This is a genomic window from Rhodopseudomonas parapalustris, from assembly GCF_053772255.1.
The window spans coordinates 57447-114314 of the sequence record NZ_JAMKBZ010000014.1; the positions used below are offsets into that span (position 1 = coordinate 57447).

Genomic DNA, 56868 nt, shown 5'->3' on the forward strand with positions numbered 1-56868 from the left:
GGCTGCGCTTCGGCAAGGCTGGGACGACTTCAAGGCGGTGCCGAGCCACGCCGTCATGCTGGTGCTGATCTATCCGGCACTGGGTCTGGTGCTGGCGCGGCTGGTGCACGGATACGCGGTGCTGCCGCTGCTGTTTCCACTCGCCGCCGGCTTCGCACTGCTCGGCCCGTTCGCCGCGCTCGGGCTGTACGAACTCAGCCGGCGCCGCGAGCGTGGCGAACCCGCCTCGGCGTGGGATGCGCTCGCCGTGCTGCGGTCACCATCGCTCGGCGCCATGCTCGGCTTCGGCACCATCCTGCTGGCGCTGTTTCTAGTCTGGCTTGCGGTCGCGCAGGCGATCTACGTCTCGCTGTTCGGTTACGCTCCGGCCGCCGCAATTCCGGATTTCGTCCGCCGGGTGCTGACCACGCCGGAAGGCTGGAGCCTGATCCTGCTGGGCTGCGGCGTCGGCTTCCTGTTCGCGCTGGCGGCGCTGTGCCTCAGCGTGGTGGCGTTCCCGATGATGCTGGATCGGCAGTCCGGCATCGGCGATGCGATGGCGACCTCGCTCCGGGTCGTGGCGGCCAATCCGCTGCCGATCGCCGCTTGGGGCGGGATCGTCGCGGTGCTGCTGGTGGTTGGCTCGTTGCCGGCTTTCCTCGGACTTGCGGTGGTCGTTCCGCTGCTCGGTCACGCCACCTGGCATCTCTATCGCAAGGCAGTCGAGCGCAATCCGAATCCGCCGTCGATCCCGCCGTCTCGCTCGCCCAAGCGGTCAGCCGCAGACTTTCCGGCCAATCTGCTGCAGTGGAAGCGCAGAAGCACCTGAAGCATCAGCCTTCGCCCAGCTTCGAATCCGACCGCCGACCTCCCCTCAAAGGTCGGCGGCCGTCTTGTGCATTGCGGCAGGTCAAATCCCTGAATCGCCATGAATGGTCATTCACGACCTCCGTATATATGCGTATAACGCATGGGAACGGACCAGATTGTTCGAACGTCTTAACCCGGAGGGAGGAGACTTCCGGAACTAGAATTCTCCCGCTGACGGCAATTCTCGGACGAGAGGCGTCATATTGATCTGATAATGCACTATATTTTTGCTCGTAGTGCCACGAGGCGGTTTCCATTCGGTTCCGCGCTTTGAGCTGCGAGCAGATCGCAGTACCTAGACCTGCCCGGAGGAGTTAATCATTCCTTCCCGACGGTATGCATTCACGGCTTAGCTGCGGTGCAACATTTTCGCTGCTGGATTTGCGACTCGTCGCCTATATTCCTTTTGACGCTTCGGTTCTTCCGAAGAACTGAATCGTGGACAAGGAGACCATCCCATGCTGCTTTCGCTCATCCGCGCGATCCGCGCGTTCCGGGACTACCAGCGCAATGTCGCCGAACTGTCCCAGCTCAGCGATCGCGAACTGGCCGACATCGGACTTGACCGTTCGGACATCCCGCGCGTCGCTTCGGGTCACTACAACGGCTGACCCGCCTCTTCTGTTTCTGCCCTTTACGGCCAACGCCCGCCTTCTGGCGGGCGTTGTCGTTTGTGGCGGAGCTGAGCAGCGCACAGGACGGGAAACGGATTTGATCCGAGGCTGAAACACGCTAGCTGTAGCCGATGACCAGCAGACCCGACTCCTCCTCCCCCGTTGTTCACGTCATTGGCGCCGGCCTTGCCGGTTCGGAAGCCGCCTGGCAAATCGCGCGCGCCGGTGTGCGCGTCGTGCTGCACGAGATGCGGCCGATCCGGACTACGGAGGCGCACAAGACAGATAGTCTTGCCGAGCTGGTGTGCTCGAATTCGTTCCGCTCCGACGATGCCGCCAACAACGCGGTCGGGCTGCTGCACGCCGAGATGCGCAAGCTCGGCTCATTGATCATGCAGGCCGCTGACGCCAATCAGGTCCCAGCCGGGGGCGCGCTTGCGGTCGATCGCGACGGCTTTTCGGCCGCGGTCACGAAGGCGCTGGCCGAGCATCCGCAAATCGAGATCCGCCGCGAAGAGATTGGCGGCCCGCCGCCGCAGGACTGGACCAACGTCATCGTCGCGACCGGCCCGCTCACGTCCGCACCGCTCGCCGAGGCGATCCGCAGCCTGACCGACGAATCGGCACTCGCGTTCTTCGATGCCATCGCGCCGATCGTGCATCGCGACTCGATCGATATGTCGGTCGCCTGGTTCCAGTCGCGCTACGACAAGGTCGGCCCCGGCGGTACCGGCGCTGACTATCTGAATTGCCCGATGACCCGCGAGCAGTACGACGCCTTCGTCGACGCGCTGATCGAGGGCGAAAAGGTCGATTTCAAAGATTGGGAAAAGGACACGCCGTATTTCGACGGCTGCCTGCCGATCGAGGTGATGGCCGAGCGTGGCCGTGAGACGCTGCGCCACGGTCCGATGAAGCCGGTCGGACTGACCAATCCGCACAACCCGACGGTCAAGCCCTACGCCATCGTCCAGCTCCGCCAGGACAACAAGCTGGGCACGCTGTACAACATGGTCGGCTTCCAAACCAAGTTGAAGCACGGCGCGCAACTGCGCGTTTTCCGAACCATCCCTGGGCTGGAAAACGCCGAATTTGCAAGGCTTGGCGGACTACATCGCAACACGTTTCTGAACTCGCCGAAGCTGCTCGACCAGAGCCTCCGGCTGCACGCGGCGCCGCGGTTGCGGTTCGCCGGGCAGATGACCGGCTGCGAGGGCTACGTCGAGTCCGCGAGCGTCGGCCTATTCGCCGGACTGGCCGCCGCGGCCGATGCGCTCGGCCAGTCGCTGACCCCACCGCCCCCGAGCACGGCACTCGGCGCCCTGCTCGGCCACATCACCGGCGGCCACATCGAAACCATCGACGCCGGCCCGCGCTCGTTTCAGCCGATGAACATCAATTTCGGCCTTTTCCCGCCGCTCGCCAATCCGCCGACCAAAGGACCCGACGGCAAGCGCCTGCGCGGCCCGGAAAAATCGGTCGCACGCAAGCAGGCGCTGTCCGCCCGCGCGCTCGACGATCTGGACGGCTGGATCGCCGCGCATCTGAAGCTGGCGAAGGCGGCGTAGCTCTCCAACGTCACTGCGAGGAGCGAAGCGACGAAGAAGTCCAGCATTTCGCGCTGGACCCTGGGTTGCGTCGCTGCATTCGCGATGACGTAATGGTCTACCGAAACGACCCACTCCGGCTCGCGCGCCACAGCGTCCACAGTGTCGACAGCCGCGAGCGGTCGAACGGCGTGAACGGATCGCGCTCCTGGGCGCCCAGGGGGTCGAGATCGCGGCGGGCGAGCGCCAGAGGCAGGAAGGCGGGGCGAACGGCTGCCGGCAGGTCGCCGAGCTCCTGCAGTGCCTGATCGAGATGCTTGCGCGCCTCGCCGATCACCTCGGTGAGTGCCGCGCGTAGCGCTGGCACCGCCTGCCCACTGAACACCTGCTCCAGCTCGCAGCCGTGCCGCTGCAGCACGTCGTTTGGCAGATAGAGTTGGCGGCGCGCGGAATCGTAAGACAGCCGCGCCACGAACCGTGCGATCCCGACCGCGACGCCGGCATGGCGCGCGACGTGATCGATCGCATCGGCGTGTTGATCGCCCCCCTGCCCGAGCACCCGCGCCCCGAGTGCCAGCAGCGACCCTTCCGTGTCGGCGAGATGCGGCTCGAGCACCGTCCAGTCCGGCATCGGGTCGTTGTAGAGATCGAAGATGTGGGCCTCGATCAGCCGGGTCAGCGGTTCGACCGGCAGGGCATACGCGGCGATGGTCTGCGTCAGCTCGGCCGCGACCGGATTGCCCTCGGCGCCGCCATGCGCGGTGCCGGCAAGCAGATCGCTCCACCATTGCAGCCGCATCTCGCCGGGCAGCGGCTGGCTGACCTGACCGCGAACCCGGACGATTTCGGCATTGAACGCAGCGAGCGCAAACAGCGGCCGGCGCTGCGCGGGCGCAACGAACAGCGACGCCGCATAGCGGTCGAAGTCGGCCTCGCGCACCAATGCCGCGCAGAATGCCGCATCGCTGTCGCCAGAATCGCTCATGGCACAGCGATGAGCGCCGCCGCCACCCGACGGCGCTCGCCGATCATGATGTTGTAGGTGCGGATCGCCGGCGCCGTCTGCATGGTGTCGAGCACGACATTCACCGCGCGCAGCGCCTCGCGCAATTGGCGCGGCGCGATCCAGACGTCGGCGCCGGTGCCGACGAGCAGCGTGTCGATCGCGTTGGCGTTGTCGAACACCCGCTGCAGGCTGTAGCGGTCGATCTGTTCCGGCTTGGTGACATCCCAGCCCCACACCGCATCGGGCAAAAACAGCAGCGATCCCTGATGCGACATGTCGGCAAAATAGAAGCCGCCTTTGCCATAGGCGTCGATCGCCGCAGTGCGCGGAAAGTGCGGAATGTCGGAGCGTTGCGCCAAGCTAGCGTCCCGGTCGAGAGTTCGCGAGAAATCACAGCATCAGGTCGGACCGCGCGGTCGATCGACGACCGCGCAGCGCAGATAGTCCGCTTTCGCGGGTGTTACCGCTTCTTCGGCTTGCCGGCCTTGGCCGGCTTGGCCACCGGCGCCGGATCAGACGGCGCGGAATCGACGAACTTGGCCGGGATTTCCTCGGCCGCGGGCGGCGCAACCGGCTCGGGCTTCGCCGGCTTTTCAGCCGGCTCCTCGAGCCGATGGGTGCCGACACCGAGATAGATCAGGATCGGCGCCGCGATGAAGATCGAGGTGTAGGTGCCGACCAGCACCACGCCGAACATCATCACCGCGGTGAACGAGTGGATCGCGTGGCCGCCGAACAGAAGCAGCGCGAGCAACGCCAGCGTCACGGTGACGTGGGTGATGATCGAGCGCGACAGCGTGGAGTTGATCGACTCGTTGAGAAGCTGCGGCATCGGCATCTTCTTGTAGCGCCGCAGCATCTCGCGGATACGGTCGTAGATCACGACGGTGTCGTTGAGCGAGTAGCCGAGAATGGTCAGCAGCGCCGCGATCGAGGTCAGGTCGAAGTCGACCTGACTGATCGACATGAAGCCGATCGTCAGCACGATGTCGTGGACGTTGGCGATCATCGCGCCGAGCGCGAACTGCCATTCGAACCGGAACCAGAGATAGACCAGGATGCCAAGGATCGCGAGCATCAGGCCGAGCATGCCGAAGGCCAGCAACTCGCTGGAGACACGCGGGCCGACCACTTCGACGCGGCGGTAGTCCACCGAATCGCCGAGCGCGGCACGCACCTTCTGCACCGCCGCCTGCTGCGCCTGATCGCCGCCGGGCTGTTCGGCAACACGGATCAGCACCTCGGCGGGACCGCCGAACTGCTGGAGTTGCACGTCGCCGAGGCCGAGCTTGCTCAGTGTGGCCCGCATTTCGGCGATGTCGGCGGCGCCGGAATGGGCGCGGACTTCGAGCAGCGTGCCGCCCTTGAAGTCGATGCCGAAATTCAGCCCGTGGGTGAAGAACAGCGTGATCGCGGCGATCGACAGGATCGCCGAGATCGGGAAGCTGATCCGGCGGAACCGGGTGAAGTCGAAGTGGGTGTTGTCGGGGACGATCCGCAGCGACGGCAGCCATCCGAAGATGCTGACGACCGTCAGCACCGCGATCAGAACGCCCAGCCCGATCAATATCCAGTGTGTCACGTTTTAGGCTCTCTCGGGTTCGGGACGTCAGATCGGAACGTGGTGCGGCCGCTTCCAGCGCACCCAGGAGGCGACGATCAGCCGGGTCAGGGTGAAGGCGGTGAACACCGTGGTGAGAATGCCGATGCCGAGCGTCACCGCAAAACCGCGCACCGGACCGGTGCCGATGTAGAACAGCACCGCCGCCGCGATGAAGGTGGTGATGTTACTGTCGAGAATCGTCGACAGCGCGCGCTTGAAGCCGGCGTCGATCGCCGAAATCGCGTTGCGGCCGGAGCGCAGCTCTTCGCGGATGCGTTCGTAGATCAGCACGTTGGAGTCGACCGCGATGCCGACGGTGAGCACGATGCCGGCAATGCCGGGCAGCGTCAGCGTGGCGTTGAGCAGCGACAGGATGCCGAAGATCATCGCAACGTTGATCGCCACCGCGATATTGGCGAACACCCCGAACAGCCGGTAGGTCAGCAGCATGAAGATGATCACGAGGATCGAGCCGACATAGGCGGCGAGCTCGCCCTTCTCGATCGAATCCTGGCCGAGGCCGGGGCCGACGGTGCGTTCTTCGATGATGGTGAGCGGCGCCGGCAGCGCACCGGCGCGCAGCAAGATCGCCAGATCGTTGGCGCCCTGGACCGTGAAGTTGCCCGAAATCTGTCCCGAACCGCCGGTGATCGGCTCACGGATCACCGGGGCAGAGATCACCTCGTTGTCGAGCACGATGGCGAACGGCAGACCGACGTTTTCGGTGGTGGCACGCGCGAATTTGCGGGCACCATTGGTGTTGAAGCGGAACGAGACGATCGGCTCGCCGCTGCGCTGGTCGAAGCCGGGCTGCGCGTCGGTGAGGTCGGCGCCGGACACCAGCACCTGCTTCTTGATCACGTAAGGCTGCTTGGGCGACGACGCGCTCATCAACAGCTCGGAATCCGCCGGCACGTTGCCGGCCATCGCCTGATCGCCCGATACCGAGGAATCGACCATGCGGAAGTCGAGCTTGGCGGTCTTGCCGAGCAGCTCCTTCAGCCGGGTCGGATCCTGCAGGCCGGGCACCTGCACCAGGATGCGGTCGGAGCCCTGCCGCTGAATCAGCGGCTCGACGGTGCCGAGTTCGTTGACGCGGCGCTCGACGATCTGGATCGACTGGTCGACAGACTGGCGGATGCGCTCGGCGATCGCCGCGGGCGGCACTGTCAGGCGGATCAGCCCGCCGCCGGCGTCGGAGACGTCGAGGCTGCGCTGGCCGTTGGACCCGAGCAGTCCGCCGAGCGGCTGCGACAGCTCGCGCAGCTTGGTGAGCGCGGCCGGCACGTCGCTCTCTTTGCTGATCCGGACTTCGACCGCGTCACCCTTGGTCGACAGCCCGGTATAAGCGATGCGGGCTTCGCGCAGCACCCGGCGCGCATCGTCGCGCACCGAATCCAGCTTGTCCTTCTTCACCGAATTGGCGTCGACCTCGAGCAGGATGTGCGAGCCACCCTGCAGGTCGAGACCGAGCACGAGATGACGCTGCGCCCATTTCGGCCAGGTCTTGACGGTGTGTTCGGGGAAGAAGTTGGGGACGGCGCAAAGGCACACCGCCAGCGCTGTCAGGATGATCGCCAGCGCCTTCCACCGTGAGATATAAAGCATCGAGTTGTCCCGTCAGAAACCGAAACAGGCGGCGCGCCGAAGCGTCAGCTCGCCGCGCTGTCGTCCTTGGTCGGTTCGGTCTTGTCGCCTTCGGCCTTCGCCGCGGCGTCCTTGTCCTTCTTTCCCTTGGCCTTGCCGTTGGCTTCGGGGGCGTCCTTGACCGGTTCGCCCTTGGTGCGGACGCCGGTGATCATCTGGCGCATCTGGCGCGCGCGAATCCCATCTGCGAGTTCGAACTCGACGGTATCGTCGTCGATCACTTTGGTGACCTTGCCGACCAGACCGCCCGAGGTGATGATGGTATCGCCGCGGCGAATGTTCTTCACCATCTCGGCGTGTTCTTTCACCTTCTTCTGCTGCGGGCGCAGGATCAGGAAATACATGATCACAAAGATCAGCGCGAACGGCAGCAGCGACATGATCATGCTGTTGGCGTCGCCGCCGGCAGCAGCAGCCTGGGCGTAGGCGGGCGTAACGAACATTCGGATTCCCCGTGAAAGCAAACGAGCCGGCCCGGCGCGAGAAGCGACGGCCGGGGGCGTAAATTCGCGCGGACTATAACCGCCGCGGTCCCAATTGCAACGCTGCCAACCCTCTCATTTTCCCGTGTTTCCGCCGCTTGCGAGGCGCCTCCGGGAGGGTTAAGGCTGCCGTTCCAGGAAGGCCGAAAATGACCAAAAAAGCACGCAGCCAAGCCCCCCGCGCCAAGCGCGCCGCCCCCGCCGCCAAGACCTCCCGCCCCGCCCGCGCGGCAAAACGCCCCGCCCCGGCGACCGCCGCGACCTCCGACACCGCGGTATTGGCGCGGATCGCCGTGGCGCTGGAAGCCATCGCTGGGAGGATGGCCGCCCCCGCTCCGGAGCCCGCAACCGAGATCCTGGACCGCGCCGAGGCCTTTATCTGGCAGCCCGAGGGCCGGCTGGCGCCGGTTGGCAAGGTCAGCCGCGTCGAGATGGAGCTGCTGCAGGGCGTCGATCGGATGCGCGACACCTTGATGCAGAACACCGAGCGCTTCGCCACCGGCCTGCCGGCCAACAACGCGCTGCTGTGGGGCGCGCGCGGCATGGGCAAGTCGTCGCTGGTCAAAGCCGCGCACGCCGCGGTCAACGCCAGGCCCGACGTCGATGGCCGCCTCAAGCTGATCGAGATCCACCGCGAGGACATCGAGAGCCTGCCGGTGCTGATGACGCTGCTGCGCGCCTCGGACTACCGCTTCATCGTGTTCTGTGACGACCTGTCGTTCGACGGCAACGACGCCTCCTACAAATCGCTCAAGGCGGTGCTCGAAGGCGGCATCGAGGGCCGGCCGGACAACGTGATTCTCTATGCCACTTCGAACCGCCGGCATCTGCTGGCGCGGGAGATGGTCGAGAACGAGCGCTCGACCGCGATCAATCCCGGCGAGGCAGTCGAGGAGAAGGTGTCGCTGTCGGATCGGTTCGGGCTGTGGCTCGGTTTCCACAAATGCAGCCAGGACGAGTTCCTGGCGATGGTGCGAGGCTACTGCGCGCACTACGGAATCACGATCGACGACGACCAGCTCGAACGCGAAGCGCTGGAATGGTCGACCACGCGCGGCTCACGCTCCGGCCGTGTCGCCTGGCAGTTCGTGCAGGATCTCGCCGGACGGCTCGAGGTGCGGCTCGGCGCCAAGTAATCGCCCGAGCTGCTGGTTCGATCGGACCGGCTGGGACGTTTTCGAGTTCGCAACGCACGCCTTCCGCTCTTAGACTGAGCTGGAGATTTTGGGGGACAGAATCGTGCGCAACTCGTTCATCGCTGTGTCTGCTTTGATGGCCATGTCCTGTGGTGCGTCGCAGGCTGCGGATCTGCCGCAACGCTCGGCCGCGACGGCGGCCACCGCCTGGAACTGGACCGGTTTCTATGTCGGCGCCCATGTCGGCGCCGGGTTCGGCACCGCCAAGGTCGACAACCCCTACGGACCGTCGATCTACGGCGACACCGTGCGCGCGCCCAAAGCGCTCGCGGGCCTGCAGGCCGGCTACAACTGGCAAATGCCGGGCTCGCCCTGGGTGCTCGGTGTCGGGGCTGACGCCTCGGCGATCGACGCCGACGGCACCGACACCTGTCTGGCCTATTCCGGCCAGTTCGTTTCGGCGAACTGCCGCATTCGCGAACACGTCCTGGGAACGCTGACCGGGCGCCTCGGCCATGTCTTCGGCGCGCAGGGCCGGTCGCTGATGTACGTCAAAGGTGGCGGCGCGTTCCTGGTCGGCAATCTGACAATGACCACCAATGCGTCGGACTATCTGGCGCAGCCCGGCGCCGAGCTGAACGCGACGCGCTGGGGATGGACCGTGGGAGCCGGCGTCGAACATGCGTTGACGTCGCGCTGGTCGGTCCGCGCTGAATACGACTACGCGAACTTCGGCCGTCAGGGAATCGACGCCCCCGGCGGCGGGTTTCTGCAAACACCGTTCGATCCAACGTCTCTGATCAACACGGCCGGCGCGCCGACCCAGGTGCGTCAGGACATGCACCTGATCAAGCTCGGGCTGAACTATCAATTCGGGCGCAGCGACGGCTCGCTCGATCAGGCTTCGTTGCTGCCGGTGAAAGCGCCGGCTGCCAGTTCGTGGTCGGCCTGGCAGTTCGAAGTCGGCGCACGTTACTGGTACAGCCACGGCCGCTATCAGAACGATCTGACGCTCAGCACGGTCAATGCACTTCAGGAGCATCTGGTCTCACGGCTCACCTATGAGAGCGAAGGACACTCCGGCGAAGTGTTCTGGCGGGTCGACAGCCCGCAGAAGCTGTTCGTGAAGGGCTTTGCCGGTGGCGGCGCGCTGGTCGCCGGGAAGATGAACGACGAAGACTGGTTCCCCACTGATCGGCAAAACGCCACGGCGTATTCAAACACGGACCACGCCAGGGTCACCGGCACGATCGCCTATGCGACGCTGGACGCCGGCATCGATCTGTTCGGCGATGCGTCCGGCAAGTTCGGCGTGTTCGCAGGCTACAATTTCTATCGCGACCGCAAGGACGCATTCGATTGCCGCCAGATCGCACTGGCTGATCCGACGTCATTCTGCGGATCGTCACAAGGCATCTCGATCAGCCAGTACGAAGACTGGCATTCGCTGCGGATCGGCGCGAACGGCACGCTGACCGTCGCGCCCAACACCAAGCTCCTGGTCGACGCCGCCTACCTGCCCTACACGCATATTTCGGCGCTGGACATTCACCACAACAGGACCGACGTCGCCGACAAGAACTCGCCGGCCTGGGGCACCGGACGTGGCGTCCAACTCGAAGCGATCCTGACTTACGACGTGACGCCGACATTCAATGTTGGTGTCGGCGGACGCTATTGGGCGATGTGGGCGACGGATGTGGAGACCGCAGGATTCGGCAGCCCGGTAACCACTCAGTTGCTGCCGATCCGCGTGGAGCGCTACGGCACCTTCGTGCAGGCGTCGTACAAGTTCGCCGTTCACTAACCGGCGCTTGACTCGGTCCGTCCAACGCAGCCGGTCCGCCAGCAGCGCTCATCAAAATGCCCGGCCTTTCGGGCCGGGCATTTTGTCTTCCCCAGTATCGCTCAACCGCGTTTGCTCAGGCGCCGTTGAGGAACTTCAGCGGATCGACCGGGGTCGATCCCTTGCGGATTTCGAAGTGCAGTTGCGGCGACGACACCTCGCCGCTCTGGCCGGACTTGGCGATCACCTGGCCGCGCTTGATTGACTCGCCTCGCTTCACCATCAGTTCGCTGGCGTGGGCATAGGCCGAAACGTAGCCGTTGGCGTGACGGATCAGCACCAGATTGCCGTAGCCCTTCAGCTCATTGCCGGCATAGGCGACCACGCCGTCTTCAGCTGCCTTCACCGGCGTGCCCTCAGGCACCGCGAGGTTGATACCGTCGTTCGACTTGCCGTTGGTCTTGGCGCCGTAGGCTGCGATCACGCGGCCGCGGGCGGGCCAGCGGAAGCTCGGCAGCGCACCGGTCGCCTCGGCCGCTTTCACCGGTGCGGCTTCGGCCGGCGCCGCGGGCGTCTCGGTCGGCGCCACCATCCGGGCCTTCTGCGGCGGTTCGGCCGGCGCGGGAGCGGCATTCGCCATCCGCACCGGAGCAGCAGCAGCCGGCGCCTGAACCTGGGTCTGCGCCGGCGCAGCGGCGGCGACCTGGGCGCCCGGCACGTTGATCTTCATGCCCGGCTTCAGCTTGGTCGTGGTGGTGAGATTGTTGTAGCGCGCGAGCTCGCCGAGCGGGATGTTGTTGCGGCGCGCGATGTTGATCAGCGTGTCGCCGTTGTTGACGTAGTGCACGCGCGCCGGGCCCGGTGCCGCAGTTGCGACCGGACGCGGAGCCGGCGGAGCAGAGGCAGGCGCAGCGATCGGTGCGGCCTGAGCGACCGCGGCATTGCGGCTCGGGATGACGAGCTGCTGGCCGGGCTGCAGCCGGCGCGGCCCCTTGTAGCCGTTGGCGCGCAGGATCTCGGCGGTCGAGACGTGGTAGCGCTGCGCCAGGATCTCCAGCGTATCGCTGGTGCCGACGATGATCTTCGTCCCGGAGCTGTGAGCCGGAACCGCGGCCTGCATCGGCTGTGCGGCAGCGACAGAGCGCGGCGCTGGCACAGTGCCGGTCGGCTCGATCGGCGCACGCGGCGGCGGCTCGTAGGACGCAACTCCACGCCCGCCGCCGGAGTAGCCCCCGCCCCCATTCGCGACCGGATAGGACGATGGCGACGACAGCGGCGGCAGCGCCTGAGATTGATACTGAGGCTGATACGGCTGCTGGTATTGAGGCCGCGCGTATTGCGGCAGCTCTCGGCGCGGAGGCTGAGCCACCGATCCGGTAGTTTCGACAGGCCCGAACGGGGCCTGCTGAAAGCGTGTCTGCATGTCGGCGCTGCACGCACTGAAACCGACGGACATCAACGCCAGCACCGCAACTTGCGGGGCGCGGCGCGAGCAAAGCAACGCGGCGACGCGGGACATGGTTACTCACTCTTACGCAATACGATTGGTAAATTGAGTAAACACTGCGGCAGTAAACAACCGTTTAACCTTGCGCGGAAACCGCTTGTTGACGCTGAGAAAATCAAAACCGGCGTGGGTTCAGAGCTCGCGTGCGGTGCCGCGCAGCGCGGGCACGAAACGGACCTCGCCGAGCACCTTGCGTTCGTCCCCGTTCGCGCCGCGGCGCACCCGCATCAGGCTCTGCCGTCCGTTTGCCGGTCCGACCGGCGCGATCAGCACGCCGCCGGGATCGAGCCGCTCGAGCAGCCGCGCGGGCAGCTCCGGCACCGCCGCCGTGACCAGGATGCGATCGAAAGTGCCGGCGGTCTCCGGCAGATCAAAACCGTCGCCAAACACCACCTCGACATTGTGGCAGCCGAGCTCGGCGAGCCGTTTGCGGGCGCGGTCAGCCAGCGTCTTGAAGCGCTCGAAGCTGAGAACGTCGGCGGCCAGCCGCGACAGCACCGCGGCGTGGTAGCCGGAGCCGGTGCCGATCTCCAGCACGCGGTCGCGCGGCCGCAGCTCGAGCTGCTCGGTCATGAACGCCACCACGAACGGCTGGCTGATGGTCTGGCCGCAGGCAATCGGCAGCGCGGTGTCGCGCCAGGCACCATCGCGATAGCCGGCATCGACGAAACGGTCGCGCGGCACCGCCTCCATCGTCCGTAACACCGCCTGATCGCTGATTCCGCGCCGCCGCAGACTGAGCTGGAACATCATCTTTTCGGGCGGCGGCGCCGCGGGGCTCGGCATATCGGGTCTCGCGATCGGTCGGTGCGCGCCAACTCTGGTTCCGGGTGGCGCGATTCTCAGCAGAGTGTTGGCGTGCGGACCGAGACCTTGCAAGTGCGGAGCGCCACGCAACGCACCAAGCGCCGCTTGCATTTGCCATCCCGCCGCTTATTTGCGACGGTGGTCGACAACGCGCCGTGACGCGGCTTGGCGCCCGCAACAGAACATTTTCGAGGACATCACCCGATGACGACACCGAGTCCGACCGGCGGCTCCGTTTTCCTGGTCGAGGACGAAGCGATGATCCGCATGATGGTGGTCGACATGCTCGAAGAGCTAGGTTTCTCGGTCGCCGCCGAGACCGGCGAAATCAACGAGGCGCTGCAGCTCGCCGAAGCGACCGAGTTCGACATCGCGATCCTCGACGTCAACGTCAACGGCAAGGTGATCTCGCCGGTCGCCGATCTGCTCAAGGCGCGCAACCGCCCCTTCATCTTCGCCACCGGCTACGGCACCCAGGGCGTGCCGGAAGATTATCGCGACCGCCCGGCACTGCAGAAGCCGTTTCAGATCGAATCGCTGAAGCAGGCACTCGACGCCACCCTGCGCGGCGCGGCGTAATTCCGTCGGATCATCTCCGGACGCTGCGCCGTAGGATGGGTTGAGCGCCAGCGAAACCCATCGAACCTACACGCCGATAGGATGGGTTTCGCTGCGCTCGACCCATCCTACGCGCTATGCGCTCGTTTCGCGCTTATCCCAGCGTCTTGGTCAGCGTTTGCGAAAACCCTTCGTCGGTGCGGTCGAGCTTGAGCGGCGTCACCGAAACGAAGTTGGCGGCGAGCGCGGCCAGATCGGTGCCTTCGGCCGGCATGTCGGCGACTTTGATCTTCTCGAAGCCGATCCAGTAGTACGGATTGCCGCGGCCGTCGTGGCGCTCGTCGATGCGCAGGAAGCCGGGATTGCGCTTGCCCTGCCGCGTCACCACCACGCCCTTCACCTCGTCCGGCGTGCAGGCCGGGAAGTTGATGTTGACCACGGTGTTCTTCGGCACGCCGGCCGCCATCACCTTGCGGATGATGCCCGGCGCGTGCGTCCGCGCGGTCTCCCACAGCGGCGCGTTGCGCGTCTCGATGGTGAATTCCTGCGACAGTGCGAAGGACGGCAGGCCAAGGATGGTGCCTTCCAGTGCACCGGCGATGGTGCCGGAATAGACCACGTCCTCGGCGACGTTGCGGCCGCGGTTGACGCCCGACAGCACCAGATCAGGCGCCTTGTCCTTGAGGATGAACCGCGAGCCCATGATCACGCAGTCGGTCGGCGTGCCGCGCACCGCGAAGTGCCGCGGGCCGACTTCGCGCAGGCGCAAGGGATCGTTCAGCGACAGCGAATGCGACACCCCGGACTGGTCGAGTTCGGGCGCCACCACCCAGACGTCGTCGGAAATCGCGCGGGCGATCTGTTCGACCGTCTGCAGGCCGGGCGCATGAATGCCGTCGTCGTTGGTGCACAGAATCCGCATGTCGCTGGGCTGCCTCTCTGAAGGTCTTTCTTGAGGCCGTCGTCATATCCGGCCCGGCCGCGAGAGGCAAATACGGCCGACGCCGACCGGATCGGCCGGCGCCCCCCGGGACGCGGTGCTCAGGAGGCGCCCGAACATCACCAGCGCGCGGTGACGCTGCCGAGCACGGTGCGGCCCTGCGTGAAGGTGCAGTTGCCGCCGTTGCAGATGCCGATGCGCTGATCGCCAAGATTGCGCGCGTTGACGGCGAACCGCACGCCGCGGAAATCGTAGTGCACGCCGGCGTCGAACGCCGTGCTCGCCGGATTGCGCACGGTATTGGCCGCGTCCGCCCAAGTCTGATCGATCCAGCGCACGCCCGCGCCGAGACCGAACCCGGCGAGCGTGCCGGTCTGCCAAGTGTAGTCCATGAACACTGCCGCCTGCTGGGTCGGAACGCCGATCGGCACCTTGCCGAGATCTGCGTCGTTGCTGCGCGTCACCTCGGCCTCAGTGTAGCTGTACGAGGCGATGCCTTTCAGACCCTCAGCGAGCGACAGCACCGCCTCCAATTCCGTCCCGCGCGACCGGATCTGCCCCGTCTGCACCGAATACATCGCGCCGAACACCGGATCGACCGTCAGCACGTTGTCCTTGGTCAGGTTGAACCAGGTCGCCGTGAAGTAGCTGTTCCAGCCGCGCGGCTGATACTTGACGCCGGCCTCGAACGACTCGCCGGTGGTCGGCGCGAACGGCGATGCCCCCCGCCCCGGCGCCGTGGTGCCGGCCTGCGGCAGGAACGACGTCGCGTAGTTGACGTAAGGCGCGACACCGCTGTCGAACAGATACAGCAGCCCGGCGCGCCCGGTGAAGCGGTCAGGCGTGCTGGAGGTCGTCGTTCCCGACAGTTCGTTGTACTGCGACAGCTCGGAGAAATCCTGCCGGCCGCCGACCGTCAGCCGCCATCCGCCGAGCGCGAGTTGGTCCTGCACATAGAGGCCAAGCTGTCCGAGCGACTGCCGGTTAGCAGCGAGCGGCGAAAGCTCGGAGGTCGGGAACGCGACGCCGAAGACTGGATTGGTCAGATCGAGCGGCGGCGCCGACCCGACCGAATAGCCGAACTTCGTCGACTGCCTGAAATAGTCGAGGCCCGCCAGCACGGTGTGCTTGATCGGCCCGGTCGCCAGCTTCGCCTCGATCTGGCTGTCGATGGCGAAGGTATTCAGCGTCTCCTTGAAGTTGGATGCGTAACGGTTGAGCGTGCGCCCATCGGCCGATAGGCCGAGCCCGTCGATCATGTCGCCGTCGAGCCGGGCGTGGCCGATCCGCACGTTCTGCCGGAACGTCAGCGCTGGATCGAAGCGGTGCTCCAGCCGGTAGCCGATCGATGCCTGCGATATCTTCAGCACGTCGAACGCGGGATCGCCGAGCCGGATATTGGTGGCCAGCCCGGTAGTCGGGTTCTGCATGTAGTACGGCCACATCGAGGCCATGCTGCGCGTGTACTCGGACAGGATGGTTAGGGTCGTGTCCTCGCCCAGCTTCGCAGTGACGCTCGGCGCAAGGTAGACGCGGTCGTCCCAAGTGCCGGGAATCTGCGTGCCGCTGTCGCGCACCAGGCCGGTGAAGCGATACAACAGATCCTCGTGGCCGGGCACCGGCCCGCTGAAATCGAACCGTCCCTGATAGCGGTTGAAATTGCCGACGTCGAAGCCGGCTTCGTTCAGGCGATACGGCAGCGGCATCTTGCTGACGTAGTTCACTAGGCCGCCCGCGTCGTTGGCGCCGTACAGCACCGAAGACGGTCCGCGCAGCACCTCGATGCGCTCGGCGCCATAAGGCTCGTTGCGGAAATAGACGTAGAGACCGTTCCCCTGCCGCAGACCGTCGCGATAATTGCCGAACTGCGTGCTCGAGAAGCCGCGGATCATGAATTGATCGTAGCGTGCGTCGTAGCCGAACGGCTGCGTCTGCACGCCGGCCGTATAGGCCAACGCCTCGCCGACCGTGCGGGCGCCGGTGTCGCGGATCTGATCCTGGGTCACGACCGAGACCGACTGCGAGCTTTCGATCAGCGGCGTATTGGTCTTGGTGCCGGTCGCACTGCCGGACGCAACGAAACCATTGACCGGCCCGGTCGCGCTCGACAGCGTCGTCGCGGATGCCGGCACGGCCGCGGCCGGAGGCTGAGCCGGTGTGGGGCGCAGCGCTGTTCGTCGCGGCTGTGTCGCCGTCGAGCGGCGATCGGCGCGCGCCGGCCGCGCCTGCGCCGGCTTCGGCGCATCGACCGTGACCGAAGGCAGCGATGTCTGAGCATGGCCCGCGACACTCCAGCCGGCATCCCCGATCAACAAACTGCAGCTCGCGAGCGCAACGCGTCGCGAGACTTTCCACCTCGGCATTTCCAATCCCCCAGTACCAACAACCGAGGGCTTATGCGGGGGGCACGCAGCGAGAACAATTTGAATAGGTCAAGAAATGAGCTGCGGCATTCGCCCGCATTGCGCTGAGAAAGACCCGCCAAGTGGGCTTGCGAGCATCGCGGCAAGTCTGGGCCGTCGTCAGCCTGGAACGATTCCAGTTAAGCGCCGCGCCGATAGCACCACGCCCACACGATCAAGTAGCGGCTTGCGAGGCACGCAACTCTGTCAGAAGCACAGGCCCAGCATCTTGATGCTGCAGTCGCGCTGCACCGACTTGGGTTGAACCGACTTGGATTGAACCGATTTGGGCTTCGCCAGCTTTTCCTTGGCGGTCCCTTTCGCAGAAGCCGCAGCAGGCTTGGCTGACTTTGCGGGCGGCTTGGCTTTCGGCTTCTCGTCGCCGCCGGCGATCACCATCGCCCAATAGGTTCGGCCGCTCGCGCTTGATCTGACGCTGGCGACGCCGACCTTGGAGGCGCCCTTGAGCAGCAGATTGGCGCGGTGGCCCGGCGAGTTGATCCACTGCTTCAGCGTATTCGGGAAATCCGGATAGCCGTAGGCGATGTTCTCGGCGGCGCGCGATACCTTGGCCGGCGCCACGCGCGACGTGAACGGGCCGCCGGCTTCGTGACTGAGGACGTCCTTCGATGCCATTGCGACGGCCTGCCGCTGCGCGATCGCATTCAGCGCCGCGTCCATCACCACCTTGCCCTGGCCGTTCTTGGCGCGGAAAGCGGAGATCATCTCGGCGGGCCCAGCGGCGAAGGCGGGCAGCGCAGAAACTGAAACGAAGAAGGTCACCGCAAGTATCAGCGTCATTGCGAGCGCAGCGAAGCAATCCAGCGCCCGGCGCACAGGGCTGGATTGCTTCGTCGCTTTGCTCCTCGCAATGACGGAGAGAGACATGGCGCTTACGCCTTCGCGATCACCTTCAGCCCGCCCATGTAGGGCTGCAGCACGTCGGGGACGGCGATCGAGCCGTCTTCCTGCTGATAATTCTCGATCACCGCGATCAGCGCTCGGCCAACGGCGGTGCCGGAGCCGTTCAGGGTGTGGACGAAGCGTGGTTTGCCGTCCGGACCGCGCGAGCGCGCGTCCATGCGGCGGGCCTGGAAGTCGCCGCACACCGAGCACGAGGAGATTTCGCGATACGCACCGCCCTCGCCCTGCCCCGGCATCCAGACTTCGATGTCGTAAGTCTTCTGCGACGCAAAGCCCATGTCGCCGGTGCACAGCGTCATCACGCGATAATGCAGACCCAGTCGGCGCAGCACTTCCTCGGCGCAGGACAGCATCCGGTCGTGCTCGTCCTTGGACTGCTCCGGCGTCGTGATCGACACCAGCTCGACCTTGGTGAACTGATGCTGCCGGATCATGCCGCGGGTATCACGCCCCGCCGCGCCGGCCTCGGCACGGAAGCACGGCGTCAGCGCGGTGAGCCGCATTGGCAGTTCTTTCTCGTCGAGGATGGACTCGCGCACGAGATTTGTCAGCGAGACTTCGGCGGTGGGGATCAGCCAGTACCCCTCGCCGCCGCTGCCGATTGCGCCGGCCGCGAACTGATCCTCGCGAAACTTCGGCAACTGCGCGGTGCCGAACATCGCATCGTCCTTCACCAGCAGCGGCGGGTTGACTTCGGTGTAGCCGTGGTCGCCGGTGTGGACGTCGAGGAAGAACTGGCCGATCGCGCGTTCCAGGCGCGCGAGGCCCTTCTTCAGCACGGTGAAGCGCGCGCCGCTCATTTTCGCGGCGGCTTCGAAGTCCATCATGCCGAGCGCTTCGCCGAGGTAGTAATGCGGCTTCGGCGCAAACGTGTAGCTCGGCTTTTCGCCGAAGCGGTGATGTTCGACGTTGCCGTGTTCATCGGCGCCTTGCGGCACCTCAGGCAGCGGCAGGTTCGGGATTTCCGACAGCGCCTTTTTCAGCGCCTCGTCGGCCTCCTTCACGGCGGCGTCGAGCGCCGGCATTGTGGTCTTCAGTTCGGTGACTTCAGCCATGAGCGCCTCGGCGCGGGCGTTGTCCTTGGCCTTCTTGGCGTCGCCGATCTCCTTCGACGCCGCATTGCGCCGCGCCTGCGCCTGCTCGGCGGCCTGCACTGCGGCGCGGCGGGCTTCGTCGAGCTTGATCAGGCTATCTGCGATCGGCGCCAGACCGCGCCTCGTGAACGCCGCGTCGAAGGCTTGCGGATTGTCGCGGATCGCTTTGATGTCGTGCATGGAATCGCCTCGTCAGGCCGGGCCCGTCCCGGCCGTCCGCGTGTTGCGGAGCAACGTCTGTAGAAGACGGCAATGCCCGGCACAAGGCCGTGCAGGACAACCGTGGGCTTTCAGAACTGCCAGCTCAACAGGCCGCGGACCTGGTCGCGTCGGACGCGCTCGCCGCGCTGGGCGGCGTACGCTAGTCCCGCCCGCGCCTGCGGCCCGAGCTGCAGATCGAGCCCGCACTCGACCAGCGCGGTGTCGCGGTCGAGCGGAACGCCAGCGACCGCAAACGGCTCGCCGGTGCTGCGGAACGCGAGCTCCGCGATCGGTGCCGTGGCGCCGAACGCATGCTGCCAGGACGCCGCCAGCCGGGGCATCGCCACCAGACCGGGCGACAGCGTGAAACTGGTCGTCAGCCGGCCGCCCAGGGTCGAATAGCCGATATCGTCGTTGCGGCTCGTCCCCGTCAGCGCGGTGATGCCGCCGCCTTCGGCGAACCCATCGCGATGCAGATGCACCAGCGCCAGCCCGCCGAACGGCTCGGCGATGGCCTGCCCGACCGCCACGCGGTAGCCGATCTCGCCGAACGCCTGGACGGTGGTGGCATCGTAGCGCGCGCCGGCGATGTCGGTGACGCCGGGGAAGCTCACCGAGCGGCTGGTCGAAAGCGTGCTGAAGCTGGCGGAGGCCGCCGAGCGCAGCCGCCACGGGCCGGCCTCGCCGGATGCGTAGCCGGCGAGATGCGCGGTATCGATGTCGGCGGAACTGGCGCGGTCGCGCACCGTCACGGTGGAGCCGGTGGTGCCCCCCGCGAGGCCGACCTGCCAGCCGGAGCCGAAGCGATAGTCGACGCCGCTGAAGAAACCGGCGACCGATCTGCTGGCCTCCGCGGCATTGCCGTCGCTGCCGCTGCGGCCCCAGGTGCCGACGCCCTGCGCCCAGATGTTCGCGCCTGTGGCCTGAACGGCGTCGGCAGCGGTGCTCTGCCGCATCCGCCCGAGCACCGCCTCGCGTAGGATCAGGCTGTCGTCGAACAGCGTCGACTGGGCGCCGGCATGGACCTCGCCTGAGAGTGCGTCGAACGCGCGCGGTGCCCCAGCGGTCGATTGCGTGGCGATCAGCAGGCCGAGCCCATTCGCCGCTGAACCTGCATCGAGCGCATTGGCGACCGCGGCCTGATTGGCGCTGGTCGCCAGACTGGCGAACGGAACGGCGTTGCGGTTGAGCGTCAGCGTCACGGTATTGGCCGTAGTGTTCAGCGACGATGCGAGGAACGGCAGATCGGCGGTCACCGCGCGCGCGAAGCTGCCGGTGATGCCGCCGGCGGCGGTGAGGATCGGATAGGCCTGACCGAGGATCGGGCTGTGTCCGATCAGGCTGGCGATGACGGTGCCGCCCGACAGGTTCGCGGTGCCGCCGACCTGGATCAGATCCGCGGTCGCACCCTCGACCTGCGCGACGTAAGCGGCGCCGGCCGATACGCTGAGATTGCCGGTGACCTGGATCGTGCCGACCGAATGACCGGGCGACACGATGGAGCCGCCGCGCAGATCGAGCGAGCCGAACGTGCCGGTGCCGCCGAGCCAGCCGGCGTTGGTGAAGGCGCCGCTGCCGCTGAAGCGGCCATCCACCACGCCGGCATTGTACACGGTGCCGTCGTTAGTCAGCGCGCCGGTGAACGTACCGCTGCGGCCGACCACGAAGCTCGCACCGGACGCGACCCACAGCGGCCCGAGCAGACTGCCGCTGAGGCCGAGCGAGCTGCCGCTCTCGATATGCGTGCCGCCGGTGTAGGTGTTGGTGCCTGCGAGCACGAGCGTGCCGGTGCCCGCCAGCGTCAATCCGCCCGGGCCGGAGATATCGTTGCTCCAGACGTCGAACGCGTTGAGGCCGCCTCGCGACGCATCCATCGTCACCGTGACGTTGCTGCGGAATGCGCCGTAGCCGCCGGCGGCGGCATAGAGGTTGATCCGCGCCCAACCGCTGCCGTTGTCGAGCGGAACGCCCGATGCGGTCTCGGTGGTGTACAAGATCTCGTTGAGCTGATCGGTCGTCAGATACGGATAACGCGTCGCGATCAGATAATGCGCTTCGGCGGGCACCACCGGCGGCAGATCGGTGCGACCGACCGACGGCAGGCCATAGGTCATGAATTGCAGATAAGCGCTGGCCTGCCGGGCATAGGTCGAGGCGGTCGGGATCACGCCGCTACTGAGACAGGCGATCAGATCGGCGCAGGCCGCGGCGTAAGGCGAACTGCCGCCACCGCCGAGATAGCTCTGCATCGCCGTGCTGAGCCCCACAAGCGTGCCGGTATTGAACAGCGCCGACGGATACAGCGGATTGCCGGCCAGCATGTTGGCGATCACATAGGTGGCCGAGATCCGGCCGCCGATCACGTCGAGCGGATAATGCACCGCGAACACGTTGAGGTCGTAGGAGAAGTCCACCAGAGACAACGCGAACTGCTGGTAATAGCCGGGCGCGAGGATCGCGAACGGGATCGCGTTGGCGGTGGCCAGAATGGTGTGGGCGCTGGGAAAATCGCCGACCTTGGAGTCGCCGAGCACCCAATTGACGTTATAGGCGCCCGGTGTCTGCTGGTTCTGCCAGGCCAGATAGGACGAATTCTGCGGCGTGAACGGATGGCTGAGAATCTCGGCCGAGACCTGATACGGCGGCGGATTGCCGACGCTGTCCGACTGCCCCGGCAGATAGCCGTAGGCCCGACCGTAGATGTCGGTGGCGCCGAAGAACGACTTCATCGGCACGATCTGATTGTTGGCGATGATCTCCAGCTCCATCGCCTCGATCTGGTGCGGCAGCGGCGTGATCGTCGGCAGGCCCTGGGCGTTGTAGTAATACGCCGGATTGCCCGGAAAGGCGCGGATCAGCACGTTGGCTGGGACGGCCGGAATGATCAGGATGGTGGCGGAGGCGACTTTGTCGGCCTGCGAGGAATTCAGGTAGATCTCGTTTTCCTTGCGCAGATTGGCGTCGAGCAGTGCCCGCCCCTCCGCACTCGACAGCAGCTTGTTGAATTGCGCCAGCAGCGCTTCCTGGTCGGCTGCCTGCTGCAGGCAGAGGCTGTTGCAGTTCTGCGCGCCGGCCACGCGGGGCGCGGCAACCAGCACGCCTAAAGCGATCACAAACGCAGCCCGGAGAATGAGATTCTTGAAATTGCCCATCGACCGCTCGTTCACCCGGCGACGCCGGTCAGCGAGACCAAAGGCCGACAGCTTGGGGTCGATTCGGAAGGCGGCGCAATCCAGCCTTCGTTACCACCGAGACCTGCGCCGACTTCGCCTGGTGGCGAAGGCCGGTCGAGCAAAGCGGATCTGCGGCGTCGGCACAGCCAACGCCGGTCCGGCCTTCAGGGGAGAAAAATAGCCTGCCCTACGCCGACGGTGCCGAAGAGTCGGTGCTGGCGCTGGCTTTCGCGTCCTCGGCGGCGCGCTTCTTTTCGACGATCGACACAGCGATGATCGAGCCTTCGTACAGCAGCAGCAGCGGGATCGCGAGCGAGGCCTGGCTGATCACGTCGGGCGGGGTCAGCACCGCGGCGATGACGAAGGCGCCGACGATGAAGTAACGGCGCTTTTCCTTGAGCTGCTTGGCGGTGAGCACGCCGATCCGCCCGAGCAGGGTCAGGATCACCGGCAGTTGGAACGCCAGGCCGAACGCGAAGATCAGCGACATCATCAGCGACAGATATTCGCCGACCTTGGGCAGAAGCTGGATCTGCGCGGTTTCCTCGCCGCCGACCTGCTGCATGCCGAGCGAGAACCGCACCAGCATCGGAAGCACCACGAAGTACACCACCAGCGAGCCGAGCACGAAGAACCCCGGCGTGGCAATCAGATACGGCAGGAAGGCGTTCTTCTCGTGCTTGTACAGGCCCGGCGCGACGAATTTGTAGATCTGGGTAGCGATGATCGGGAACGAGATGAAGCCGGCGCCGAACATCGCCAGCTTGAGCTGGGTGAGGAAGTATTCGAGCAGCGCGGTGTAGATGAACTTCGAGTTCTCGGGCCCTGCGACCCAGACGAACGGCCAGACCAGCACGTTGTAGATCTGTTTGGCGAAGAAGAAGCAGAAGATGAACGCGATCCCGAAGCCGAGCAGCGCCTTGATCAGGCGCGAGCGCAGCTCGATCAGGTGGTCCATCAGCGGTGCCTTGGAAGCCTCGATATCGTCGGCACTCATGACGCTTTGGCGTCCTTGGGCAGTTCGGGGTGAGCGAGATCCGGCGGCGCCGCTTCGGGGGTGGCGAGCGCGTGGCTCTCGGCCGCGACCGGCAGATTCGCCGGCTCGGACGCCTGCACCTCGCGCACGATCGCCAGCGGTTCGGATATTGCGGCGTCGTGCACGGTCGCTTCGATCAAAGTCTCGGCCGTCGGTTGCGCCGGCGTGGTCGGTTCGACCGGCGGGGCCTCAGAGGTGCTCGGCGTGGCGGGCTTGTCCAGCGCGATCGCGTCGTTGACCTCGCCCGACAGCTTGGTGAGCATGTTGTTGGTCGACAGTCCGCTGGCGGCTTCCTTGACCTCGTCGAACGATTTCTTGAGGTCGGCCATTTCGGCCTCTCGCATGGCTTCCTGGAACTGACCCTGGAACTCACTGGCAAGCCGCCGCGCCTTGCCCATCCATTGCCCGACCGTGCGCAATACGCCCGGTAGTTCCTTGGGGCCGATCGCGATCAGCGCGACCACCCCAACCACCATCAGTTCACTCCACCCGATGTCGAACATGAAACGGCCGACTATGCCTCAATGCGCCCGCGAGCTCACGATCCGCGTGCGGGCAAGCTCGCCGCCCGCGCGTTGCGCCGTTCCGAAGGTGCCGGCGGCGTGGGGCGCCGACGGATCAGATCCCGTCGATTCGGCAACGCCGCGCTCCCGAAACAACGGCGCGGCTTTCGCGCCTGCGCGCTCAGACCGCCTTGCTGCCGACGTCGGTGCGGTTGGCTGCACCAGGCGTCGCGGAGTGGTCGATCGACTTCACCGGCTCGGACGTTTCCGCCGTCTTTTCATCGTCCTGCAAGCCCTTCTTGAAGGACTTGATGCCCTGGGCGACGTCGCCCATCAGGTCGGAAATCTTGCCCCGACCAAACAGCAGCAGGACGACCGCGATAACGACGATCCAGTGCCAGATACTGAGTGAACCCATCCTGCATTCTCCCGAAACTCGACCGGCACGCCAGCCCTATTCTTCAGCGAAGCTAGGTGAAAGAGCCGCCCAAAACAAGGATTTATGCCGGCGCAACGGTGAGTTGATCAGCGTCCATCAGGTTCCTTGTCGGGCGCAGGCGCGGGCTCACTGGTGCCCATCGTCCCGCTCCGGCGCGTCGTGGCCGGTCGCGTCCTCGGAGCCGTCCGGCTCAGAGGTATCGAGTTCCTCGGCAGCGGTATCGAGATCGCTTTCGGCTTCGCCGATCGAGGCTTCTTCGCTCTCCGCGACGGTATCCTCGACCAGATCCGATTCGATCAGTTCCGCCTCGGCGGTCTCGAACTCGGTGGCCACCTCGTCCTCCGAGGTCAGTTCGTCGCCATCCGCCGTCTCCGCCTCCAGCTCGACCTCGCCGACCTGATCGGTCTCGTCGCCTTCAATGTCGCCCGTCTGTTCGATCTCGACGAAGCCGGTTTCGTCCGCTGCCGCTTCGATCCCCTCGGCCGTCGTTTCGATCATGCCGGTCTCGGGCGCATCGGCATCCAGCTCGGCCGCTTCCGCCGCGCCGAGCTCTGCATCGCCAGCCTGCGCCGCTTCGGCAGTCTCCGGCGCAGCGGCAGCGGTCTCCGCGGCGTCGCCCTCCAGATCCAGTTCGGGCTGCGGCGCAACCGACAGATCGAGATCGCCGGGCTCGAGCGGATCTTCGTCCTCGCGCAGCTCCGGATCGTCCGACGGCGTCGGCACACTGAAGCCGGTCGGCAGGCGGGTGTCGAGCAGGCCGGTGCCCTTGAGCTCTTCGAGGCCCGGCAGATCGGTCAGCGACTCCAGGCTGAACTGCGACAGGAACGCTTCGGTGGTGCCGAACGTCAGCGGACGGCCCGGCGTCTTGCGACGCCCGCGCGGCTTGATCCAGCCGGTCTCCAGCAGCACGTCGAGCGTGCCCTTCGAGGTCGCCACGCCGCGAATCTCTTCGATTTCGACGCGGGTGATCGGCTGGTGATAGGCGATGATCGCCAGCATCTCGATCGCGGCGCGCGACAGCTTGCGGGTCTCGGTCGACTCGCGCGTCATCAGCCAAGCGAGATCGCCCGCGGTGCGGAACGTCCATTTGCTGGCGATGCGAACCAGATTGACGCCACGGCCAGCGTAGTCGTCCTGCAACTGCTTAAGCGCCGCCTTAATGTCGACGCCTTCCGGCATGCGCTTGGCGAGCGCAGACTGCTCCAGCGGCTCGGGGGACGCGAACAGCAGGGCTTCGAGCAGGCGCAGCTCCTCGGGCCGGGACTGCGGCTGCTGTTCGGCGCTGTCATCGGCGAGATGTTCGACCGGTTGTTCGAACTCCACGATGCGCTTCTCCGCCAGACTTGCCATGGCTCGGTCTCCTTCTTCCACTACCCGACCGGAGTATCCGGCAAGGCTGCCGCTTCCATCGCTGGAGACGGCGGACGCTTACGAAAATACAAAGGCGCCAAGGGGCCCGACTGATGCAGCTCGACCTCGCCCTCGCGTACCAGCTCGAGCGCGGCAGCGAAGCTCGACGCCAGCACGGTGGCGCGCTGGGTCGGGTCGGGCATGTAGCGCAGCAGATACTCGTCGAGCCGGCTCCAGTCCTCGGCGAGGCCGACCAGCCGCTCCAGCGACGCGCGCGCTTCGCTCAGCGACCACACCGTGCGCTTGGCGAGATGAACGGTAGTGAGCACGCGCGACTGCCGCTGCGACGCGTAGGCGCTGAGCAGATCGTACAGCGTCGCCGTGAACTTGGGATGCTTGATCTCGGCGATTTCTTCGGCCTGCCCGCGCGGGAAAATGTCGCGATTGAGCTGGGGCCGCGTCATCAGCCGGTTCGCCGCCTCGCGGATCGCCTCGAGCTTGCGCAGCCGGTTGGCCAGCGCATTGGCCATCTCTTCGGCGCTCGGCCCTTCCTGGGCCGGCGGCTCCGGCAGCAGCAGGCGCGACTTCAGGAAAGCGAGCCACGCCGCCATCACCAGATAGTCGGCGGCGAGCTCGAGCCGGATCTTCCGCGCTTCTTCGATGAACAGCAGATACTGGTCGGCAAGCGCCAGGATGGAGATTTTATGCAGATCGACCTTCTGCTGCCGCGCCAGCGTGAGCAGAAGGTCGAGCGGACCTTCATAGCCCTCGACGTCGATGACGAGCGCTTCGTCCTGCTCGACCTGTTCGACGGGCCGGCCGGTTTCGAATTGCAGAATTTCAGCGGTCATGCGCCCACCCTTGCGCGGCCGATCAAGGCTTCGAGTTCGGATCGCGCCGCAGCGCGGTCGAGCGGCTGCGGAGGCCGGCGCGCCGCCAGCGCTGCTTCGGCCCTGGCCAATGCCCTGCCCTGCAGCTCCGGCGTGTCGGCCGCCACCTGACTCATCTCGTCGAGCTTGCCGTTGCAATGCAGAACGACGTCGCAGCCCGCCGCGACGATCGCGCGGGTGCGTTCGGCGATCGAGCCGGCCAGCGCGTTCATCGAAACGTCGTCGCTCATCAGCAATCCTTGGAACCCGATCGACTTACGAATCACCCGGTCGATCATTGTCGCAGAAGTGGTCGCGGGTTGGGCGGGGTCCAGCGCGCTAAACACAACATGTGCAGTCATCGCCATCGGCAGGTCGGCGAGCGGACGGAACGCGGCGAAGTCGGTTCGGTCGAGTTCCTCGGGTGCGGTGTCGACCGTCGGCAGGCGATGATGGCTGTCGGCGGTGGCCCGGCCATGGCCGGGAATATGCTTCAGCACGGGCAGCACGCCGCCTTGCGCCAGACCGTCGGTGACCGCGCGGGCAATCGCCGCGACCTTGTCCGGCGTGTTTCCGTAAGCACGATCGCCGATCACCGCATCGGCGCCGGCGACCGGAACGTCGGCGAGCGGCAGGCAGTCGACGGTAATCCCCAGCGCGAGCAGATCGTCTGCGATCAGCCGGGCGCTCAGCCGCGCCGCAGTCAACCCCGCCTCCGGGTCGATCTGATACAGCGACGAGAACACCGCGCCAGGCGGATAGAGCGGCCAATGCGGCGGCCCGAGCCGCTGCACCCGCCCGCCTTCCTGGTCGATCAGGACCGGCGCATCCGGCGAATCGACAGATTCGCGCAATTCTTCAACCAACGCTTTGACTTGCGCCGGATTGTCGACGTTACGCTTGAACAGAATGAAGCCCCACGGGCGGGAATCACGGAAAAATCCGCGCTCGTCGTCGCTGAGGCTGAGGCCGGCCAGGCCGGAAATGAAGGCGCGCGGTGGCATACAGCGCGCTTAGCCCGCACGCGCCTCCAGGGTCAAGGAAACCGCCGTTAATTCCTCTGGACGAAGCACTGTCCGCCGGCACTTTTTAGGTTCCCGCAGACCTGCTGTGCCTGTTCGGCCGACGCGAACGGGCCGACCATGGCGCGGTAGTAGACGCCCTTGCTGCCGAGATCGACCTTCTTGATGATGTGCGGTTGCGAGCCGAGCACCGAAGAGAACTTGCCCTGGAGCATCCGGTACGAGGACTTGGCGTCGGCCTCGCTACGCTGCGAGGACACCTGCACGACGTAACCGCCGGAGGTCACCGGTTCGGCAGCCGGCAGCGAAGCGACGCGCTGGGCGCGCGGCGCCGGAGTCTCGCCGGCTCCCGGCGACAGCGACAAGGGTGCGGCACCGGCCGAGGCATTGGCGTCCTCGACGCTCCGTGCCGGCGTGCGAGCCGCCGGCGGCGGCGCGGTTCGGCTGGCCTGCCGGGACGCAGCCGCCGGCTGACCGGACTGGTCGGCCTGATCCGGCCGGATGCTGAAGGTCTTGATCCTGCGCGGCTCGTCGCCCGCCAGGGTGCCGTTGTTCGGCGGCGGCGTCAGGTTCGGCTTGGTGCCGGGCGCAACGCTGGCCACTGTCGGCGGATTGGGGTTCTGATTGAGCTGCGGCAGCACAACGCGCGGACCGGAGCCCGGCATCCGCGACGGGTCGGCCGCCGGCTGCTCTTCGCGCGACACCAATGCCTCGACGCCGTTGCCGGAGGCGAGCCGATCCTGGATCGGTTTACCAGCATTGTCGTTCGACGGCCCCGGAATCTTAGTCGGAGTGGTGTCGGCCTTGATCACCGGCGGTTCGCCGCTGCGCGTGGCGCCGGCGAAGGTGCGATAAGCCAAGGCACCACCGGTGCCGACCACGGCCAGCGCCAGGATCGCGAACACGGTGAGCATGGTGTTGCGGCGCGGCTTGAGTGGCTGACTTTCAGACAGCTCGTCGTAGCCGTCGCCATAGCCGTAAGCCGGATCCTGATATCCGCCGATCGGCGCCGGATCGGCCGGAAGCTGGCCGTAGAGCGCATCGTCGTAGCGTGCCGGATCGAGCGGCGCCGCACTGGCCGGCAGCGGATCGTAGTCCGGCTCGTAAGGCACACGGTCCGGCTGAACCAGATCGAGCTGGCGCTGCTCGATCGCCGCCGGTTCGAACCGCGGCTCCGATGCGCGCGGCGCGATCGGCCCCGGATCGAAGGACCGCATATCGAGCGAGCGCGGCTCCACCGGCGCCTGCATCGCAGGCGTGCGCTCGTAGCTGGTGAGGTCGGCGCGCCGCGGCGCAGGTGGCGCGGCATTGATGAAAGACGGCGGCCGGCTGAAATCCGGCTCCGGTGGCAGAACCGGTTCGGGCGCCCGCGGCGGCTCAGGCGCGCGCGGCGACTGGCGATGCTGCATCCATGACGGCATCGGCGGCGGCCCGAGCTCGTCGTCGGCCGACGGCAAAGCCCGGCTGGCGCGGAAATCGGTGGCGCGGCTTTGCGGCGCGATCGGCGGCGCCGGTTCGGTCCGGGGAGCGGTCTGGCCGAACGGGTCGGTCTGACCAATCAGCCGGGCAAGCTCGGCGAGCGGATCGTTCTCCGGCTTCTGCGGATAATGGGAGGCCGGAAGACGGTCATCGTCATCCGCCGGAAAAGGTCGATTCTGATATCGATCCGTCATCGTGATGTCGCGTCCCATTCGGGAAAGCAGCCAAAGGCGCCTTCGCAGACGTCACGGCCGCTCTCACAAGCCGCTACAGATCCCCATCTGACGGCCGATCCCCTATCGCATCTCGTCCGGCGCAGTGACGCCGAGAATGGCGAGCCCCGAGGCCAAAACCGAGACGACGGCTTGGACCATCGCCAAGCGCGCTCGGGTAATGTCTGCATCATTATTGATAATGAAGCGTAAATGAGGCAAATCGCGGCCATGCGTCCAAAGCGCATGAAATTCGCTCGCGAGCTCATTGAGATAAAACGCAATTCGGTGCGGCTCGTGGGCCTGGGCGGCGGCCTCGACGATGCGCGGATAGAGCGCCAGAAGCTTCAATAGTTCGAGCTCGGCCGGATCGTTCAGACGCTCCAGCGGCGCCTGCCGCAGCATCGCCGCCCGCTCCTTCGAATCCTCCGGCAGATCCGGAACCACCTCGCGTGCGTTGCGGAAGATCGAATGGCCGCGGGCGTGGCCGTACTGGACGTAGAACACCGGATTGTCTTTCGACTGCTCGATCACCTTGGCGAGGTCGAAATCGAGCACCGCGTCGTTCTTGCGGAACAGCATCATGAAGCGGACGGCGTCGGAACCGACCTCGTCAACGACCTCGCGCAGGGTGACGAAGTCGCCTGCCCGCTTCGACATCTTCACCGGCTCGCCATTGCGCAGCAGCCGGACGAGCTGGACAATCTTGACGTCCAGCGCGCCCTTGCCGGCGGTCACCGCCTGGATCGCTGCCTGCATCCGCTTGATATAGCCGCCGTGATCGGCGCCCCAGACGTCGACCATGTTGGCGAAGCCAGCGTCGAACTTCACCTTGTGATAGGCGATGTCGGAGGCAAAATAGGTATAGGAGCCGTCCGACTTCAGCAGCGGCCGGTCGACGTCGTCGCCATAGGCGGTGGCACGGAACAGGGTCTGTTCGCGGTCCTCGTAGTCCTCGACCGGCGCGCCCTTCGGCGGCGGCAACCGGCCCTGATACACGTCGCCCTTGGCGCGCAGAAAATCGATGGTATCGGCGACGCGATTGCGGCCGCCCTCGATCAGCGAGCGCTCCGAGAAGAACACTTCGTGGGTGATATTCAGCGCGGCGAGGTCGCCCTTGATCGCCTCCATCATCATTGCGATCGCCGTGGCCCGGACGGTCGGCAGCCACTGCGCCTCAGTCATGTCTTTGAGCGCAGCGCCGTGCTCGGCCTTCAGCGCTTCGCCGACGGGCTTGAGGTAATCGCCCGGATACAGCCCCTCGGGGATTGCACCGATGTCCTCGCCGAGCGCTTCGCGGTAACGCAGGAATGCCGACCGTGCCAGCACATCGACCTGGGCGCCAGCGTCGTTGATGTAGTACTCGCGGGTGACCGCGTAGCCCGCAATATCGAGCAGGTTCGCGAGCGCATCGCCGAACACCGCGCCGCGGCAATGGCCGACATGCATCGGCCCGGTCGGATTGGCCGAGACGTATTCGACGTTGACCTTCTCACCACCGCCAACGGTGCTGCGGCCGTAACCGGCGCCGGCGTCGAGCACGGCGCGCAGCGCCTCCGCCCACACCGCCGGCTTCAGCGTCAGGTTGATGAAGCCGGGCCCGGCGATCGCGACCTGATCGATCAGATCCTCGGCACGCAGCTTGTCGGCGATCTTCTCGGCAAGATCGCGCGGCTTGGCCTTGGCGTCCTTGGCCAGCACCATCGCGGCGTTGGTCGCCATGTCGCCGTGGGAAGCGTCCTTAGGCGGCTCGACCACGACACGCGACAGGTCGATCCCGGCGGGCAGCGCGCCCTCTTCGATCAGCGCCGCGCACACCGCGTGCACGCGCGACAGGAGACGGGCGAAAAGATGCGTGGACATCGGGAGCTCGACTATATCTGACAAGGGAAAATGGGAGCGGCCGTTTCGGGCCGGTCCGGGCGCCGCCTAACGCAAATCCGGGGTCGAGTCAAAAAGCCGCTGATGTTCGGCGAGCGCGTAGCGGTCGGTCATGCCGGCAATGAAATTGCGAATCCGGAGCAACCGATCGGCCTCGCACTCGGCCACCGGGCCGTTGGCCGGCAGCCAGTCCGGCGGCAGATCCTCCGGATGGTCGCAATAGCGCTGAAACAGCTCGGCGACGATCGCTTCGGCGTCGCGCATCACCTTCATCACCCGCTCGGCGCGGTACATCCGGGTCCAGAGGAAGGACTTGATCTCGGCTTCGGCCTTCGCCGTCTCGGACGGAAACGCCACCAGCGCCCGCTCGGCGCGGCGGACGTCATCGGCCGCACCCGGCCTCGCCTCGGCGATCCGCCGCTCGGCCTCGGCCGCAACCGCGCCGATGAAATGCGAGATCAGCTCGCGCACCAGCTCGGCGCCGCGCCGCGTATCGTCGAGTCCCTGATAGCGCCGGTCGATCGCCGCAATGATCCGGGCCACCAGCGGCACCTCGACGAGATCGTCGATCCGAAACAACCCGGCGCGCAGGCCGTCGTCGATGTCGTGGGCGTCGTAGGCGATGTCGTCGGCAATCGCCGCCACCTGGGCTTCGAGCGAGGCGAAGCTCCAGAGCTGCAGATCGAAGCGCTCGTTGAACTCGGTGATGCCGCGCGGCACCCCGTGCTCGGCATAGCGCGGCAGCGGCGCGCCAGCCCGGTCGGTCAGCGGGCCATTGTGCTTGACCACGCCTTCCAGCGTCTCCCAGGTCAGGTTGAGACCGTCGAACTCGGGATAGCGGTGCTCGAGCGCGGTCAGCACCCGCAGCGTCTGGGCATTGTGGTCGAAGCCGCCGGCATCCTTCAGGCAGGCGTCGAGCGCCCGCTCGCCGGCATGGCCGAACGGCGGATGGCCGAGGTCATGGGCGAGCGCCAGCGTTTCGGTGAGATCTTCGTCGAGCCCGAGCTGGCGGGCCAGCGCGCGGGCGATCTGCGCCACTTCCAGGCTGTGGGTCAGCCGCGTGCGGTAGTGATCGCCCTCGTGGAACACGAAGACCTGGGTCTTGTGCTTCAGCCGGCGAAACGCGTTGGAGTGGATGACGCGGTCGCAATCGCGGCGAAACGCGCTGCGGGTCCGGCTCGGCGGCTCGTGAAACTGCCGGCCGCGGCTGTGGTCCGGATCGCAGCCAAAAGCTGCACGGGGGGCTGCCATACCGACCGACACGCGCGCGACTCGTCCTTCAGCGTTTGATTCTGCGGTGCGGCGCACTTAACTATTGTTGGCAGAGAAATCCAATGACGGGCCCTGCCCGTCGACACGGAGCGGCGAGATGACGGAATCGAGCGTCACCATCAGCGAACGCGCGGCGCGCCGGATCGGCGAAATCCTCAAAGGCGAAGGCCAAGGCGCGATGCTGCGGATCAGCGTCGAAGGCGGCGGCTGCTCCGGCTTTCAGTACAAATTCGACGTCGACCGAACCAAGACCGACGACGATCTGGTGATCGCCAGAGAGGGCGCGGTGGTGCTGGTCGATTCCGCCTCTGTGCCGTTCCTCGCCGGCTCCGAAGTCGATTTCGTCGACGACCTGATCGGCGCCTCGTTCCGGGTCAACAACCCGAACGCCACCGCCTCCTGCGGCTGCGGCACCAGTTTTTCGATCTGATCATCCGCGCGGCAGCTCCTTCGGCGCCGGCGCGGTGGTGAACTCGGAGACCACGACCAGCTTCACCTCGCCGGTGCTCGTCTTGGCGTTGACCATGTTCTTGACCGTCCAGGTGCCGTCGATGTTGTAGCTGACGCCGAAGGCGGTGAAGCCCTGGGTCGCATCGCAGACCGCGGCGGTGGTCGACATCGTGAGGAAATCGATTGCGGTCCCTGCGGTATAGGCGCCGATCTGCACGTAAAACTTGAGCGATGGCGTGCAATCCAGGGCGACGTTCGGCGGCGCCGTCACGAAATTAGACAGCAGGATTCCGCCGGCCAGCGTCTGCATCGCGACGCCCGCGTTGTAGGCGACCAGCACCGGATTGAACGACGCCGTCGCGATCCGGAACGCGCCGGTCTTCAGCCCGGCGGTCACCGTCGTCGGCGACAGGCCGAGCGCTGGCGTCACCGTCATCGTCGTGGTGTTACCCGTCGGCGTGCCCTGCGCCGGCGTCGGTTCGATCGCCCGGATCGCACCCGCCTGCCCGACCGGTTGTCCGGGCTGCGGCGGAGCAATCTGCTGCTGCACGCCCGCATAGGTCTGGGGTGCGATCATGAAGCTCAAGATCGCGCCCGATGTATCGTAGGGCAGCACCGGCTGGCCCAACAGGCTGCTGGCATACACCTGACCGCCGCTGGAATACTGCGCCGGCTGCTGGAAGAAGCAGACGTTCTGCAGCGTATTGCTGTTGTTCTGGAGGTTGATGGAGATGGTGGCCATTGTGTCCGCGCCGTTGCTGCGCCCGCCACGCCGAGTAAACGCCAACGGCCGGAGGCCGTCGAGGCCTCCGGCCGAAGTCGCTGCCACGCCGTCCGATCAATCTTGATTGGATCGGCGGCGCAGCAGTTACTAATCGAACACCGCGGTGGTGCCGGCCAGGTTGGTGCACATCAAGCCCTGGTACGGCCCGCCGGTGGGGCCGACCTGGTACTCGCGCGTCACGGCAATATTGACCGGCGCGGAGAGATTGGTGACGGTAACCGGCTTCAGGAAGTTCGCCGCGTTACCGGTGGACACGACGGCGGTGCCTGCCTCGTTGAGGATTTCGGCCCGCGCCGCCCCCGAGCCGATCAGCCCGGTGGTGTAGACCGACTTCTCGACCAGACCACGGCTGCCATCCGCCAGCATAGTCGAGACCATGTTCTTCACCGTCCAGGTGCCGTCGACATTGTAGGTGACATTGAAGGTGGTGTAGCCGGGCGTCGCGTCACAGGTCGCGGAACCCTGCGACGACGAGGTGAAGTTCATCACCGTTCCGGCGGTGTAGGTGCCGGTCTGAACGTAGAACTTGATGATCGGCTGACAGTCGAGATTGGAGTTCGGCTGAGCGGAGACGAAGTTCGACAGCGTGACACCGCCAGCCAGCGTCTGCACCGCCGAACCGGCGTTGTAGGCAGTCAGCACCGGATTGAACACCGGCGTGATGATCCGGAACGAGCCGGACTGCGGTCCCGACGTCGAGACCGGCACCGACAGGCCCAGCGACGGCGAGACCGTCATGGTGGTGGTATTGTTGGTCGGCTGACCGCCGGCGGCCGGGGTCAGATCGATCGGCTGACTCGCGGCGAGCTGTCCGGATGGCTGACCGACTTGCGGCGGCGCCACTTGCTGTTGGACGCCAGCATAGTATTGGAGCACCATCGAGAAGCTCAGGACCGCGCCCGACTGGTCGTAGGGCAGCAGCGCTTGGCTGTAGAGGCTGTTGGTGTAGACCTGGGCGCCGCCGGAATACTGCGCCGGCTGCTGGAAGAAGAAGAAGTTCTGGAGCGTGGTGCTCTTGTTGGTGACGTTGATCGTGATCGTCGTGGCCATGATGATCTCCTGCGCGATTGCTGGGTCTCGGGTTGCACCTTCGGACTAAATACAACCAAAGGTTGTGCAACCATAACCCTACCCACAGGAGCACACGCAACTTTCGGTTGCATAACAGACAAGACTCGCGCCGTCCGCTTGCGGGGCTCGCAATTTGGATTCGTTCAGAGGCTGGAGACCTCGGGACATAACGAGGCAATGAAGGCAACCAGCAGCGCTTTGGAGCGGTCCGACATCCGAGTCTCCACCTGCCGGACGCAGTTCAACAGCGAGGAATCGACCGAATCGGCCGGCGCCACCAGCTTGTGGCCGTCGATCCGCCCACGTCCGGCCAAGAACCAATCGAGCGAGACGTCGAGCGTGTTGCATAGCAGCACGGCGTGATCGACCGAGATCGGCCCGTTGTTCTTCCAGCGCGTGATCGTGCTCTCGTTGACGCCCATCGCATACGCCAAAGCATGCTGCTTGGTCATGCCCCGGAGCTGCATCGCTTCGATCATCCGTGATCCGCGACTCGACATGCTCGACGCTCCGCGTTCAGACGTTCGCGCTGCCCGCGGACGCCGCCTCGGCCGACCAATCCTGATCCGCCGCGCCGGATTTGCCTCCGACGCGGATTGCTCTATCACAGCGCTGCACGGCACGATCTGCCGCGGCGCAAATCATCCCGGGCAACGGACGGCGCGATGCGGATTGCCACTTGGAACGTCAACTCGGTCCGGCAGCGGCTGGATCATCTCCTGACCTGGCTGCAGGACTGCCAGCCCGACGTGGTTTGCCTGCAGGAGATCAAATGCGTCGACGAGGCGTTTCCGCGCGAGCCGATCGAGGCACTCGGCTACAACGTCGTCACCCACGGCCAGAAGACCTTCAACGGCGTGGCGCTGCTGTCGAAATATCCGCTCGAAGAAGCCAATCCGGGACTCGCCGGTGACGACGGCGACGTCCATGCACGGTTTCTCGAAGGCGTGGTGTCGCTGAAACACGGCGTGGCGCGCGTCGCCTGCCTGTATCTGCCGAACGGCAACCCGGTCGGCAGCGAAAAGTACCCCTACAAGCTGAGCTGGATGGCACGGCTGCGCGACTACGCGAAACAGCGGCTGAAGACCGAGGAGCCGCTGATTCTGGCTGGCGACTTCAACGTTATCCCGCAGCCGGCGGATGCCTATAATCCTGCCGTCTGGACCGAGGACGCCCTGTTCCTGCCCGAGACCCGTGAGAGTTTCCAGACCCTGCTCGGGCTCGGCCTCACCGACGCGCTACGCGCCACCACCGACGCCCCCGGCCAGTACACTTTCTGGGACTATCAGGCCGGCGCCTGGCAGAAGAACTGGGGCATCCGCATCGATCACCTGCTGCTGTCGCCGCAGGCCGCCGACCGGCTGCGCCATGTCGGCATCGACAGCTATGTGCGCAATTGGGAAAAGCCGTCCGACCACGTCCCGGTGTGGGCTGATCTCGATCTGGAAGCGGCCTAAGCCGAGCCCTGCTTGAAGCACAAATAGCCTGTCAGGAAGCCATCGACCTTGCTGATCGGATGGATCGTCGCTGCTGCAGACGGCGTTGGCGGCGACCTCAATCCCGCCGGCCCTGGACCCAGTGCTCAAGCATTTGCAGCGCCATCACCCGGTCGTCGTCGGAGGCCTTGGCGACGGCCCGGTTGTAGCTGTCCTTGATCCAAGCCTCTTCGGGCGTCGCGGCGTCGCGCGCCAGGGTCAGCCACATCAGGCCACGGGCGGCCTGGCGAGGCAGCTTGTCGCCATTGAACAGAAGCTGGCCGAGCATCGCCTGGGCCTGATGCTGGCCCTTCTGGGCGGCGAGGCCGAGCCAGCGCGCGCCGTAGCGGAAGTCGCGAGGCACGCCGACGCCGTCGATATACAGCCGGGCCAGATCGTATTGGGCATCGGCATTGCCGAAATACGAGGCGGCGTAGGACAACATCTCCCGCGCACGCTCCGGATCGCGCTTGATCTTCGAATTCGGGATGCCGTCGAGGTAGTAGCGGCCGAGCGCGACGAAAGCGTTGGCGACGATCGCGGCCTGCGGCGCCGACGGGCTGTCTTCGGCGTGGGCGTTGGCGATCTTGCTGAAATAGTCGAACGCGCGCAGATCGTCCTGGGCGACGCCGTTGCCGTCGGCATACATCCGGCCGAGCCGCCACTGTGCGATCGGGTGGCCGCCCTCGGCGGCGTATTGCAGGGCGGTGAGCGAGGTGGTCGAGGGTGCGACCGGCAGCGCCTTCTTCAGCGCCGGCGCCGTCCCCGGCTGATTGCTGGCAACCGGGATTGCGGTGTCCTCCGGGCGAACCGGGGTGCCTTCGAACGCGACCGCCGGAACGGCGCTCGCTCCAGCGCCGATCACCAACGCGGCAAAAACACTACGCCTAAAATTCCGCATCGTACATCTCGCGGGTCACCCCCGGTGCGGTCGTAACGACCCGCCGGCTCTCCATCCAACACACTCCCGCCCTCTCCTCTGTCGTGGCCACACCCGTTTCGGACGGGTCGATGGCCGACGCTGCGGCGGTCAAATTTCTGTCACGGCCGCGACCGGCCGTCGTCTGTTCGACGGTCAGGTTTTCGCTGTTCGAATAGTCGTGACTGCACAAGATCGTCGCCGGGAGCTGGGCACGATCAGCATCGCCCCGCTGTTTGGCGAGATGACGGCCGAGCCGCCGCAAATCCGCGGCAGACGGTGACTTTTTGAAGACATCGATGGGGGCGCCGACGCCGGACAGGTTCGCAACGCCGCCAGTGCTCTGGCGGCTCGTCGGCATCGACCTCATCAGCGTCGTGGCGAACATCGCGAACTCGTCTTTCCGGCCGCCTCGCTGTCGGGCTTCCCGGACCTTCCGGTAAGACCATCGACCCGCGCTCGGCTTAGGTCAGATGATCTCATTGACCGGTGTGGCCAAAAAGCGGCGTGTGCAAGAGCGACCGTCAAAGACGGTTAAATGATGCGGAACTGTTGCGACATAGCAACAAGAGTGTCCTGGCGGACACCCTTTCTGGTTCGCTTAGTTGCCGGGAAGGTCAGGCGTTGAGCACCTTGCCGTAGGCGTCGAGCACGGCTTCCTTCATCATTTCGGACAGCGTCGGATGCGGGAAGACGGTGTGCATCAGCTCTTCCTCGGTGGTTTCGAGGTTCATCGCAACGACGTAGCCCTGGATCAGCTCGGTGACCTCGGCGCCGATCATATGCGCCCCGAGGAGCTGTCCCGTCTTCTTGTCGAAGATCACCTTGACCAGGCCCTGGTCCTCGCCGAGAGCGATCGCCTTGCCGTTGGCGGTGAACGGGAAGCGGCCGACCCGGATCTCCCGTCCCTGCTCGTTCGCCTTGGCCTCTGTGAGCCCCACGGAAGCGATCTGGGGCTGGCAGTAGGTGCAGCCGGGGATCAGGCTCTTGTCGAGCGCGTGCGGATGCAGGCCCTTGATGGCCTCGACACAGATCACCCCCTCGTGCTCGGCCTTGTGCGCTAGCATCGGCGGCCCGGCGACGTCGCCGATCGCGTACAGGCCGGGTACATTGGTCTTGCCGAGCCCGTCGGTGACGATGGTGCCGCGGTCGAGCTTCACCCCGAGCTTCTCCAGCCCGAGATTCTCGACATTGCCGACCACGCCGACCGCCGAGATCACACGGTCGAATTCCTGCGTCTCGGTCTTGCCGGTGCCGGGATCGATGGTGGCGACGACGCTATCGGCCTTCTTGTCGAGCTTGGTGACCTTGGCGCCGGTCAGGATATTGATGCCCTGCTTCTCGAACCGCTTGCGGGCGAGCGCGGCGATCTCGGAATCCTCGACGGGCAAGATCTGCGGCAGCACCTCGACCACGGTGACTTTGGCGCCCATGGTGTGGAAGAACGAGGCGAACTCGATGCCGATTGCGCCGGAGCCGACCACCAGCAGCGACTTCGGCATCACTTCCGGCACCATCGCCTCGAAATAGGTCCAGACCAGCTTCTTGTCCGGCTCGAGACCCGGCAACACCCGCGGCCGCGCCCCGGTGGCGACGATAATGTGCTTGGCCTGATAGCTGCCCGGCGGCAGCGCTCCCTTCGGCGCCTCGGTCTTGGAGGCGCTGACCGTCAGCTTGCCCGGCGCGTCGATGGTCGCCGCGCCCCAGATGATCGAGATCTTGTTCTTCTTCATCAGGAAGCCGACGCCGTCGTTCAGCCGCTTCGACACCCCGCGCGAGCGCTGCACGATCGCCTTCGGATCGAACGAGATGTTGTCGGCCGACAGCCCGTAATCCTTAGCGTGCTGCATGTAGTGATAGATTTCCGCCGAGCGCAGCAGCGCCTTGGTCGGAATGCAGCCCCAGTTCAGGCAAATGCCGCCGAGATACGACTTCTCAACGATCGCGGTCTTGAACCCGAGCTGCGCCGCGCGGATCGCCGCGACGTAGCCGCCGGGTCCGGAGCCGATGATGATGACGTCGAAGGAGGTGTCAGACATAACTAAACGCTTATCTTCTCACCCCGAGGGGAGGACGCGAGCCAAGAATTACAATGCCGGAAAGACCGGAACGATCCCCCTAGAACATAGTGGTTCACTTCGTTTTCTGGAGAGCTTCCATCATGTCGGCGAAGCCCTTCCAACTGACAAAATAGTGCGAGCCTTTCGAATTCTTCGGATACCACCGAAATCCGCCTTGACTCACATGCAGCTTTCCGAGCTTCGACGTTCCATCTTCAGCCACGAATACAAGCGCGCGCTCCTCACGTCCGAGTTCATGCTCGCTTAGTGAAACTTTGACTGTCTTCTTTGCCATAGCCCCCTCACACCATCATCATCACGGGATTTTCGATCAGCGTCTTGAAGGCGCCGATCAGTTCGGCGCCGAGCGCGCCGTCGACGGCGCGGTGATCGCAAGACAGCGTCACGCTCATCATGGTGGCGATCTCGATCTTGCCGTCCTTGACGATGGCGCGCTGCTCGCCGGTGCCGACCGCCAGGATGGTGGCATGCGGCGGGTTGATCACCGCGGTGAAGTCCTTGATGCCGTACATGCCGAGGTTGGACACCGCGGTGGTGCCGCCCTGATACTCTTCGGGCTTCAGCTTGCGGGCCCGCGCGCGCGCGGCAAAATCCTTCATCTGCGCCGAGATCGACGACAGCGACGCCGTCTCCGCGCTACGGATGATCGGGGTGATCAGTCCGCCCGGCATCGCCACCGCAACGCCGATATCGGAATGCTTGTGCTTCAGCATCCCGCCTTCGGTCCACGACACGTTGGCGTCGGGGATGCGCTGCAGGGCGATCGCCATCGCCTTGATGATGAAGTCGTTGACTGACAGCTTGTAGGCCGGCTTGCCGTCCTTGTCCTTCGGCGCGGCGGCATTGATGTCCTCGCGCGCGGCCAACAGCCGGTCGAGGTTGCAGTCGATCGTCAGATAGAAATGCGGGATGGTCTGGGTCGATTGGGTCAGGCGCTGCGCGATCGTGCGCCGCATGCCGTCGTGCGGCACGACTTCGTAGGAGCCTTCCTGATACAGCGCGCGAATTTGCTGATCGGACATCGCCGCTGCGATCGCAGGACCGGCCGCAGGCGCCGCAGCCGGAGCCTTTAGGCCACCGCCGGATTTGGCCTTCTCGACGTCGCGGGCGATGACGCGGCCATGCGGGCCGGTCCCGGTGACGCGGGCGATGTCGATGCCGGCGTCCTTCGCCAGCCGCCGCGCCAGTGGCGAGGCAAACACGCGGCCATTCGCTGGCGCCGTAGCCCCCTCACCCGCCGCCTGCGGCGGCGACCTCTCCCCGCTGGGGAGAGGTGAAGGCGGCTGTGGAGCCGGCTTTTGGTCAGCCTTGTCCTGTGCGTGCGAATTGGCCTCGGCCTTGTCCCCCGCGGGGCCGGCTCCCTCTCCCCTCTGGGGAGAGGGTTGGGGTGAGGGGGCACCGCCGGCACTGGACTTACCGCCCGCCCCCGCAGCTTTCACGTCCTCACCGTCCTCGGCGAGCACCGCGATCACGTCGTTGACTGGAACGTCCTGCGTGCCTTCGGGCACCAGGATCTTCGCCAGCGTGCCCTCGTCGGCGGCTTCGACTTCCATCGTCGCCTTGTCGGTCTCGATCTCGGCGATCACGTCGCCGCTCTTGATCTTGTCGCCCTCCTTCTTCAGCCACTTCGCAAGGTTGCCCTTCTCCATGGTCGGCGACAGCGCGGGCATCAGAATGTTGATCGGCATGAGGGCAGAACCTTACTGCGTCCGTTCGGTGGTCGCGCCGGCGTCGGTCGGGCGCGAAAGCTCGGCGTCGAACATATCGACGATGCGCTCCAGCGCCTCGTCTTCGGTGTATTCGCTCTCCCGCGCATAGGCGCGCGCGGCGTGGCGGGCGATGTCGACCAACAGCAGCCCCCACATCTCCGGATCTTCGAACGCGCGCATGAAGGCGATCGACAGACCGCCGTCGAGCACGAAGGCGCGCAGCACCTCGATCGCGTCTTCGCGGTTTTCGACGTCGGGCGGCAGCGGCTGTTGCTTGGGTCCGGTCATGGGCTCACCGATAGCAGACGGCCTTGGCGGCCTCGACCACCTCGGCGACGCTGGGCAGCGCCAGCTTTTCGAGATTGGCGGCATACGGCATCGGCACGTCCTTGCCCGACACCCGCGTCACCGGCGCATCCAGATAATCGAACGCGTGTTCCATGATCCGGGCGGAGAGTTCGGCGCCGACGCCGTTCTGCTGCCAGCCCTCCTCGACCGTCACCGCGCGGCCGGTCTTCTTCACCGAGGCGATGATGGTGTGGGTGTCGAGCGGACGCAGCGTGCGCAGATCGATGACTTCGGCCTTGATCCCGTCCTTGGCGAGTTCGTCGGCGGCCTTCAGCGTATAGGTCATGCCGTGCGACCACGAGATCAGCGTCACGTCGCGGCCTTCGCGGACAATCCGCGCCTTGCCGATCGGCACGACGTAGTCGTCGAGCTTGGGCACTTCGCCGGACTGGCCGTAAAGCATCTCGTGCTCGAGGAAGATCACCGGATTGGGATCGCGGATCGCGGCCTTGAGCAGGCCCTTGGCGTCTGCGGCCGAATACGGCGCCACCACCTTGAGGCCCGGGATCTGCGCGTACCAGGCCGAGTAGTCCTGGCTGTGCTGCGCGGCGACGCGTGCGGCCGCGCCGTTCGGGCCACGGAACACGATCGAGCAGCCGAGCTGGCCACCGGACATGTACAGCGTCTTCGCCGCCGAGTTGATGATGTGATCGATCGCCTGCATGGCGAAGTTGAAGGTCATGAACTCGACGATCGGCTTCAGCCCTGCCATCGCCGCACCGACGCCGACGCCGGCAAAGCCGTGCTCGGTGATCGGCGTATCGATCACCCGCCGGTCACCGAACTCCTGCAGCAGCCCCTGGGTGACCTTGTAGGCGCCCTGATACTCTGCAACCTCCTCGCCCATCACGAACACGTCCGGATCGCGGCGCATCTCCTCGGCCATCGCGTCGCGCAGCGCTTCGCGGATCGTCATCGTCGCCATTTCGGTGCCGGGCGGAATCTCCGGATCGCTCGAGGGCGAGACGGTCGGCGCTTCGGGCGCGTGCTGCGCAGGAGCCGGCGCGGACTTGGCCTGCGCGGCTTCAGGCTCCGCCGCTGGAGGAGCCGATTGCGCGCTCTTGGTCTGCGCCGCCGGATCGGCCGCCTTATCGGCATCTGCGGCGCTCTCGCCGTCGCCGAGGATGGTGGCGATCGGGGTGTTCACCGCGACGTCGTTGGTGCCTTCGGGGATCAGGATCTTGCCGAGCGTACCTTCATCGGCGGCTTCGACTTCCATCGTCGCCTTGTCGGTTTCGATCTCGGCGATCACGTCACCGCTTTTGACCTTGTCGCCTTCCTTCTTCAGCCATTTCGACAGGTTGCCCTTCTCCATGGTCGGCGACAGCGCGGGCATCAGAACTTGGATTGGCATTGGGGCTCCGCAGTCATTCGGTCAGGCGCAGGCGCGCCGCGGGGCGGCAGGACGGACGGGATCAGCAATACACATCGGTGTACAGCTCGGACGGATCGGGCTCGGAATCGTGCTGCGCGAAGTCAGCGGACTCGTTGACGATCTTGCGGACCTCGGCGTCGATCGACTTGAGATCGTCCTCGGTCATGTCGAGCGCGAGCAGACGCTTGCGGACCTGCTCGATCGGATCCTGATCGTTGCGGACCTTGTCGACTTCTTCGCGCGAGCGATACTTCGCCGGGTCCGACATCGAATGGCCGCGATAGCGGTAGGTCTGCATTTCGAGAATGAAGGGGCCGTTGCCGGCGCGGCAATGCGCCACCGCCTTGTCGCCGGCTGCCTTCACCGCGCGCACGTCCATGCCGTCGACCTGCTCGCCCGGAATGTTGAACGACACGCCGCGCTTGGAAAAGTCGGTCTGCGCCGAGGAGCGCGTTACCGAGGTTCCCATCGCGTAGCGATTGTTCTCGATCACGTAGACCACGGGGAGCTTCCACAGCTCCGCCATGTTGAAGCTCTCGTAGACCTGGCCCTGATTGGCGGCGCCATCGCCGAAATAAGCGAGGCAGACGCTGCCGTCGCCGCGATAGCGGTTGGCGAAGGCGATGCCAGTGCCGAGCGAAACCTGCGCGCCGACGATGCCGTGTCCGCCGAAGAAATTCTTCTCCAGGCTGAACATATGCATCGAGCCGCCCTTGCCCTTGGAGTAGCCGCCGCGACGTCCCGTGAGCTCGGCCATCACGCCGTTGGCCTCCATGCCGCAGGCGAGCATGTGGCCGTGATCGCGATAACCGGTGATCACCTGATCGCCGTCCCGCAGCGCCATCTGCATGCCGACGACGACGGCTTCCTGGCCAATGTAGAGATGACAGAAGCCGCCGATCGCACCCATGCCGTAGAGTTGGCCCGCCTTCTCTTCGAAGCGGCGGATCAGCAGCATCTCACGAAAAGCGCCGAGCTCCTGTTCCTTGGTGAAAGGCGGCACGTTCGATGGTGACGCTCCTCCGGCCTTGTCGTGTGCTGTTTCCTTCGCGGCGCTCTTCTTGGGTGCAGCCATGGCGATTCCGATAAGAGATGAGATGAGCCTCTCTATCGTAACTTATAGCGCCTTGAAAGGATCGCTATGTCGCTGCGCGCAAATCAATATGCCGCAGTGCAGCGACACGAAACTTTCGAAATCGTTCGTCCAGATTTTTGGAATTTGCGCACTCAGCGCTCGGGCAGCATCCGCACCAGATCAGCCGGATTGGCGAAATCGAGCTGATAGCGCACGCGTTCGTCGAGCATATCGGGATCGATCCGGTCCGAGCGCAGCAAAGAGACTCGCTGCTCGGCCTCGGCACGCTGCTGGCGCAGTTGCACCAGTTCGGCGGTGAGCGCGGTGATCTCCTGGTCGAGCTCCTGCTGCGCCGTCAGGCCATAGCGACCGGTGTAGGCGTTGACGCCGAAATAGCCGATCACGGCGGCGGCGATCGCGTACAGCGCGATGCCGGCGAGGATCGATTTGAGACGACTGCGGGTGACCATACCGCACCATCGGACGGCGCGGTTAACGCGCGGCTAACGCCGCGCAGCGTCCCGCCCGCTTTGCAGCCAGCGGGACGCTGTGCGGCGGCCGTTACTTGTGCTGCTGGGCGACGAAGCCGGCGAAGGCGTCGATGTACTTCTGCAGGAACTCGCGGAGCGAGTCCTTCACCAGCGTACCGTCCTCGGCGAACGCATCGGCAATGCCGCCGACATAGGCCTCCGGCTGCTGCAGCGTCGGCATGTTCAGAAACACCAAGCACTGGCGGAGATGATGGTTGGCGCCGAAGCCGCCGATCGCGCCCGGCGAATTCGACAACACCCCAGCCGGCTTCTTGTCGAAGCAGCTCTTGCCATAGGGGCGCGAGCCGACGTCGATCGCGTTCTTCAGGACCCCGGGAATCGAGCGGTTGTATTCCGGGGTCACGAACAGCACCGCATCGGACGCCTTGATGCTGTCGCGGAACGCGGTCCAGTCGGCCGGAGGTGCGTCGGTCTCGAATCCTGGTTGTACATCGACAAGCCGTGCAACGTGACGATGTCGAGCTTCAGTGAGTCGGGCGCCAGCTTGGCGAGCGCCTGCGCGGTGCGCAGTGAATATGCCTGGTTGCGCAAACTGCCGACGACGGCGGCGACGCGATATGGTGGAGCCATAGAGAATTCCTCCGGTGCAGCAATGGAAACATGCTCGCGGCGAGCCTAGCCCGCCGCGATGACGGGGAAAGCGCGAGACGCCGATAAGGTCACCATGATGACGCGGTTTTGATGGCCGACCGCGCCTGCATCCGGCTGGGCCGGCGGCCCCGCTCGCCTCTGCCGCCCTATTCGGCCACCGCGCGGTTGCCCAGCACCTCATGGTTGTGCGCGCCGAGCTTCGGCGTGGCGAGCTCGGGATGCGGCCGTTCGCCGTCGAACACAATCGGCAGACCGGCGACCTTGAGGCCGGTATCCGGCATCGTGCGCAGCAGATCGACCGCAGCGAGCTGTTCGGTGGCGGCGAGCTCCGGAATATCATTGACCGGACTTACCGGCACCCCGGCGCTCTTGAGGGCCGCGAGCCAAGCAGCGGCGCCACGGGTCTTCAGCACCCCCTGCATCATCGCCACCAGCTCGGCTCGATGTGCGGCGCGATCACGCACCCGCGCAAACCGCTGGTCGGTGCTCCACTCCGGATGGCCCAGCACGTCGGCACAGCGCGCGAACAGCCGGTCGTTGCCGGCCGCAATCACGATCGGACGGTCGGCGGTCTCGAACACCTGGTACGGCGCCAGCGTGCCGCTGGCGGTGCCGTGGCGCACCGGTGCCTCGCCGTCGAGCAGATAGCCGCTGAGCGACATGTCGACCCAGCCGACCGCGGTGTCGAACAGCGAGGTATCGATCACGCAACCTTTGCCGGTAACGTGGCGCTGCTGCAGCGCAGCGAGCGCACCGATCACGCACCACTGCGCGGTGGCGCGATCGTTGATCGGCGGCGCACAGAATATCGGCGGATGCTCGGGACTACCGGTCAGCGACATCACACCGCCATAGGCCTGCAGCAGCGGATCGAAGCCCGGCTCCTTGCTCAGCGGACCGGTTTTGCCGAATGCCCACACCGAGCAATAGATCAGCCGCGGGTTGACTGCGCACAGCACCTCCGGACCGATCCCGCACGAAGCGACGACACCGGAGCGCAGGTTCTGGATCAGGATATCTGCGTCCTTGACCAGTTCCTTCAGCCGCACGATGTCGTCGGGGTTTTTGATATCCAGCGTCACCGAGCGCTTGTTGCGATTGTAGGTGTGAAACAGCAGCGAGTCGCCGTCGACGAAGGGCGGGCCCCAATGCCGGGCGTCGTCGCCGCCGTCGTGCTTCTCGACCTTGATCACCTCGGCGCCCATGTCGCCGAGGATCATCCCGGCCATCGGCCCGGCGATCGCCTGCGCGATCTCGACCACTTTGATTCCGGCGAGCGGTCCACCCATTGCAATCTCCGATTTCGTGTTAGGTTTCTTGGCGCGCACTGTTTCAGCGGCGCAAGGCAAATTGCAAGTGGCTAGCAGAAGCGGAGCGCACAATGGTGACTGCCGAATTTCTCATTACGTCGCTGATCGTCGTCGCCTCTCCCGGAACCGGCGTGCTCTACACCGTGGCCACCGGGCTGTCGCGCGGGCCTCGCGCCAGCGCGATCGCGGCGTTCGGCTCGACCATCGGCATCGTGCCGCATATGGCCGCCGCGATCCTCGGTCTCGCCGCCCTGCTCCACACCAGCGCGGTGGCGTTCCAGACCTTCAAATATCTCGGCGTCGCATATCTGCTCTACATGGCGTGGAAGACGCTCGGCGAGCGCGGGCCGCTCAGCGTCGAGGGTGCTGTCGGCGCTCCCTCGGCCCTGCAGATGACGGTGACGGGCGTCCTGATCAACATCCTCAATCCGAAGCTGTCGATCTTCTTCCTCGCCTTCCTGCCGCAATTCGTCTCCGCCGACGATGCCCATCCGCTCGGCCGCATGATCGAGCTCAGCGGCATCTTCATGCTGATGACATTCGTGGTGTTCGTGATCTACGGCCTGTTCGCCGCCTGGCTGCGCGACCACGTCATCACCCGCCCGCAAGTGATGACCTGGATCCGCCGCAGCTTCGCTGCCGCCTTCGTGGCGCTCGGCGCCAAGCTGGCGACGGCGGAGCGATGACGTCAGTTACTAAGCTGATCGTCTCACCACCGTCATGCCCGGGCTGGTCCCCGGCATCCACGCCTTACGGCGGTTCAACAAAGAAAGACGTGGATGGCCGGGACCAGCCCGGCCATGACGAAGGATATCACCTTCGCTAATTAATGCCGTCAGTCAGGTCCGCGCGCGGATCTCGTTGAGCAGAAAGTTACCGAGCCGCTTGCCGCGATTGCGCAGCACCTTGAGCGGCCCCTGGTCGACGAAGTAAGTCAGCAGAATGCTGTCACGCGTTTCGACGCCCGCCGGGACGGTGTCGGCCGAATGCCAGCTCTGCTTGTCGACAGCAAACGCGTAGCCGGAGTTCGGCGCGAACTTCATCTGCCGCGCCTTCGGCATCGAGCCGTCGGGCAGCACGTCATGGAAGATCGTGCCGATATCGGTGTGGGCCTCGTCGCGCGGCAGATAGAGCTGCACGGTGATGCCCTTCCAATGGGTATCGGTGTGCGGCGTGATCTTGTAGCCGGGAACGTCGCGGGTCAGGATCGGAATCGGAAACATCCCGACATGCTGCGCGTCCGGCCCAAATCGCTTCTCCAGCGCCGGCGCCAGCTTGCGCCGAAACGCGTCCTTCACCGGCTCCGAGCACAGCGCGTCGCCGACCATGCGCCAGACCGAGCGCTTCTCCGGCGGCAGGTGTCGGATGTATTCCGGAAACAGGTCGATCTTGACGCGCGTGTGGGTGCCGTCAGCGAGATCGTTGCCCTTGCTGCGGCCGTGCATCGGCCGATAGTCGGTGTTGCGCGGCAATGCCTGAAGCATCGCGGCGTACACCAGTGCGGGGAATATCCCGACGAATTCGAGGTGATAGAACGGCTCCATCACCACAGCGGCGGACTCGATCGCCCCGACGATGTGATTGATCAACGCGGCGGTCGCCTCCGCCAATTCCGACGGACGCTGCTCGGCCATCTGATCCATGAAATCTCCGCTGGGCTGCTTCGCCTTGTTGAGACTAGCTAGCAACTACGATCAGCACCAGCGGATTTCGCACACCCGATGGCAGCTATGCGCTGGGGGCGATCAGGAATTTCTCCCCGGTCGCGCGCTTGTTATAGACCGCGATGGCATCGAGGCTCAGCGCTTCCCTGAGCGACACCGTCCGCGTGTAGTGGCTGGCGAAGGTGGTCTTGATCTCGGCGGCGACGCGAGCACGGAGCTTGGCCGCATCGGCAGCGCCGATCTTCTGCAGGAACGGGAACAGCAGCCAGCCGCCGACCGCCCAGGCGAAGCCGAAATTGCGCACGATCTCGGTCGGCTTGGTGTCGAGACTGCCGTAAATGTAGACCTGCTTCGGCACGTTGGAGCCGTAGCGGCTATAGGGCCCGGTGGCAGTCTTGCCGATCGCCGCTTCCATGCAGCCCAGGATCTGGCCGGCGAGCCGGCCGCCGCCGATTGCGTCGAACGCGATGGTCGCACCGGTCTTGACCAGCGCCTCGGTGAGATCATCGAGGAAGGTCGGCGCAGTGGAGTCGACCACGTACTTGGCGCCGATCTCGCGGAGCAGCTTGGCCTGCGCCTCGCTGCGGACGATGTTGACCAGATCGATGCCGTCCTTGAGGCAGATCCGATTGAGCATCTGGCCGAGGTTGGAGGCGGCGGCCGTGTGCACCAGAGCCTTGTGACCTTCCCGCTTCATCGTCTCGGTCATGCCGAGCGCCGTCAGCGGATTGACGAAGCACGAGGCGCCTTCGGCCGCCGTCGTGCCGTCCGCGAGCTTCAGGCAATCGGCCGCCTTGATCAGGCGGTATTGCGCGTACATCGCGCCGCCGATCATCGCGACGGTCTTGCCGAGCAGCGCCTGTGCCGCGTCCGAACTGCCGGCCTTGATCACGGTGCCGGCGCCCTCGTTGCCGACCGGCATCGACTCGTCGAGCCGGCCCGCCATCGCCTTCATGGCGGCTTCGGGCACTTTGGCAGTGATCACCGGCGCATCGGGCGTGCCGGACGCTTTCGCCGTCGACATGTCGGCGGCGCCGAACAGCAGGCCGAGATCGGAGGGATTGATCGGGGTGGCTTCGACCCGGACCACCACCTCATCGGGGCCAGGCTCGGGAATGCTCACCGGCACCAGCGAAACTTCGAGGTCGCCGCTCGCTTTGATCAGCGAGCGCAGTTGCAGTCCGGTGGTGTCACTCACGCGTCTTCTCCCTGCTTGTTGTCAGCGCGGCCGCACCTTGGGACAGCCGCGCGCAGGGTTCAAGGCCGCGTTGATAACCTATCCGTCATTGCGAGGAGCGAAGCGACGAAGCAATCCAGTTCTGACATGCAGCCCCTGGATTGCTTCGCTTCGCTCGCAATGACGCGGTTCTAGTTCAGCGGAACGCCTTCAGCGCCGCCTTGCCGGCGTAGTGCGCGTGAGCGCCGAGCTCCTGCTCGATGCGCAGCAACTGGTTGTACTTGGCGGTACGGTCGGCGCGCGCCAGCGAACCGGTCTTGATCTGCCCGCAATTGGTGGCGACCGCGAGGTCGGCGATAGTCGAGTCCTCGGTCTCGCCCGAGCGATGCGACATCACCGCGGTGTAGCCGGCCTTGTGCGCCATCTCGACGGCAGCGAGCGTCTCGGTCAGCGTGCCGATCTGGTTGACCTTGATCAGGATCGAGTTGGCGCGGCCGTTCTTGATGCCATCGGCCAGACGGGTGACATTGGTCACGAACAGATCGTCGCCGACGAGCTGGCACTTGGCGCCGATCAGATCGGTCAGCTCCTTCCAGCCGTCCATGTCGTCTTCGCTCATGCCGTCTTCGATCGACACGATCGGATAGCGCGCGACGAGATCGGCGAGGTACTTGGCCTGCTCGGAGCGCGAGCGGGTCTTGTTCTCGCCGCCATAGACGTAGGAGCCGTCCTTGAAGAACTCGGTGGCGGCGCAGTCCAGCGCCAGCATCACGTCGTCGCCGGCCTTGTAGCCGGCCTTGCCGATCGCGGCCATGACGAAGTCGAGCGCGGCGTCGGCCGACGGCAGGTTCGGCGCGAAGCCGCCTTCGTCGCCGACATTGGTGTTGTGGCCGGCCTTCTTCAGTTCGCCCTTGAGGGTGTGGAAGATCTCCGAGCCGCAGCGCAGCGCGTCGGCGAAGGTCGGCGCGCCGACCGGCATGATCATGAATTCCTGGAAATCGATCGGATTGTCGGCGTGCACGCCGCCGTTGACGATGTTCATCATCGGCACCGGCAAGGTGCGGGCCGACGTGCCGCCGACATAGCGATACAGCGGCATGTCGTAGGACGCAGCCGCCGCCTTCGCCGCGGCCAGCGAAACGCCGAGGATCGCGTTGGCGCCGATCCGGCCCTTGTTCGGGGTGCCGTCGAGTTCGATCATGGTCTGATCGATCTGCACCTGCTGTTCGGCGTCCATGCCGCCGAGCGCGTCGAACAGCTCGCCGTTGACCGCCTCGACCGCCTTCTGCACGCCCTTGCCGAGGTACCGGGCCTTGTCGCCGTCGCGCAGCTCGACCGCCTCGTGGGCGCCGGTGGAGGCACCCGACGGAACCGCGGCGCGGCCGACCGAGCCGTCCTCGAGCACCACGTCGACTTCGACGGTCGGGTTGCCGCGGCTGTCGAGAATTTCGCGGCCGATGATGTCGACGATGGCGGTCATGAATGCCTCTTGATCGGATGGAGGGAAAGGAGTTGCGCCGCTTCTACAGCATGGCTCCGGGCACGAAAAGGCCGCTCGCCCGCTCCATGAGGCCCGACGAACGGCGAACGCACCGGTTTTGCAACGGATTCCCCTGCCCCGGAAAATGCTCTAGGACGGCGGTAACGGAGACCACAGTTTCAAGCCATGTCGAAAACGCCCCGCAAATCCGCCTCCTCCCCGTCGCTGCAGCTCGGCCAGGCCGTCGAATGGCCGGACCGGCCGGAAGCCGCTAAGCTCGACCGGGTGCCGAACCCGCAAAAGGACACCAATTTCCTGGCCCGCTTCACCGCGCCGGAATTCACCTCGCTGTGCCCGGTGACCGGCCAGCCGGACTTCGCGCATCTGGTGATCGATTACGTTCCCGGCCCGTGGCTCTTGGAGTCGAAGTCGCTGAAGCTGTACCTCGCCTCTTTCCGCAACCACGGCGCTTTCCACGAAGACTGCACCGTGGCGATCGGCAAGCGGATCGCGACCGAAATCAAACCGAAATGGCTGCGCATTGGCGGCTACTGGTATCCGCGCGGCGGCATCCCGATCGACGTGTTCTGGCAGACCGGCAAATTGCCGAAGGACGTCTGGGTGCCCGACCAGGGCGTGCAGCCGTATCGCGGACGAGGTTAGGATCTAGCGACTGGGGCGATTTTCACGAAAAGTGACGTGCTTGTGGCCGACAAAATTGACCACGGCGCCGCCAGCGATACCGGCGCCGTTTGCAACCGCAGCAGCGAATGCGGAAAGCAGCAGCAGGATCAGCGCAACTTCCACCGCCAGCGCGCCGCCGATACTCACAATTGCGCCGGCAAAATTCACCCGCACAAAGTCCCGCAGTTCTGCGAACACCGCACGATGGCTTGAGCGCGGAAACGCCCAGTAACGATAGATTACGAAGCCGCAGGTCATCCGGACGACCTGCGCAACCGCCACGGCACCGCCAAATTGCAGAACGTGGTTGAGCGGAAATCGCACGAGCTAGTTCACGAGCGCGGCGCTCCCACCCGCAATCAGAAACCGGACCCTGAGATCGGCAAAAATCGTAGTCACAGAGGAACCATTCCGGCCCAGGCGGCGACAAAGCAAAGTCCGAGAGTGGACGCGAGGCCGAGGCTGGGCGGATCCCGCACCGCGAACACGACCGGATCGTCTTCCATGAGCCCGCGCTGGCACATCATCCAAACCCGACAGATGAACAGAAACAGGACGACCGGGAACCCCCACAACCACAAAGGATTCCCATAGAAGCTCTGACGGAATGCATCGTTGATGATGTAGAGTACGAGGATCAACACCGCACACATTCCGGTCGATACGCCGACCGCCAGGATCAGAGGAAGGTCGGCTGTCAAGTAGCCGCGTCCGCGAACTTCGTTGCCACCCCGCGCGATCACCCGCGCAACTTCCGTGTGCCGCTTCGCAAAGCTCAGCGACGCGAACAAAAACATCGAGAACACCAGCAACCAAGACGAAGGTGGAGCGTCGCTGGCCAGGATGCCGATACCGAGGCGAAGGGTGAATAGGCTTGCCAGCGTGAACCCGTCCAGGATGGGCACCTTCTTCAGCTTGAGCGAATACGCCAGGGTACAGGCGACGTACAGCGCCGTCGCCGACAGTACGCTCCACCCCCCGAGACTAGCGAACGCGAAGCCGCCTGCGATTCCGATCGGCACAATCAGCCCGCCTATCAGAACGGGGAGTCGCCCGCTGGCCAGCGGGCGGTTTCGCTTCGACCAATGCCGGCGATCGTCGGCGAGGTCGAGAACGTCGTTGACGACGTAGGTTGCGGAAGCCGCCAAGCTGATCCCAATGAAGGCCGCAGCGGTCGCGACCACCGCGGTGACGTCGTTGAGCTTACCGGAGAGGATCAGCGGCACGAACACCAGCAGGTTCTTGGCCCACTGATGCGGCCGCAGGCTCTTGATCAGCATCTTCCAGCGGTTCGCTCTCGGGAATATCCGCGCGACATCGGCCGCCTTGCGAGCCGCAGCGATGACAGAGGCCGGGGCTTCAACAACGATCGCATGATCCGCCGCGCGCCAGACCGGTAGATCGGCGCGCGAGTCACCAGCGTAATCGAAGCCGTTCTCAAACCGCGCCGAGAGAACATCCGCCTTGGTTGCGCCTTTCAGATTGGTGTGTCCGTCGCTGGCAATTACGCCCGACACGAAGGGAATTCGAGCTGCCACTTTGCTGGCGATCGTTATATCGGCCGCGGTGGCGATATAGACCGGCCGGCCTTCGACAGCTCGATCGGCTGCGTAGGCCAGCAACTCATCGTTCAACGGCAACGACTCGACATCGACCTCTGCGCGCTCGGCCAACCGCTGCTTCAGTACCGCGCGTCCCTGCCACATCCAGATCAACAACATCACGATCTGCAGAGGGTGGCGCCTAACGAAGGCCAGCGCGGTTTCGACCAACAGATTGCCGCGCAGGATCGTGCCGTCCAAATCGAGCACTAGCGGTCGAGGTTCGACTGCGACTTGATGCGACGGAGCCCGGCCATCGAGACGTTGTGGGTTGAGCGACATCTCAGCTCCCCATACTCGGAGAGGCCATGTTCCGGCGATAGAAGTCCCAACAGTGATGCAGCGGCAGCCGTTCGAACTCCGCCTTCAAGACTACGCCAAAGACGGCTTCGTTGGCGTTCACGTCGATCTCGCATCGTGAGACAAAAACGCCGTCCGCATCGGCGAGATAACGGCTGGCCCCGGCCTCGGTCAGAACCTGCATTGTGCGTCCGACCTCGATCGCAATGGACGTGCCGCGCGCAGGGACAAGACGTAGCATCAGCGCGAATGGATCGGCGAAAGAGAGCGTGGCGTAGCGATGGGCAAGTTCATGGTAGCCACGCGCTTGGAACTCCTTGGCCGCCTCCACGGCGCTATGCGCCCAGAACAACCGGGACGCCGAAGCGTTGCTGGTCGGATCGGGATCGATGAAGAACCGCGCTCTCTGGATGTCGCGTGCGGGTTCGAGCCATTGCCGGCTGATGTGGTCAAATAGCCGCGCACCTTCGGCCGTGGTCCTAGGCACCCGTGTGCCGGGCAGCAAACGGGCGAGCTCGTCGCCGTCCACCGCCTCTCGGGTGCGTGTCGCCTCAGTGAAAGCGCGCTTGACCACCGTGTCCACCAACGGCAACGTCACAGCCGCGAGCAAAAGGCTCGAGACGACGACCCGCGGCGTCGATCCCGCCCACGTATCGGCGCGGAAAAACACTGCGGTGGCTGCGATCAGTCCGAGACCGCCGGTGTTCTGACTTTCCGCCGCAAGGGCGGCAGCCACCAGCAGGCAGGCATCAACGGCAAATGCTTCCTGAGTAAAAAATCCGGCTGCGACGCCGAACGGACCGCGGAGTGACCGTTCTGTTGAGACGGCTTTCCACAGCGCCACCAGCACGAGGCCGCTCACCAAAGCCAGAGGCTCCCAGTTGCGGAACGCGGCGAAGAAGATCGCATACAGTGCCCTGCCCTGGTTGACCGCCGCCATATTCAGGACGTCGCCGAAGTATCCGACCACCAGTCCGGACATCGCGTTCACCGCGACCAGCACCGCAAAGGTCAGGACAAGCGCCGAAACCAAGTTCCTCAACGGGGCGCGGCCCAACAGCACGGCCGCTAGTACGACGCCCGCCATCACGATCGCCGTCGTGATCTTCAAGAAAAACAGCAGTGTCAGTATATAAGCGAGCAGCAGTCCGTCGAACCGACGCTTGGGCAGCACGAGCCACAGGCCGCCGAGGAAAAGCAGCGCGGTCGCAAAGCGATTGTAGCTCGCGAAATAGCTGATCTCGGACAAATGCGTGCTGTCGAGGGTCGTCGGCACGAGCACCATCAATGCCGATAAACCCAGCGCCCCCGCAAATGCGAGCCCGGAGCGGAAACGCGGTGCGAGCACCACCAACGCCGGCAACATGAGCAGCCATGCGAGGGCATGCAGACCGACGAATGGATTCCCGTTCGGCCACAGTCGAACAGCGGCGGCGGTCAAGTACAGCGTTGCCGACCCGATCGGCGAGACGAAGTCGACGTGTGGAATTTGATTCAACGAGATGCGGTAGGCGCCGTCGAGCAAGAAGAGCCAGTCCCAGATCGCTCGACCATAAGGAATCGTCGTGACGAGCGACGCGAGTATGACAACCGCTGCACCCGACAGCACCAGCGCGCCGATACGCATGCTAAGTACCGTCGCGGATAGGATAGGCCGAGTGCTGGAAGTGGGAGCTATTAAGTCGGTCGATGCCATCGGCTCACCTTCACATCGAGGATCTCGCCTCGCTGTGATAAAGGCCGCCCGCTCGAAAAGGAATCAAGCTTCGCCGAAGCCTGCAAAGTCTTCACCGTTTACCTTGATTTAATTGGTAAACGTCCGGCGGGCTCGGTTTCGTTTGTGTCAATCCGAGGCGTCTCTGTCCGCACTGTCCCGCCGTATAACGCGGCCGCGGCGGCGCACTGCGGAACAATCAGTTTCCGACCTCCACCGTCACCGCATCAGCCGGCGGTCGCGGCTTGAGGATGCGCGCCAGCACCAAGCCGAGCATCGCCATCGTCAGCGCGGTCAGCATGAGCGTCGCGGACTGGCCGAGGTGCGACAGGCCGAAGCCGTAGGCGATCGGACCGGTGGTCTGGCCGATGAAGAAAAAGAACGAGTGCAGCGACATCGCGGTGCCGCGCGCGGTTTCGGTGAGTTCGGAGGCGAACACCTGGATGCAGCCGTGCAGCATGTAGAACCCCATCCCCATCAGGACGAAGGCGAACATCTGCGCTTGCCAGTGCGGGCCGAGCATGATCGCCGCAAGTTGCAGCGCGACCAGCAGACCGCCGCCGATCATCATGCCGGTGGTACCAAGCCGTGGCAGCAATTGCGACACCGTCAGCGTGTAGATCAGTCCACCGATCGCAAACCCGGCGATCACCAGGCCGGCAATCGACAGTCGCTGCTCGCCCTGTTCGTGCAGGAACGCCGCAACGTAGGGAAACACCCCCATCACGCAGGTGCCTTCGATGAACACCGCGCTGAAGCAGATCGCCGCGTTGGGATTTGAGAAGATCGTGCGATAGCCGCGTCGCAGTGCCGGCAGATCCATTTCGTCACGACGCGGCGGCATGTTTGCGGAGCGCGCGGCGAACGCCACCGCGATCGCTGCGGCGACCACCAGCAGCCCGAGGATCGCCAGCACCCCGCGCCAGCCGAGAAAATCGCCGATTACGCCCGACGCCGAGGCGCCGAGCAGATTGCCGGCCATCGAGCCGCCGAGCACGCGGCCGATCGCGATCTGCCGCCGATCCACCGTGACCAGATCGGCCGAGAGGCCGAGTGCCACCGGAAACACCCCGCCGGCGCCGATGCCCGCGAGAATGCGGCAGACGAACAGCACCGCGAATGACGACGACAGCGCACCGAGCAGATTGGCGAAGCCGAGCAGTGCCAGGCAGACGATCATCAGCCGCGCTTTGCCGAACAGATCGCCGAGCGCGCCGATCGCCGGCTGCACCACCGCGAAGGTGAAGGCGGTGACCGCCGCGAGCCCGGCCGCGGTGGTGATCGTGACGGTGAAATCGTCGGCGATCCGCGGCAGCACCGGATCGAGCGCGCGGGTCGAGAGCGAGGCCGCGAAGCTCGACAATGCGATGATATTGAGCGCCGGCGGCAGCCGCGACGATGAGGCTGCACGACCGGCTGGTGGCATCAAATGGCCCCGACCGTGGACCGCTTCTTGGCCAGCGCGTCGAACTCCATCAGCGTCTTGATGAGCGCTTCGAACTCGCGCAGCGGCACCATGTTGGGTCCGTCGGACGGAGCATGGTCTGGATCGGGATGCGTCTCGATGAACACACCGGCGACGCCGACTGCGACCGCCGCGCGCGCCAGCACCGGAACGTATTCGCGCTCGCCGCCCGACGAAGTCCCCTTACCGCCGGGTTGCTGCACCGAATGGGTGGCGTCGAAGATCACCGGTGCGCCGGTGGTCTTCGCCATGATCGGCAGGGCGCGCATATCCGACACCAGGGTGTTGTAACCGAACGACGCGCCGCGTTCGGTCACCAGCACCTTGAGATTGCCGGCGCTGGTGATCTTGGCAACGACATTGCCCATGTCCCACGGCGCCAGGAACTGGCCCTTCTTGACGTTGACGACCTTGCCGGTCGCCGCCGCAGCCAGCAGCAGGTCGGTCTGCCGGCACAGAAACGCTGGAATCTGCAGAATGTCGACGGCTTCGGCGGCTCGCGCGCATTGCTCGCTCTCGTGCACGTCGGTCAGCACCGGCAGGCCGAGATGATCGCGGATCTCGGCGAAGATCGGCAGCGCGGCGTCGAGGCCGAGGCCGCGCGCGCTGGCGGCGCTGGTGCGGTTGGCCTTGTCGAACGAGGTCTTGAAGACGAGGCCGATGCCGAGTCGGGTCGCGATCTCCTTCAGCGCCGAAGCGACTTCG

52 protein-coding genes and 1 pseudogene (2 of these 53 running past the window's edge) are annotated in these 56868 nt (G+C 65.3%); 10 read left to right on the forward strand and 43 right to left on the reverse strand.

The features are described 5' to 3' along the window. From M9H71_RS14075 to trmFO, 3 genes are all read left to right on the forward strand, one after another. Positions 1–808, forward strand: partial view of a DUF2189 domain-containing protein gene (locus tag M9H71_RS14075; RefSeq protein ID WP_455405598.1) — the 3' portion only. 89 nt of this gene lie to the left of the window's left edge; the window shows 808 of its 897 coding nt (coding positions 90–897); its start codon lies off the left edge, out of view; its stop codon occupies positions 806–808. A 499-nt stretch (positions 809–1307) separates the two neighbouring features. Continuing rightward, on the forward strand, positions 1308–1460 hold the full coding sequence (locus M9H71_RS14080) for a DUF1127 domain-containing protein (RefSeq protein ID WP_012496279.1): 153 nt from the start codon (positions 1308–1310) through the stop codon (positions 1458–1460). 134 nt (positions 1461–1594) lie between these two features. Next, positions 1595–3031: a methylenetetrahydrofolate--tRNA-(uracil(54)-C(5))-methyltransferase (FADH(2)-oxidizing) TrmFO gene (trmFO, locus tag M9H71_RS14085; protein WP_455405599.1), complete on the forward strand. Its 1437-nt coding sequence runs from the start codon at positions 1595–1597 to the stop codon at positions 3029–3031. A gap of 97 nt (positions 3032–3128) precedes the next feature. Here the strand turns inward: trmFO and M9H71_RS14090 are convergent, their stop codons facing one another. The 5 genes from M9H71_RS14090 to yajC form a co-directional block, all read right to left on the reverse strand. Further along, positions 3129–3995: a phytoene/squalene synthase family protein gene (locus M9H71_RS14090; protein ID WP_455405600.1), complete on the reverse strand. Its 867-nt coding sequence runs from the start codon at positions 3993–3995 to the stop codon at positions 3129–3131. After that, a complete protein-coding gene (locus tag M9H71_RS14095) occupies positions 3992–4375 on the reverse strand; it encodes an Mth938-like domain-containing protein (RefSeq protein ID WP_455405601.1) in 384 nt (127 codons plus the stop codon). The genes M9H71_RS14090 and M9H71_RS14095 overlap by 4 nt, the downstream gene beginning before the upstream one ends. Positions 4376–4476: 101 nt before the next feature. Beyond that, positions 4477–5598 carry a protein translocase subunit SecF gene (gene secF, locus M9H71_RS14100; RefSeq protein WP_455405602.1) on the reverse strand — a complete coding sequence of 374 codons (1122 nt, stop codon included), beginning with the start codon at positions 5596–5598 and terminating at the stop codon, positions 4477–4479. Positions 5599–5625: 27 nt separating this feature from the next. Further along, complete coding sequence (gene secD / locus M9H71_RS14105; protein WP_455405603.1) at positions 5626–7227, reverse strand: protein translocase subunit SecD; 1602 nt, start codon at positions 7225–7227, stop codon at positions 5626–5628. A 44-nt stretch (positions 7228–7271) separates the two neighbouring features. Then, positions 7272–7709 carry a preprotein translocase subunit YajC gene (yajC, locus tag M9H71_RS14110; RefSeq protein ID WP_455405604.1) on the reverse strand — a complete coding sequence of 146 codons (438 nt, stop codon included), beginning with the start codon at positions 7707–7709 and terminating at the stop codon, positions 7272–7274. A gap of 188 nt (positions 7710–7897) precedes the next feature. Here yajC and M9H71_RS14115 point away from each other — a divergent pair, with 188 nt between their 5' ends. After that, the gene (locus tag M9H71_RS14115) at positions 7898–8884 is read left to right on the forward strand and encodes an ATP-binding protein (RefSeq protein ID WP_455405605.1); all 987 of its coding nucleotides are present in this window, start codon (positions 7898–7900) and stop codon (positions 8882–8884) included. 136 nt (positions 8885–9020) lie between these two features. After that, a complete protein-coding gene (locus M9H71_RS14120; RefSeq protein ID WP_455405606.1) occupies positions 9021–10691 on the forward strand; it encodes an outer membrane protein in 1671 nt (556 codons plus the stop codon). 115 nt (positions 10692–10806) lie between these two features. Here M9H71_RS14120 and M9H71_RS14125 read toward each other — a convergent pair whose 3' ends face one another. Further along, positions 10807–12189: a peptidoglycan DD-metalloendopeptidase family protein gene (locus M9H71_RS14125; RefSeq protein WP_455405607.1), complete on the reverse strand. Its 1383-nt coding sequence runs from the start codon at positions 12187–12189 to the stop codon at positions 10807–10809. A 120-nt stretch (positions 12190–12309) separates the two neighbouring features. Then, positions 12310–12963, reverse strand: a complete 654-nt coding sequence (locus M9H71_RS14130) for a protein-L-isoaspartate(D-aspartate) O-methyltransferase (protein WP_455405608.1) — start codon at positions 12961–12963, stop codon at positions 12310–12312. A gap of 225 nt (positions 12964–13188) precedes the next feature. Between M9H71_RS14130 and M9H71_RS14135 the strand changes: the two genes are divergently transcribed. Further along, complete coding sequence (locus M9H71_RS14135) at positions 13189–13563, forward strand: response regulator (RefSeq protein WP_011158390.1); 375 nt, start codon at positions 13189–13191, stop codon at positions 13561–13563. A gap of 133 nt (positions 13564–13696) precedes the next feature. Here M9H71_RS14135 and surE read toward each other — a convergent pair whose 3' ends face one another. The 14 genes from surE to M9H71_RS14205 all read right to left on the reverse strand — a co-directional run bounded on the left by surE (position 13697) and on the right by M9H71_RS14205 (position 32330). Further along, positions 13697–14464: a 5'/3'-nucleotidase SurE gene (gene surE / locus M9H71_RS14140; RefSeq protein WP_455405609.1), complete on the reverse strand. Its 768-nt coding sequence runs from the start codon at positions 14462–14464 to the stop codon at positions 13697–13699. A gap of 137 nt (positions 14465–14601) precedes the next feature. Further along, positions 14602–16797, reverse strand: coding sequence for a TonB-dependent siderophore receptor (locus M9H71_RS14145; protein ID WP_455405610.1), 2196 nt, complete (start codon positions 16795–16797; stop codon positions 14602–14604). Positions 16798–17091: 294 nt separating this feature from the next. Continuing rightward, entirely contained in the window at positions 17092–17772 is a 681-nt protein-coding gene (locus M9H71_RS14150; RefSeq protein WP_455405611.1) for a CAP domain-containing protein, read from the reverse strand. A gap of 5 nt (positions 17773–17777) precedes the next feature. Then, a complete protein-coding gene (serS, locus tag M9H71_RS14155; protein ID WP_455405612.1) occupies positions 17778–19082 on the reverse strand; it encodes a serine--tRNA ligase in 1305 nt (434 codons plus the stop codon). 110 nt (positions 19083–19192) lie between these two features. Continuing rightward, positions 19193–22255 carry an autotransporter outer membrane beta-barrel domain-containing protein gene (locus M9H71_RS14160; RefSeq protein WP_455405613.1) on the reverse strand — a complete coding sequence of 1021 codons (3063 nt, stop codon included), beginning with the start codon at positions 22253–22255 and terminating at the stop codon, positions 19193–19195. 208 nt (positions 22256–22463) lie between these two features. Continuing rightward, positions 22464–23273 (reverse strand): twin-arginine translocase subunit TatC, encoded by an 810-nt coding sequence (gene tatC, locus M9H71_RS14165; protein ID WP_455405614.1) that lies wholly within the window; start codon positions 23271–23273, stop codon positions 22464–22466. Next, on the reverse strand, positions 23270–23815 hold the full coding sequence (tatB, locus tag M9H71_RS14170; protein ID WP_455405615.1) for a Sec-independent protein translocase protein TatB: 546 nt from the start codon (positions 23813–23815) through the stop codon (positions 23270–23272). The genes tatC and tatB overlap by 4 nt, the downstream gene beginning before the upstream one ends. 181 nt (positions 23816–23996) lie before the next feature. After that, on the reverse strand, positions 23997–24233 hold the full coding sequence (locus M9H71_RS14175; protein ID WP_164604933.1) for a twin-arginine translocase TatA/TatE family subunit: 237 nt from the start codon (positions 24231–24233) through the stop codon (positions 23997–23999). A 147-nt stretch (positions 24234–24380) separates the two neighbouring features. Further along, positions 24381–25604 (reverse strand): SMC-Scp complex subunit ScpB, encoded by a 1224-nt coding sequence (scpB, locus tag M9H71_RS14180; protein WP_455405616.1) that lies wholly within the window; start codon positions 25602–25604, stop codon positions 24381–24383. Positions 25605–25624: 20 nt separating this feature from the next. Beyond that, a complete protein-coding gene (locus M9H71_RS14185) occupies positions 25625–26455 on the reverse strand; it encodes a segregation and condensation protein A (protein ID WP_164604935.1) in 831 nt (276 codons plus the stop codon). Further along, the gene (gene nagZ, locus M9H71_RS14190; protein WP_455405617.1) at positions 26452–27477 is read right to left on the reverse strand and encodes a beta-N-acetylhexosaminidase; all 1026 of its coding nucleotides are present in this window, start codon (positions 27475–27477) and stop codon (positions 26452–26454) included. The genes M9H71_RS14185 and nagZ overlap by 4 nt, the downstream gene beginning before the upstream one ends. Positions 27478–27524: 47 nt before the next feature. Further along, positions 27525–29168 (reverse strand): SPOR domain-containing protein, encoded by a 1644-nt coding sequence (locus tag M9H71_RS14195; protein WP_455405618.1) that lies wholly within the window; start codon positions 29166–29168, stop codon positions 27525–27527. Positions 29169–29270: 102 nt separating this feature from the next. After that, a complete protein-coding gene (gene argS, locus M9H71_RS14200; protein ID WP_455405619.1) occupies positions 29271–31049 on the reverse strand; it encodes an arginine--tRNA ligase in 1779 nt (592 codons plus the stop codon). A gap of 66 nt (positions 31050–31115) precedes the next feature. Next, the gene (locus M9H71_RS14205; RefSeq protein ID WP_455405620.1) at positions 31116–32330 is read right to left on the reverse strand and encodes a deoxyguanosinetriphosphate triphosphohydrolase; all 1215 of its coding nucleotides are present in this window, start codon (positions 32328–32330) and stop codon (positions 31116–31118) included. A 106-nt stretch (positions 32331–32436) separates the two neighbouring features. On the opposite strand from M9H71_RS14205, the gene erpA reads away from it, so the two are divergent. Beyond that, complete coding sequence (gene erpA / locus M9H71_RS14210) at positions 32437–32769, forward strand: iron-sulfur cluster insertion protein ErpA (RefSeq protein ID WP_110785547.1); 333 nt, start codon at positions 32437–32439, stop codon at positions 32767–32769. Here the strand turns inward: erpA and M9H71_RS14215 are convergent, their stop codons facing one another. The 3 genes from M9H71_RS14215 to M9H71_RS14225 all read right to left on the reverse strand — a co-directional run bounded on the left by M9H71_RS14215 (position 32770) and on the right by M9H71_RS14225 (position 35144). Continuing rightward, entirely contained in the window at positions 32770–33531 is a 762-nt protein-coding gene (locus M9H71_RS14215) for a hypothetical protein (protein WP_455405621.1), read from the reverse strand. It abuts the gene before it with no gap. Positions 33532–33660: 129 nt separating this feature from the next. Next, entirely contained in the window at positions 33661–34623 is a 963-nt protein-coding gene (locus tag M9H71_RS14220) for a hypothetical protein (protein WP_455405622.1), read from the reverse strand. A 164-nt stretch (positions 34624–34787) separates the two neighbouring features. Next, complete coding sequence (locus M9H71_RS14225; RefSeq protein WP_455405623.1) at positions 34788–35144, reverse strand: helix-turn-helix domain-containing protein; 357 nt, start codon at positions 35142–35144, stop codon at positions 34788–34790. Between the two features lie 165 nt (positions 35145–35309). Between M9H71_RS14225 and xth the strand changes: the two genes are divergently transcribed. Further along, positions 35310–36101, forward strand: a complete 792-nt coding sequence (xth, locus tag M9H71_RS14230; protein WP_455405624.1) for an exodeoxyribonuclease III — start codon at positions 35310–35312, stop codon at positions 36099–36101. Positions 36102–36198: 97 nt separating this feature from the next. Here the strand turns inward: xth and M9H71_RS14235 are convergent, their stop codons facing one another. The 11 genes and pseudogenes from M9H71_RS14235 to M9H71_RS14285 all read right to left on the reverse strand — a co-directional run bounded on the left by M9H71_RS14235 (position 36199) and on the right by M9H71_RS14285 (position 46057). After that, entirely contained in the window at positions 36199–37020 is an 822-nt protein-coding gene (locus tag M9H71_RS14235) for a tetratricopeptide repeat protein (protein WP_455405625.1), read from the reverse strand. Next, positions 37007–37426, reverse strand: coding sequence for a hypothetical protein (locus tag M9H71_RS14240; protein WP_455405626.1), 420 nt, complete (start codon positions 37424–37426; stop codon positions 37007–37009). Before M9H71_RS14240 ends, M9H71_RS14235 begins: the two co-directional genes overlap by 14 nt. A gap of 229 nt (positions 37427–37655) precedes the next feature. After that, complete coding sequence (gene lpdA, locus M9H71_RS14245) at positions 37656–39077, reverse strand: dihydrolipoyl dehydrogenase (protein ID WP_455405627.1); 1422 nt, start codon at positions 39075–39077, stop codon at positions 37656–37658. A gap of 94 nt (positions 39078–39171) precedes the next feature. Beyond that, a complete protein-coding gene (locus tag M9H71_RS14250) occupies positions 39172–39393 on the reverse strand; it encodes a hypothetical protein (protein WP_455405628.1) in 222 nt (73 codons plus the stop codon). A 7-nt stretch (positions 39394–39400) separates the two neighbouring features. After that, positions 39401–40807: a pyruvate dehydrogenase complex dihydrolipoamide acetyltransferase gene (locus M9H71_RS14255; RefSeq protein ID WP_455405629.1), complete on the reverse strand. Its 1407-nt coding sequence runs from the start codon at positions 40805–40807 to the stop codon at positions 39401–39403. A 12-nt stretch (positions 40808–40819) separates the two neighbouring features. After that, complete coding sequence (locus M9H71_RS14260; protein ID WP_455405630.1) at positions 40820–41116, reverse strand: DUF5076 domain-containing protein; 297 nt, start codon at positions 41114–41116, stop codon at positions 40820–40822. A 4-nt stretch (positions 41117–41120) separates the two neighbouring features. Then, the gene (locus M9H71_RS14265; RefSeq protein ID WP_455405631.1) at positions 41121–42530 is read right to left on the reverse strand and encodes a pyruvate dehydrogenase complex E1 component subunit beta; all 1410 of its coding nucleotides are present in this window, start codon (positions 42528–42530) and stop codon (positions 41121–41123) included. A gap of 61 nt (positions 42531–42591) precedes the next feature. Then, positions 42592–43626: a pyruvate dehydrogenase (acetyl-transferring) E1 component subunit alpha gene (gene pdhA / locus M9H71_RS14270; protein ID WP_455405632.1), complete on the reverse strand. Its 1035-nt coding sequence runs from the start codon at positions 43624–43626 to the stop codon at positions 42592–42594. 152 nt (positions 43627–43778) lie between these two features. Beyond that, entirely contained in the window at positions 43779–44096 is a 318-nt protein-coding gene (locus tag M9H71_RS14275) for an FtsB family cell division protein (RefSeq protein WP_107344770.1), read from the reverse strand. Between the two features lie 91 nt (positions 44097–44187). Beyond that, positions 44188–44747: pseudogene (locus tag M9H71_RS14280) on the reverse strand (NADPH-dependent FMN reductase). Positions 44748–44914: 167 nt separating this feature from the next. Continuing rightward, positions 44915–46057: a CaiB/BaiF CoA transferase family protein gene (locus M9H71_RS14285; protein ID WP_455405633.1), complete on the reverse strand. Its 1143-nt coding sequence runs from the start codon at positions 46055–46057 to the stop codon at positions 44915–44917. Between the two features lie 92 nt (positions 46058–46149). Here M9H71_RS14285 and M9H71_RS14290 point away from each other — a divergent pair, with 92 nt between their 5' ends. Beyond that, positions 46150–46764: a LysE family translocator gene (locus tag M9H71_RS14290; RefSeq protein ID WP_455405634.1), complete on the forward strand. Its 615-nt coding sequence runs from the start codon at positions 46150–46152 to the stop codon at positions 46762–46764. A 153-nt stretch (positions 46765–46917) separates the two neighbouring features. Here M9H71_RS14290 and M9H71_RS14295 read toward each other — a convergent pair whose 3' ends face one another. The 3 genes from M9H71_RS14295 to eno all read right to left on the reverse strand — a co-directional run bounded on the left by M9H71_RS14295 (position 46918) and on the right by eno (position 50399). Beyond that, positions 46918–47721: a hypothetical protein gene (locus tag M9H71_RS14295; RefSeq protein WP_455405635.1), complete on the reverse strand. Its 804-nt coding sequence runs from the start codon at positions 47719–47721 to the stop codon at positions 46918–46920. An 85-nt stretch (positions 47722–47806) separates the two neighbouring features. After that, positions 47807–48940 carry a zinc-binding dehydrogenase gene (locus M9H71_RS14300; protein ID WP_455405636.1) on the reverse strand — a complete coding sequence of 378 codons (1134 nt, stop codon included), beginning with the start codon at positions 48938–48940 and terminating at the stop codon, positions 47807–47809. 175 nt (positions 48941–49115) lie between these two features. Further along, entirely contained in the window at positions 49116–50399 is a 1284-nt protein-coding gene (eno, locus tag M9H71_RS14305) for a phosphopyruvate hydratase (RefSeq protein WP_455405637.1), read from the reverse strand. A 186-nt stretch (positions 50400–50585) separates the two neighbouring features. Between eno and queF the strand changes: the two genes are divergently transcribed. Next, the gene (gene queF, locus M9H71_RS14310; protein WP_164604962.1) at positions 50586–51062 is read left to right on the forward strand and encodes a preQ(1) synthase; all 477 of its coding nucleotides are present in this window, start codon (positions 50586–50588) and stop codon (positions 51060–51062) included. A 3-nt stretch (positions 51063–51065) separates the two neighbouring features. Here queF and M9H71_RS14315 read toward each other — a convergent pair whose 3' ends face one another. From M9H71_RS14315 to kdsA, 5 genes are all read right to left on the reverse strand, one after another. Next, complete coding sequence (locus M9H71_RS14315; protein ID WP_455405638.1) at positions 51066–51407, reverse strand: GtrA family protein; 342 nt, start codon at positions 51405–51407, stop codon at positions 51066–51068. Positions 51408–51478: 71 nt separating this feature from the next. Continuing rightward, positions 51479–52966: a UbiA family prenyltransferase gene (locus M9H71_RS14320; RefSeq protein WP_455405639.1), complete on the reverse strand. Its 1488-nt coding sequence runs from the start codon at positions 52964–52966 to the stop codon at positions 51479–51481. Between the two features lies 1 nt (position 52967). Next, complete coding sequence (locus M9H71_RS14325; RefSeq protein ID WP_455405640.1) at positions 52968–54611, reverse strand: hypothetical protein; 1644 nt, start codon at positions 54609–54611, stop codon at positions 52968–52970. A gap of 286 nt (positions 54612–54897) precedes the next feature. Further along, entirely contained in the window at positions 54898–56124 is a 1227-nt protein-coding gene (locus M9H71_RS14330) for an MFS transporter (protein WP_455405641.1), read from the reverse strand. After that, positions 56124–56868: the 3' portion of a 3-deoxy-8-phosphooctulonate synthase gene (kdsA, locus tag M9H71_RS14335; RefSeq protein WP_455405642.1), read on the reverse strand. 119 nt of this gene lie beyond the right edge of the window; the window shows 745 of its 864 coding nt (coding positions 120–864); its start codon lies beyond the right edge, outside the window — the gene reads right to left on this strand; the stop codon is at positions 56124–56126. Before kdsA ends, M9H71_RS14330 begins: the two co-directional genes overlap by 1 nt.

Excerpts from the sequence above, each read along its gene's own strand:
- M9H71_RS14080 (WP_012496279.1), top strand. The coding sequence starts at position 1,308 with ATGCTGCTTTCGCTCATCCGCGCGATCCGCGCGTTCCGGGACTACCAG.
- trmFO (WP_455405599.1), top strand. The coding sequence starts at position 1,595 with ATGACCAGCAGACCCGACTCCTCCTCCCCCGTTGTTCACGTCATTGGC.
- M9H71_RS14090 (WP_455405600.1), bottom strand. The coding sequence starts at position 3,995 with ATGAGCGATTCTGGCGACAGCGATGCGGCATTCTGCGCGGCATTGGTG.
- secD (WP_455405603.1), bottom strand. The coding sequence starts at position 7,227 with ATGCTTTATATCTCACGGTGGAAGGCGCTGGCGATCATCCTGACAGCG.
- yajC (WP_455405604.1), bottom strand. The coding sequence starts at position 7,709 with ATGTTCGTTACGCCCGCCTACGCCCAGGCTGCTGCTGCCGGCGGCGAC.
- M9H71_RS14115 (WP_455405605.1), top strand. The coding sequence starts at position 7,898 with ATGACCAAAAAAGCACGCAGCCAAGCCCCCCGCGCCAAGCGCGCCGCC.
- M9H71_RS14120 (WP_455405606.1), top strand. The coding sequence starts at position 9,021 with ATGGCCATGTCCTGTGGTGCGTCGCAGGCTGCGGATCTGCCGCAACGC.
- M9H71_RS14125 (WP_455405607.1), bottom strand. The coding sequence starts at position 12,189 with ATGTCCCGCGTCGCCGCGTTGCTTTGCTCGCGCCGCGCCCCGCAAGTT.
- M9H71_RS14130 (WP_455405608.1), bottom strand. The coding sequence starts at position 12,963 with ATGCCGAGCCCCGCGGCGCCGCCGCCCGAAAAGATGATGTTCCAGCTC.
- M9H71_RS14135 (WP_011158390.1), top strand. The coding sequence starts at position 13,189 with ATGACGACACCGAGTCCGACCGGCGGCTCCGTTTTCCTGGTCGAGGAC.
- surE (WP_455405609.1), bottom strand. The coding sequence starts at position 14,464 with ATGCGGATTCTGTGCACCAACGACGACGGCATTCATGCGCCCGGCCTG.
- M9H71_RS14150 (WP_455405611.1), bottom strand. The coding sequence starts at position 17,772 with ATGTCTCTCTCCGTCATTGCGAGGAGCAAAGCGACGAAGCAATCCAGC.
- serS (WP_455405612.1), bottom strand. The coding sequence starts at position 19,082 with ATGCACGACATCAAAGCGATCCGCGACAATCCGCAAGCCTTCGACGCG.
- M9H71_RS14160 (WP_455405613.1), bottom strand. The coding sequence starts at position 22,255 with ATGGGCAATTTCAAGAATCTCATTCTCCGGGCTGCGTTTGTGATCGCT.
- tatC (WP_455405614.1), bottom strand. The coding sequence starts at position 23,273 with ATGAGTGCCGACGATATCGAGGCTTCCAAGGCACCGCTGATGGACCAC.
- tatB (WP_455405615.1), bottom strand. The coding sequence starts at position 23,815 with ATGTTCGACATCGGGTGGAGTGAACTGATGGTGGTTGGGGTGGTCGCG.
- M9H71_RS14175 (WP_164604933.1), bottom strand. The coding sequence starts at position 24,233 with ATGGGTTCACTCAGTATCTGGCACTGGATCGTCGTTATCGCGGTCGTC.
- scpB (WP_455405616.1), bottom strand. The coding sequence starts at position 25,604 with ATGGCAAGTCTGGCGGAGAAGCGCATCGTGGAGTTCGAACAACCGGTC.
- M9H71_RS14185 (WP_164604935.1), bottom strand. The coding sequence starts at position 26,455 with ATGACCGCTGAAATTCTGCAATTCGAAACCGGCCGGCCCGTCGAACAG.
- nagZ (WP_455405617.1), bottom strand. The coding sequence starts at position 27,477 with ATGCCACCGCGCGCCTTCATTTCCGGCCTGGCCGGCCTCAGCCTCAGC.
- M9H71_RS14195 (WP_455405618.1), bottom strand. The coding sequence starts at position 29,168 with ATGACGGATCGATATCAGAATCGACCTTTTCCGGCGGATGACGATGAC.
- argS (WP_455405619.1), bottom strand. The coding sequence starts at position 31,049 with ATGTCCACGCATCTTTTCGCCCGTCTCCTGTCGCGCGTGCACGCGGTG.
- erpA (WP_110785547.1), top strand. The coding sequence starts at position 32,437 with ATGACGGAATCGAGCGTCACCATCAGCGAACGCGCGGCGCGCCGGATC.
- M9H71_RS14215 (WP_455405621.1), bottom strand. The coding sequence starts at position 33,531 with ATGGCCACCATCTCCATCAACCTCCAGAACAACAGCAATACGCTGCAG.
- M9H71_RS14220 (WP_455405622.1), bottom strand. The coding sequence starts at position 34,623 with ATGGCCACGACGATCACGATCAACGTCACCAACAAGAGCACCACGCTC.
- M9H71_RS14225 (WP_455405623.1), bottom strand. The coding sequence starts at position 35,144 with ATGTCGAGTCGCGGATCACGGATGATCGAAGCGATGCAGCTCCGGGGC.
- xth (WP_455405624.1), top strand. The coding sequence starts at position 35,310 with ATGCGGATTGCCACTTGGAACGTCAACTCGGTCCGGCAGCGGCTGGAT.
- M9H71_RS14235 (WP_455405625.1), bottom strand. The coding sequence starts at position 37,020 with ATGCGGAATTTTAGGCGTAGTGTTTTTGCCGCGTTGGTGATCGGCGCT.
- M9H71_RS14240 (WP_455405626.1), bottom strand. The coding sequence starts at position 37,426 with ATGTTCGCCACGACGCTGATGAGGTCGATGCCGACGAGCCGCCAGAGC.
- lpdA (WP_455405627.1), bottom strand. The coding sequence starts at position 39,077 with ATGTCTGACACCTCCTTCGACGTCATCATCATCGGCTCCGGACCCGGC.
- M9H71_RS14250 (WP_455405628.1), bottom strand. The coding sequence starts at position 39,393 with ATGGCAAAGAAGACAGTCAAAGTTTCACTAAGCGAGCATGAACTCGGA.
- M9H71_RS14255 (WP_455405629.1), bottom strand. The coding sequence starts at position 40,807 with ATGCCGATCAACATTCTGATGCCCGCGCTGTCGCCGACCATGGAGAAG.
- M9H71_RS14260 (WP_455405630.1), bottom strand. The coding sequence starts at position 41,116 with ATGACCGGACCCAAGCAACAGCCGCTGCCGCCCGACGTCGAAAACCGC.
- M9H71_RS14265 (WP_455405631.1), bottom strand. The coding sequence starts at position 42,530 with ATGCCAATCCAAGTTCTGATGCCCGCGCTGTCGCCGACCATGGAGAAG.
- pdhA (WP_455405632.1), bottom strand. The coding sequence starts at position 43,626 with ATGGCTGCACCCAAGAAGAGCGCCGCGAAGGAAACAGCACACGACAAG.
- M9H71_RS14275 (WP_107344770.1), bottom strand. The coding sequence starts at position 44,096 with ATGGTCACCCGCAGTCGTCTCAAATCGATCCTCGCCGGCATCGCGCTG.
- M9H71_RS14285 (WP_455405633.1), bottom strand. The coding sequence starts at position 46,057 with ATGGGTGGACCGCTCGCCGGAATCAAAGTGGTCGAGATCGCGCAGGCG.
- M9H71_RS14290 (WP_455405634.1), top strand. The coding sequence starts at position 46,150 with ATGGTGACTGCCGAATTTCTCATTACGTCGCTGATCGTCGTCGCCTCT.
- M9H71_RS14295 (WP_455405635.1), bottom strand. The coding sequence starts at position 47,721 with ATGGATCAGATGGCCGAGCAGCGTCCGTCGGAATTGGCGGAGGCGACC.
- eno (WP_455405637.1), bottom strand. The coding sequence starts at position 50,399 with ATGACCGCCATCGTCGACATCATCGGCCGCGAAATTCTCGACAGCCGC.
- queF (WP_164604962.1), top strand. The coding sequence starts at position 50,586 with ATGTCGAAAACGCCCCGCAAATCCGCCTCCTCCCCGTCGCTGCAGCTC.
- M9H71_RS14320 (WP_455405639.1), bottom strand. The coding sequence starts at position 52,966 with ATGTCGCTCAACCCACAACGTCTCGATGGCCGGGCTCCGTCGCATCAA.
- M9H71_RS14325 (WP_455405640.1), bottom strand. The coding sequence starts at position 54,611 with ATGCGTATCGGCGCGCTGGTGCTGTCGGGTGCAGCGGTTGTCATACTC.
- M9H71_RS14330 (WP_455405641.1), bottom strand. The coding sequence starts at position 56,124 with ATGCCACCAGCCGGTCGTGCAGCCTCATCGTCGCGGCTGCCGCCGGCG.